Below are 57,671 nucleotides of genomic sequence, written 5' to 3'. Positions count from 1 at the left end.
CGCCAGCTGGGTGAACTTTCCGGAGGTCAGCGCCAACGGGTGCTGGTGGCTCAGGGGCTGGTTCAGGGTTCGGCGCTGCTAGTGCTGGATGAACCCACCGCTGGTGTGGATGCGCAGACTCAGGCGCATATCCGGGACCTGATCGCTCATGAGGTTGCTCGCGGTGTCACCGTTATTGAGGCCACGCACAGCACTGCTGATGCTGCTCAGGCTGGACGCATCCTGACGCTCGCCCAGGGATGCGTTGTGGCGGATACGGCAGCCGCAGCCACAACCAATAGCGCAGCCGCAGCGGTGGCGTAGCGGTGGTGGGGTGAGAGTGTCCTTGCAGCAGTTGATCCGGGCTTCACTAGCCGCTGGTGGATAGTGGAGCCCGGACCGAGGAGCAGGTGGTTGGGCGTGCTGGGCTAGTGGGCCGCGTGAGCAGAGTCCGCCTGGCCGGAGACTCCCGTGATTTCGTTGGGGACATGGTCCAGTGGGTGGCTTGCCGTCACCTTGGCCGAGGCTAGATCCACGGTGTGGACCAGCTTTTTCGCCGGATCACTCACGTAGGCCACCGTTCCGTCCGCGAAGATCGATGGGCGGGGTTGCTGCCAATCTAGGGGCTCTTCCCAGGGGGCGACAATGTCCACGGCTGCGCTCTCCTTGCCGGTGTCAGGGTTGTAGATGTGCAGTTTCCCGTCGGTGCCGAGCATTAACGCGGCTCCGTCACCGCCGCGGGCCAGTGAGCGGAACGAATAGGAGTAGTCGATCGGCACCAGTGTGAGCTTTCCGGTAGCGGTATCTGTCAGTGAGAACGTCTTCGGGCGCTCCAGCTCAGCGTTCTTGTCCTTCTTGTAGTCACCCAGAACAACTGTGGAGGCGCGGCTGCCTGCTTGATTGCCAATACGTCCGTAGGTGTCAGGGGAGGCAATCTTGGTGAACTTGGCATCCTTGATCAGCAGTAGTCCGTCTTCGCAGCCAAGGACCAGGGTCTCGCCTTTGGCGGTTGCTTCACCGTGGACGCCGGGGCAGTCTGAGCTTTCCGCCAGGACGGCTCGGGCACCCTTCGCATCTGGTGCGTCCAGAAGTTTTGCACCGTTGCGGCTCTCGCTAGTTCCTTCGGTGACCAGCATCTGACCGTTGGTCAATTGCACGGCCACGCCATGATGGGCGGCGCTGGTCTTGTACTCCTGGGTGGGAGGGAGTGAATCGCCGCCCAGCTCAGAGGGGGTGAAGGTGTTGACAGCGCCGGTGCCGTCGTCAAACAAGGCAGTCACGCCGCCATGGTTGACGGCGTGACCGGGGGTGGTTGCGGGAAATTTCAGTTCTGCCAAGGACGGGTCTGCGGTGAAGTAGCGATGGTGTTCGCCATGGGGTTCAGACCAGCTGCCTGCGTCCAAGACCTGGAAGCCTCCTGTGGTGGACACCAGAACGTGCCTGCCGTCGCCAGCTGGATTTACGCGGTTGAACCCCTTCAAGGCCAGCTCAGCCACGGACTTACCGGTGCTGGTGTCCAAAACGGTCAGGCCGCCGTCGTGCGTGATCACCAGCCGGGACTGGGCAGACTCCACCTCGGTACCCACGCGGTTATCCGCAGATGCTGCGTGGCTGGCGGACGTGTTGGTGCCGGCGGTACCTGCGGACCTAGGGGTTCCGGAAGTACCGGGTGCGCCGCAGGAAACCAGCGCGAGAGTTGCCGCGAGCGCCAGGCCGGTCAGTGCGGTGGCTTGCGAGGCGGAGTCCCGTAGCGCGAAGGATCGCCGGGTTGAAGAGATAGGCGGATGGGTTTTTTCTGTGATCGTCATAGCCCGATGCTAACGTTAATGAGAATCATTATCAAAAAAGGTGGGTGAGGTGATCTGTCATAAATCCACCCCTGACCGCGTCATGAAATTCCTGTTGCCGGGAAAGGGCGGACTACTCTAAAAACATGACGTACCAGCCTGCAGATCACCCCGAAAACCTCAGCCCCGACACCGTCGTGGTGGCAGCCGGGCGCCCCGCCCGCGACCACGACGCCCCGGTCAACCCGCCCATCGTGCTCTCCTCCACGTATGTGGGCACCGGAACAGTGGTGGATGGCGACCGAGCCTATGGGCGTTACTCCAACCCCACCTGGGATCCGTTGGAAGACGCGCTGGCCCAGTTGGAGGGTGCAACGCTGCCAGCGCTCATCTTCAGCTCCGGGCTGGCAGCAGTTTCCGCAGCCCTGTCCCTGATCCCGAGCGGCGGCGTGCTGGTCATGCCGGTCCACTCCTACCAAGGCGCGCTGGTCATGGCGCAGGAAATGGCGGCCAAGGGTTCCTTCACGTTGCGGACGGTGGACATCGCCAACAACGACGACGTCATCGCAGCCCTCACTGGTTCAGGGGAGAAGGCGGCCAGCATGCTCTGGCTGGAAAGTCCCACCAACCCCATGCTGGAGGTGGCGGATATGCAGGTCCTCTGCCGATCCGCCGCGGCCGTGGGAGCGCTGGTGGTCACCGACAACACGTTTTCCACCCCGCTGGTGCAACAGCCGTTGGCGCTCGGTTCTGACATTGTGCTGCACTCCGTGACCAAATACCTGGCCGGCCACTCCGACGTCATCATGGGTGCCCTGGCCACCTCCAACGCCGAGGTCCGTGCCCAGCTGCTGCACCACCGATCCATCCATGGAGCCATCGCCGGACCGTTCGAGGCCTGGCTGGCCCTGCGTGGCTTGCGCACTCTGGCACTGCGTGTGGAGCGCTCGCAGGCCAGTGCCTTGGAGCTGGCCACCCGTCTGGAGATGCACGACGGCGTTGAGAAGGTTCTGTTCCCAGGGTTGCCTTCTGATCCGGGTCATCTCCGGGCCAAAGCACAAATGAACGGTTTTGGCTCCATTCTCTGCATTGAAGTTGCCGGTGGCGAAGAGGCGGCTCACTCCCTCGTCGAGGCGTTGCGGCTCTGGACACCTGCCACCTCACTCGGTGGCGTGGAATCACTCATCGAACGGCGCCGCCGTCATGCCAATGAACCCACGTCCGTCCCGGCGAACCTGCTGCGACTGAGCGTAGGTATTGAAAACGTCGAAGATCTCTGGGCAGATCTTGCGCAGGCCCTGGCCCACGTTTCCGTACCTCAGGATTCACAGACGGATTCCAGTTCAGGACTGTAAGCTAAGCCTGTGTCTAACCTTTTGAATCTTGTGGAGTTCTTCATCCTGGTGGCCTTGGGCCTACTGGCGTTCGGTATTCAGGTGTGGGCTTTTGCCGACTGCGTGCGCACCCCACCTGCAACTTTTGAACGCGTTTACAAGCGGAATAAGACGTTCTGGACTGCTATGACCGGCGGGGCCAGCTTCTTTGGCTTCCTCTACATTATTGGCCCCATCACGAATCTGACGGTGCCGCCCATGGGCATGATGATGCTGTTGACCCTAGGTGGGGTCACCGCAGCAGGGGTCTATCTGGCCGATGTCCGTCCGGCCTTGGTCCAGATTCGTGGCCGCGGCAAAGGCGGACAAAACCGCGGGTCTTCCTGGTAAACCAGCGCCCTAGCTAAACGTGTTTAGTGTGTCGTGCCTGGTTAACGCACGCGTGTGGCGGTTCCGCTGAAGCTAATGCCGCCTTGTGCAGGGACACTTGCCTGTTGAATGCCGGGCCGTTCCACATGCATGCCCCCCACTGCGCTATGGCTACCTGTCTAGGCTTCCCGCGGAGGGCGTTCTAGCCAGTGACGTTGATCGTTGCCGCCGGGTCAACCGCAGCCCACGCCACGGTCAACTCACCCAAACGCCATCGCGAGGGTGCGCGCACAACGGGCCAGCCGTCGTCGTACATGGCTTGGCACATGCGCAGCCAGCGCTGACGGTTGCCGAAGGAGGCTAGCTGCGCCCCGGAAAGCCAGTGTTTGTCCATCGCCTGTAAGAATCCGTGGATTTTTTCACCCGGCATATTGTGGTGAATGAGCGCCTTGGGCAGCCGTTCGGCCACGTCGCTGGGGAGCTCGAAGCCGCCAAAGCGCAGGGAAACTGTCAGGGATTGCGGCCCTTCTACACCGAGGGCAACCCAGGTGCTGCGGCGGCCAATCTCATCGCACGTGCCGTCCACAAAAATGCCCTGCGTTGTGAGGCGCGAACAGACGGTGGCCCAGATGAGGCGCACATCTGCCTCGTCGTACTGGCGCAGCACATTGAAGGCGCGCACCATGGTGGCCTTGCCGGGGACGGGAATTTCAAAGCCGCCCACCCGGAAGTCCAGACCATCGTGCTCCAGGGGCTTGGCGATGCGGACGCGCTCAGGTTCAATTTCGATGCCCGTGACATGGGCGCTGGGGCAGACGGCATGGATGCGTGAATATAGCTCAACGGCCGTTGCGGGGGAGCCGCCATAACCCAGGTCAACAACCAGCGGATTGTTCTCGGTGCGCAGGCGCCAGGCTTGGGGGCCGGCCAGCCAGCGGTCTACACGACGCAGCCGGTTCGGGTTGGTGGTGCCGCGGGTGACGTTCCCAAAGGGTTTGTTGCGCTGGCGTGCGGCCCGAACCGCGGGGTCGCTGGAAGCCGCCTTGACCCGCTGAGCACGTTGAACCACGGTATTAAGCGTAAACGCCACTGGGTGTGTGCCCTGACTTTCGTGGCAACTATCCCGCTATTACCGCGGCAGGCTGCGTGTTGTTTGCTTCTGCGCACCGTTACGTGGCAATGATGCGCAACTCTTGGAGTGGCGCATCATTGCCGGTTAACCGTGCGCAGCTCCAGTGCGGCGTAGTATTTCGGGCCGCGCAGCCGTGCCCGGTAGGATGAAAGCATGACTTATACGCTGATTTTGCTACGCCATGGCCACAGTGAGTGGAACGCCAAGAACCTGTTCACCGGATGGGTGGACGTAGACCTGAACGAGCAAGGTCTCGCCGAAGCCGCACGCGGCGGCGAGCTGCTGGTGGAGAACAACATCCTCCCCGACGTCCTCTACACCTCGCGCCTCAAGCGTGCCATCAACACCGCCAACATTGCGTTGGATAAGGCTGACCGCGGCTGGATCGACGTCAAGCGCGATTGGCGCCTGAACGAGCGTCACTACGGCGCATTGCAGGGCAAGGACAAGGCCCAGACGCTGGCCGAGTACGGAGAAGAGCAGTTCATGACCTGGCGCCGCAGCTACGACACCCCGCCGCCGCCCCTGTCCGACGACAGTGAGTTCTCCCAGGCCCACGATCCCCGCTACGCAGACCTGGGCGACGCCCTCCCGCGCACCGAATGCCTCAAGGACGTCCTGGTCCGCCTGCTCCCGTACTGGGAATCAGACATCAAGGTTGACCTCAAGGCCGGCAAGACGGTTCTGGTTACGGCCCACGGCAACTCGCTGCGCGCCCTCGTCAAGCACCTCGACGGCATCTCCGATGACGCCATCGCCTCCCTGAACATCCCTACGGGCATCCCGCTGGTCTACGAACTGGACGAGAACTTCGTCCCCATCACTCCCGGCGGCAAGTACCTGGACCCGGAAGCCGCAGCCGCCTCCATCCAGGCTGTAGCCAACCAGGGCAAGAAGTAACTAACGCCTAAGAGAGCCGCCGAGGGCCCCGCCGCGAGCTTGCGAGCGGTGGGAGGCGGTGAACGACGACGACGGGCCGTCACCTTTTACCTAAAAGGTGACGGCCCGCCGTCGTTCCCCACGCCCTCCCCAACCTCGTTCCTCGGGTGGGGCCCCTCGGGCGCGTGGCCCCACCCACGCCCTCCCGAACCTCCCCAGCATCGTTCCTCGGCCGGGCCCCTCGGGCGCATGGGCCCACAAAAATGCGCACGTCCCCGCCTTTCGCGCACTTGGGACATACGCGAAAAGCGGGGACGTGCGCGGCAGCGCGGGGAAAAGAAGAAAGTTAGCCAGCCAGGAAATCCTCGGGCTGCCATTCGCCGGTGACCAAGTAGGAGACCTTGCGGGCCACTGATACGCCATGGTCGCCGAAGCGCTCAAAGTAGCGGCTGGCCAAGGTGACATCCACTGTGGTTGCGGAGGATTCGTTCCACTCCGGGGCGCCCATGACGGCGAACACGGACTTGTGAAGCTTGTTGATGGCAATCTTGGCGGCGGAAATATCGCCCACCAGTTCCAAATCCCGGGAGTCCAACAGCTCGGTCACCTTCTCGGCAATCACGATGTCCAGGCGCGCCAGCTCGGCAAACGTCTCCGTCAGCGGCGCTGGGATCACCGGGTTGGGGTAGCGCAAGCGGGTCAACTGGGCAATGTGGCGGGCCAGATCACCCATACGTTCCAGCGAAGCACTCATGCGCAGGGAGCCAACAATCATGCGCAAGTCACTGGCAACAGGTCCCTGCAGCGCTAGAACGTCGATGGCACGTTCGTCGAGGTCATTTTGCAAGAAATCGATCCGGGCATCGGCGGCGATGACTTCCTGGGCGCTCTGAAGATCGGCTGCGGCGAACGCTGCTGATGCCTTCTTTGCGGCTTCGCCGACCAACTCGGAGATCTCAATAAGCCCCTCACCAATTTGGTGAAGCTCGGCCTGGAATACTTTACGCACGCGTAGTTCCTTTCAAGGGCAGCCCAAAGAGGGCCTCTAGTGAGCTCCAGCATGCCACGCGTATGTGAACTGTGTGGCACGTCCAGGTGAACGTTAGTTGAACGCGGCCTTCATTGAGTCGTATTTGCCTAAAATGCCACGTCCAGCGCTTAGGGTTGTGGTGTGGATCCCTTGTTGGTTGGAGTTGTGGCCGGGCTTATTGGCCTGACCCTTGGTGTATTTGGCATGCTCGCATTTGGTATCAGCGAGCGCTCGCGCAAACTCACTGTGGACATTGGCGAGCCCACTTTGCCGGAAGGTGCCGCCGAGGTGCTCTCCGTGGTGGGCAAGGCCTACATTGTTATTGACACGGTCGACGGCGTGGTGCGGGCCAGTCCCGGAGCTTACGCCTTTGGATTGGTGCGAGGGCACACAGTGGTCCACCAAGAACTTATTGAACTGGCCCACCGAGTCCGTCACGACGGCGTCATTGAAGAGCGCGATCTCATCTTGCCGCGCGTCATCCTGCCCAGTGCAGCCCCTTTGCACTCCCAGTACGGTGCCGCACTCACGGCCCCAAACGGAACCGCCACGGCAGTGGAAACGGCACCGGCTGCGCACCACTCAGCCATGGCGGCACCTGGCCAAGGAACGCTGGTTATTCAGGTACGCGTGGCCCCGCTGGGGGAGGAGTACATCCTGCTCCTGGCTGATGACCGCACCGAAATTGCCCGCACTGAGGCGGTCCGCAATGACTTCGTGGCCAACGTCTCGCACGAGCTAAAAACGCCTGTCGGGGCCATCTCGCTCCTGGCTGAGGCGCTGGAGTCCGCTCCGGAAGATCAGGCCACGGTCCGCCGTTTTGCCTCACGCATGATGACCGAATCGGCCCGGCTCGCAGCCCTGGTCCAAGACATCATCGAGCTCTCACGTGTGCAGGGCAAGGACGTGGCGTTGGTCGGTACCGATGTGGACATCAACGACGTCATTGCCGAAGCCGTGGACCGCACCCGGTTGCCGGCCCAGAGCCGGAATATCACCATCGCGCTAGGCCCCCGCCAGTCCGCACTGGTCTATGGAGACCGCTCCCAGCTGGTGACAGCCCTTCGCAACTTGATCGACAATGCCGTGCGGTACTCCCCGGAAAATACCCAAGTGGGAATCGGTGTCTTAGTGGACGCGGACGTGGTCTCCGTCAGTATCTCCGATCAAGGTGACGGACTGAGCCCCTCCGATCAGGACCGCATCTTCGAGCGCTTCTACCGGGTGGACGCGGCCCGCTCGCGCCACACCGGCGGCACGGGCCTGGGCTTGAGCATTGTCAAGCACATCATCAGCAACCATGGCGGTGAGGTGACACTGTGGTCGGCCCCCAAATTGGGCTCCACCTTCACCGTGCGGCTGCCCCAACTTTCCAACCAATCGTCCGACGGCGGTAAGCACCCCCACGCCGACCGGCACCCAGGCTTGATCTAAAGGAGCGCAACGAGCGTGAGCAGAGTTTTGATTGTTGAAGACGAGGATTCCATTAGCGATCCATTGTCATTCCTGCTGTCCAAGGAAGGCTATGAGGTCTCAGTTGTAGACAACGGCCTGGATGCACTAGTCGAATTTGAGCGCTCCGGCGCCGATTTGATTCTGTTGGATCTGCAGTTGCCGGGCATGAGCGGAACCGAGGTGTGTAAGCATTTGCGTCAGCGCTCCAGCGTTCCCATCATCATGCTCACGGCTAAGGACTCGGAGATTGACAAGGTTGTGGGGCTGGAACTGGGCGCCGATGACTACGTCACCAAGCCCTATTCTTCCCGTGAACTCATAGCCCGGATCCGGGCCGTGCTGCGCCGTCAGGGCGAGCCGGAAGAGCTCATGGATTCCACCGTGAATGCCGGGCCGGTGCGCATGGATGTGGAGCGCCACGTTGTCAGCGTGCGGGGAGAAAACGTCTCCTTCCCGTTGAAGGAATTCGAGCTCTTGGAAATGTTGCTGCGCAATGCCGGCAAGGTCCTGACCCGCGGGCAGCTGATCGACAGGGTGTGGGGATCGGACTACGTGGGGGACACCAAAACCCTGGATGTGCACGTAAAGCGACTGCGCAGCAAGATTGAACTAGACCCGGCCACCCCCCGGCATTTGGTCACGGTTCGAGGCTTGGGCTACAAGCTCGAACCCTAGCGCCGGACATTTTTGTCAATGCTCTGATCAAAATGTGCGTCTTTTGAGCTAAAAAGTTGAATATTCGTTGCCCGGATGTGTCCTGCGTCATATGCTGTGATGGATAACATACGGGCGGCCCGGGAGGCCGCATCTAGATTCAAGGGACTTAAATCTATGACTGCGCATTCCTCCAGGGCGCCAGGTCGATCCCGGGGACTCAAGGCGGCGGCCATCATGGCCACAGCCGCCATGGGTCTGATGGCCATTTCCAGCCCGGCCTTAGCCGAGAATCCTCCAGTCACAGTTGATTCCGTGGCAAGCTCCGCCATGTCCGGTAACAAGGTGCTCTTCCCCGGCAATGACGGCCAGGAACACACTGTCACCTTCGACTCCAAGTCGTACATGGTGGACGGGGAGCGCCTCAACGTCTGGTCCGGGGAATTCCACTACTGGCGCCTGCCCGGCACTGACGACTGGCGTGACATGTTCCAGAAGATGCGAGCTAGCGGCTTCAATGCTGTTTCCCTCTACTTCTTCTGGGGCTTGCACTCCACCGAGTCTGGGAAGTTCGATTTCACGGGCATCAAGGATCTTGAATTACTCCTGACCATGGCGGAGGAAGAAGGCCTGTATGTCATCGCCCGTCCCGGCCCTTACGTCAACGCCGAAATCTCCATGGGCGGACTCCCGGCGTACCTGACCAAGAACGGCGCGAATTCCCTGCGCAGTATGAATCCCGAGGCGCTGAGTGAGTCACTGAAGTGGATCGAGGCGTTTAACAAGATCGCCGTCAAGCATCAGGTGACCGATGGTGGTGGCTCCATTGTGAGCTACCAGGCGGAGAATGAGCTGTTGAACGAAGGCGGGGACCGCCCGGCGTTCATGAAGGAACTGGTGACGAAGATTAAGGGTGACGGCATCACCGTCCCGGTCTTCCACAACGATTACGGGTTTAACGGCGCCTATGTCCCGGGCAGCTCATCGGCCGGTGGCAACGTGGGTCTGGACTACTATGCCTTTGACCAATACCCATTGGGCTTCAACTGCGCCAATCCCAACCGCGGACAAATTCAGGACATGGAAGCCCGCTTCCGGGCACGCACCACAACGAGCCCCATGTTCATCGCCGAAGGTCAAGGTGGTGCCTTCACTCCGTGGGGTGCAAACTTCAACCCCGACAAGTGCGCCGAATTCGTTGACCCTGCCTTTACCCGCCAGTATGGGGTCAATAACCTCAACAACGGCATAAACATGTTCAACTACTACATGCAGTATGGCGGCACCAACTGGGGCTGGACCGGATCGCCGTCGTCCGGCTTCACCTCCTATGACTATGGCGCACCCATCAACGAAGACCGCCAGCTCACGCTCAAGGCGGTTGTGCAGAAGGAACTGGGCTACTTCCAAAAGGACTTTGACCCCATTTCCAACATGGTGCCGCAAGACGGCGCCGCTGTCACAGTAGAGGGCGGCGCGGGCTCCATCAAGTCCTACCAACGCATCGCCACCGAGGGCCAGGCCACGGACTCCGTCACAGGAAACGGCTCCCGCTTCCTGGGCTTCCGTCAGACCGACAGCAACAGCACAGCCGAGTTGAAATACTCCTTCCCGTTGACGCTGGCCCCGAAGACGGAAGTCATCGAGGCCAGTTACACCAACGACGACCGCGACACCGCGGCCATCAAGTACACGGGTACGTGGGGCAAGTCCAACGGGGAAGCCTGGGCCGCCGGCAACTACAAAGGCACCGAAACGTTCAGCTCAACCACCGGAGACTCCGTAGAGTACACGTTCACAGGTGCCGGCGTCCGGGTCATTGCTGCCCAGTCCATCAACCATGGCTACGGTGATGTTTACATTGACGGCGTGAAGGTCGGCCAAACCAACACCTACCGTGGCCAGAATGCCAGCTTCCAGTATGTTGCTTTCCAGAAGGAAGGCCTGGACCCCACCGTTGAGCACACCATCAAGATTGTGGTGACAGGCCAAAAGGACGCCGCCAGCTCCGGCACCAACGTCACCATCGACGCCTTTGATGTTATCGCCGCCCCGGCTGCGGCCACCGTGGTCAAGCTCGACGACGTCGACCCCGCCATCACGTACTCCAAGGTCAACGGTGTGTCCCAGTGGAACCATGAGACGGGCAAGAACTGGACCATCAACGACTACTTGGGCACCGAAACCTCCAGCGCCACCGCCGGGGCTTTCTACGAGTACACCTTTAAGGCTGCCGAAATCCGCTTGATTTCACCGCGTTCAACTAACCACGGGAAAGCCGATGTTTACATCGACGGGGTCAAAGCGGGTGAGACCAACACGTACATCCCCACTCTGCCCAGCCAGGCCCAATTCAAGGCCTTTGAAAAGACCGGGCTGGACCCGACCATCAACCACACCATCAAGGTTGTTAACACCGGTGTCAAGGGCGCCCCTGCGTCGCTGGGCACGTTCGTGGCTATTGACGCCATTGAGACCTCCACGCCGGGCAGCACCACGCCCCCGGCGCCGTCGGGCTCCATCACCTTCAACAGGGTTCCGCAGAAGCCCGGCACATTCCTGAGCATGCACGGCCGCGACGCCGCCATGGTCATTGCCGACTACGCGTTCGACGGACAAAAGCTCATGTACTCCACCTCGGAGCTGTTCACCAAGATGCCCGTCGCCACCGGCACGCTGCTGGTGCTTAACGGCGCCAAGAACGACGCCGGCGAGTCCGTTCTGCAGTATGCCTCCGAACCCGTTGTCACCACCTTGGGTGGCACCCCGGTGGAGTCCGTATGGGACGCCGCCACCAAGACCATGCGCCTGAACTACGTTCACGGCAACGGCACCTCGGTGAAGATCACCGGCGGTGGGGCACCGGAACTGCGCATTGTCACCACCGACCGCACTGCCACGGGCCAGCAGTGGACCCTTGACGGCATCGTCAAGGGCGGCACCACCAACAAGACCGTCATGGTTGCAGGAGTTGACCTGCTCCGCTCCGCCGAGTTCGACGGCGACACCGTCAAGTTGGTGGGTGATACCAAAGCCGTGCGAACCATGAGCATTTACGTTCCGGCAGGCATCACCAAGGCCACCTGGAATGGTCAAGCGTTGACCACCACCGCTGGTGCCAATGGCCAGCTTGTCGCCAACCTTGCCGGACCGGCCCCGGCTGTCCTGCCAGCACTGACCAACTGGAAGGTGTCGGGTGAGAACCCCGAGTCGGCCGTGGCGTTTGATGATGCGGCATGGCTGGAGGCAACCGCCACCACAGCGGCTAACACCCGCCAGGGTCCCGGCCCCAACCAGGGGAAGGTCCTGGACACCGCCTTCTATGGCTTCTACGAGGGCGATACCTGGTACCGCGCACACTTCACGGCTTCCTCCAATGCCACCAGCATCCAGTTGCGCGGCCAGGGTGGCTCCGCCGCAAATATGCTGGTCTGGGTCAACGGCACCTTTGTCGGCGCAGCGGCAGCAAACGGCAACATGGCCACAGTGCAGGTTCCTGCCGGTGTCATCAAGAACGGCGAAGCCACCCTGGTTTCGGCAGTGGTCCGCAACAACGGCCAGAACCTTGACTGGTCTGACGACGGCCTGTCCCGCCAGAACCGCGGACTCTTCGACGCGGTGCTGCCCAGCAGCGGTGCCGTGACCTGGAAACTGCAGGGCGCCAAGGACAAGGCGGCACCGGTTGATATTGACCGGACCATGTACAACACCGGTGGGCTCTACGGTGAACGAGCCGGCTGGTACCTTCCGGAATATCCTGACGCCGAGTGGGCCGACACCACCACGTTCAAGCCTGCCAAGGCTGGCGTCACCTGGTATCGGTCAACCTTCGATCTGAGCGTTCCGGCTGGAACTGACACAGCCATTGCTTTGAAGGTCAATGACGTCAAATTTGAAAACGGACGTCAGTCCTATGCCCGGGCCATCATCTACGTCAACGGTTGGAACACCGGTACCTGGGTTGGCAACGTGGGCCCGCAGAGCGTGTTCACCATTCCCAGCGGATTCTTGAACAAGTCCGGTGAAAACACCATCGCCATTGCCTTGACCACCGAACGTGATGCTCAGGGGCCGGATTCGTTCACCCTTGTGGACCGTGGGACCAGCCTGGGAGGCGTGCCCACCACGCTGAACACGGCACCTAACTACGCCCTGCCGGTTGTAACGGCGGCTCTCGCTGCGAATCTGCGCGCTGCCGGCGCGGCGACGGTCATCAATGGCACATCCGAGTTGGCTACGATTGGTGACGGTGCACTGACCACTGCGGTTATCGACTTCGGTGATGGCAGCCTTCCGGTAACAGTCCCGGTGGTAGACAGCGCTTACACGGCCACCCACGACTATGCCAAGGACGGCAATTACGTAGCAATTGTGACCATCAAGGACGCTATCTCCGGATCTGTTTTGGGCAGCAGGTCCTTGGGTATCACGGTGGACGAAGGTGCCGAACCCACGGAATCGGCAACACCCATCGAAAGTGCGACACCGACCGTGTCGGCAACGCCCACCGAAAGCGCAACCCCTACGGAATCGGCTACGCCCACCGAAAGTGCTTCACCGACGGAGTCGGCAACGCCCACCGAAAGTGCGACACCGACCGAAAGTGCAACTCCTACGGAGTCGGCGACGCCGACCGAAAGTGCAACACCGACGGAGTCGGCAACACCCACGGAAAGTGCCACACCGACGGAGAGCGCAACACCGACCGAGTCAACCGTGCCGAGAACGTCGGCAGACCCGGGCGCTTCGGCAACGAGCGCCGGACCTGATGGTCCCAGCAGCTCGACGACGACGAGTTCGGCGGTGACGCCTGCGGTTCCCGCCACCAGCAAGGCGCCAAGCGGCGGGGGATTGGCCAGCACCGGAGCCAAAAACACGTGGATCGGCGGACTGGGAGGGCTGCTGCTTCTTACAGGAGCCACCGTGTTCATGGTGAACCGCCGGAAGTCGGCCAGCCACTAACCGCGGCCAGCCAAATATCTGTGGGCGGGCCAGTGATTCGTATCCCGGGCCCGCCCGGAATGAAGGCGGAATTCCGGCAGGGATCACTGGGGAAAAGAATAGGGCCGGTTGTCGCAATGACAACCGGCCCTATCTGCGCCGCTACGAAAGCCGCGGCTTGAAAACTAGTGAATCTAACTACGGAGCAACCGTGGCTTCAGCGCTAGGAGTAGCGGAGGCTTCCGGCGTGGGCTCGATGGTCGGTACAATGACCGGCGCAGTCGTGGGGACCAAGTTCTTGTACTCGGCCAAGGTGCCATCCAGGATCGGCACATTCAAGGACGCCGTTTTTGAACCTGCGCCCGACTGACGCAGCTCAATGGTCTCCATGCTGCCGGGGCCCTGTGCCATGGTGCTCAAAACTGCATTGTCGTTCTGACTGTTCAGGACCAGCGGAATGCCGGGCTTAACCGTGACCTGGGTCTGTGCGCCCTGGGCGCCGCTGATGGTCAGGATGATGTCCGAATCGGCTTCGTTGTAGAACGTTCCTGCAACGTGCCCACTTTTGCCGGCTGCTTCGGAAATGATCAGCACGTTGCGCAGTTTCAGCTGGCCCATGTCCAGGTGAACGCCATCAGAAACAGCCACCTCCATGGTGGTGCTTTGCGGGTTGATGGCACTGCAACCGGTGAAGGCCATGGCGCCAATGCCGATGGCGGCAATCAGGCTTAAGCGTTGCGCTCGGTTGGTACCGCGAATGCCGGCAGCGATTCTCACGTCAGTAACTCCTCATGGAAAAGACAAAATATCTTTGTCCAGCTTATCCGCAAATTCGCTGGATGCATGCTTCCGCCGCCGGCGCTTGGCCGACACGGCGGTTCCACCAACTGCCAACTGCACTTTGAGGAGCGATAGTCAAGGGCAGGCTAATTCCTACAATTGTTGGAGCAATTGCGCCGCCAGCGTAGTTCTGGCAGCCCCTGACCTGCGGAAACTCAAGGGACTCACTAGTTAACCGTGGTAAACTGGAAGTATTGGAAAGGGAGAATCCACATGCTTTTTGAGGTCGGCGAGACAGTAGTTTACCCACACCATGGTGCGGCAAAGATCGAAGAGATCAAGATGCGCACCATCCGAGGTGAAGAGAAGATGTATCTCAAGCTCAAGGTTGCCCAAGGGGATCTGACTATTGAAGTCCCTGCGGAGAACGTTGACCTGGTTGGGGTACGCGACGTTGTAGGCAAGGAAGGCCTCGCGCACGTTTTTGAAGTTCTGCGTGCAGAGTTTACGGAGGAGCCCACCAACTGGTCTCGCCGTTACAAAGCCAACCTGGAAAAGCTTGCATCCGGTGATGTCATCAAGGTTGCCGAGGTCGTCCGCGATCTCTGGCGTCGTGATCATGACCGCGGCTTGTCTGCTGGCGAAAAGCGTATGCTCGCCAAGGCACGTCAGATCTTGATTTCCGAGCTTGCCCTGGCGGAAAAGACTGACGAAGACAAGGCAGCAGAAGTGCTGGACGAGGTCTTGGCCTCGTAGTAGCACTGCGAATAATCTTGCAAACCCTCGCACCCAGTGGTGTGGGGGTTTTTGCATGCCCGGGCAGAATAAGCTCAAATCAGCTAAACCGGCCTAGGCTGCTTAGGCACTGCGCGGTCAATCCTGGCCGTGCCGGGCTAATGTAGAGGACATGACTGAGGTGAAAGCAGGATCCTGCGCCGTTGTAATTGTTGCCGCCGGTTCCGGGCAGCGGCTGGGCTACGGTGTTCCCAAAGCTCGGGTGCCACTGGCCGGGCAGCCCATGGTGCTCCTCGCAATTCGAGGAGTGATCAAGGCAGGTGTCGCTGCGCAGATTTGTGTAGCCATTCCACCTGATGACCCCCAATTGCTCACCATTTGCCAGACTGCCGCTGCGGAAACGCAGGCCAAGGGCATCGTTTTCAGCGTGGTTGAAGGCGGTGCGGAACGTTCGGATTCGGTCGCCGCAGCTTTGGCCAGCATTGCTGAAGGCGTCACTACGATCATGATTCACGACGCCGCCCGGCCGCTGACGCCGTCGGGTGTCTTCAATCGCGTAGCAGCAGCCCTAAGAGACGGTGCGAAGGCTGTCATCCCGGCACTCGCCGTGGTGGACACCATAAAAACCGTGGCCCCGGCAACGCTGCCCGCTACCGGCGCTGGCGTGGAAAAAGTGGTCGGCACCCCCGCGCGCAGCGTGTTGCGTGCGGTCCAGACTCCCCAAGGTTTTCGCTTGGACACCCTCCGCCAAGCTCACGCTCATGCGCTGACGCTCAGCGATGATCAGCTGGCAGGCATCACCGACGACGCCATGTTGGTCGAAGCCCTTGGCGAGGACGTATTCGTCGTGCAGGGATCAACGCACAGCCTGAAAATTACCTCGCCCACCGATCTGCTGGTGGCCGAGGCACTGCTGGAAGGGCCACTGCGCCCCCGATGGATTGAAGGCTAAAGGCCATGATCTTGCCCCGCACCGGCATCGGCGTCGACACACATGCCTTCGCCCCGGATGATTCCCCCGCGCCACTCTGGCTCGCGGGGTTGCTTTGGGACGGCGAACGCGGACTCAGCGGCCATTCCGACGGTGACGCCGTAGCTCACGCAGCTGCCGATGCCCTGTTTTCAGCAGCGGGAGTGGGCGATCTCGGCACGCACTTTGGCACCGACCGCCCCGAATACTCGGGTGCCTCCGGCGTTAAATTGTTGGGGGAGGCAGCCCGGATTGTGCGCGAAGCAGGTTTTGAGATTGGCAATGTTGCCGTTCAACTCATTGGTAACCGGCCCAAGTTTTCACCTCGCCGACGCGAGGCAGAAGTAGCTCTGAGTGTTGCCGCCGGAGCGCCGGTTTCCGTCAGTGCCACCACTTCCGACGGGCTGGGATTTACCGGCCGCAGCGAAGGCATCACCGCCATTGCCACCGCCTTGGTCATCCAGCGCGAGCACCCGTAAATCTTTCTGAAGGGATACCCTAGAGCCGTGACCCTGCGATTCCATGACTCCTCCACCGCCGCTATCCGCGACTTCGTCCCGCTCAAAGAGGGGCAGGTATCGCTGTACTACTGCGGCGCCACCGTCCAAGGCGAGCCGCACATTGGCCACGTCCGCTCCGCGCTAGCCTTCGACCAGCTGACCCGTTGGCTGCAGACCAGCGGCTATGACGTCACCGTGGTCCGCAATGTGACCGACATTGACGACAAGATCCTTGTCAAGGCCGCCGAAAACAACGAGCCCTGGTGGGGACTGGCCTACCGATTTGAGCAGGCTTTCGCTACTGCTTACGAGTCGTTGGGCATTCAAAAGCCCACCTATGAACCGCGCGCCACTGGCCACATCCCCGAGATGCACGCCCTGATCGCCCAGCTCATTGAGCGTGGCCACGCCTACCCGGCTCTGGATGATTCCGGTGACGTTTACTTTGATGTGCGCTCCTGGAAGCAGTATGGCTCGCTGACGCACCAGAATATTGATGACATGCAGGCAGCGCCCGACGCCGATCCCCGGGGCAAGCGCGATCCCCGCGACTTTGCGCTGTGGAAGGGTCATAAGCAAGGAGATCCGGAGACTGCTCGGTGGGAATCCCCGTGGGGAGCTGGCCGCCCCGGGTGGCATCTGGAGTGCTCGGCCATGGTCACCAAGTACCTGGGCACCGAGTTTGATATTCACGGTGGTGGTCTGGACCTGCGCTTCCCGCACCACGAAAACGAGATGGCCCAGTCGCAGGCTGCTGGCCACGGCTTCGCCAACTTCTGGATGCACAACGGCATGGTCACCTACCAGGGTGAAAAAATGTCCAAGTCCATCGGCAACACCATCAACCCGCGCGAAATGCTCGAAATCGCCCGTCCCCTTGTGGTCCGCTACTATCTGGGCCAGGCGCACTACCGCTCGGTCTTGGACTACCGTCCGGGCTCACTCACGGAGGCCGCAGCCGCCGTCGACCGCATTGAGACGTTTGCCAAGGCGGCTCTGGCCAAGCTCTTCCCTGGGAACGATTTCGGCTACATCGGTACCCGACCGGAAGCCTTTAGCAAGGCCATGGACGATGATCTGAACATCCCCGCGGCACTGGCCGTGCTCCATGAGACAGTCCGTGCGGGCAACACCGCACTGGCCTCGGGGGACAAGGACGCGCTGCAGGATGCGTTCCTGGCCGTCATGGGGATGACAGATGCGTTGGGCATCAACCCGATGGATGCCAAATGGCAGCAGGGGAGTGGCGCAGAGGCAGAGCTGACGGCGTTGGACGTTCTGGTCAAGGCACAGCTCGACGCCCGTGCGCAGGCCCGGGCGGAGAAAAACTGGGCCGAATCGGACAGGATCCGTGAGCTGCTCGCAGCGGCCGGTGTGGACGTGGCCGACACAGCAAACGGCGCCACCTGGTCCCTCAAGAAGTAGACCCTTCCTCACCTTTCGGGGTTATTTCACGAACGCTCCCTCTGCGTCAGGCTGGTTGTGAGTCACTCATTAACCGTTGATTGAAGGAGCCGGCCGTGGCCGTTGATAACAAGGGATTTACCCGTGAAGAGATCCGTGAGTTCGTGCATGAGTACTATTTGCAGCCGCGGGGGTCGCGGAAGGAGTGGCTTGCCTCGAAGTCCATCTCCGATTGGATCTTCCGCAGGTGGCGCACGATGGTGGTCGAAGGCGATATCGACCGGGGCCTGATTCCGCGAGAACATGGAGGTATGGTCCCGACAAATAGTGAGCTCTCCGCGTTTGAAAAAGCACGCGCGAAAGAGATAGCCGCCCATCGTGTTGAAGTCGAAAAATTCCAGAAGCGCATTGCTGAGCTTGAAGGAGTAAATTCGGCTCTGGGAAAAGCTATAGGGCTCTTGCACGAGTTGAACGTGCCAGAGTCCGATACAACCCCGACGAGCGATCAGAAGCGTTCATAGCAGCTGAGACCACCCTCGTCCTGGAGCTGAAAGAGCTCACCAGATCCCAGCGGACGGCTCTGAAGCTGACCGGGGTTTCGCGTGGGACCTGGCACTACAGGTTCAATCCCCGCCCAGGCGTGGAGAACCCCACCCATCAAGCCGACCGGGGGTTGCGTCCCGTGGAGTGGTGGAGTTTTCCTCAACACCGTGCGGGTCAGTGCTTTGATTATGCTGCAGTGAGTTCTGGGAGCAAAATTCCTTCCTCGACCGGGGCGGTGGTTGTGGTGTTCATGGTCTTGAGTTCGGTCATGGAGGCTTCGGAGAGGTAGCGGCGGTCTCCGGCTTCCCATTCATCGTGTTGCTCGAGGAGGACAGCGCCGGCGAGCCGGAGCAGGGCTGCGGGGTTGGGGAAGACCCCGACAACATCGGTGCGCCGTTTGATTTCCTTGTTGACCCGTTCCATGGGATTGGTAGACCAGATCTGGCGCCAGTGCCTGGTTGGGAAGCCGGTGAACGCGAGCACGTCTTCTCGGGCGTCGCCGAGCATTGCGGCGACTTTGGGATGGGATTTTTGCAGCATTCTGGTGACTTCATCGAACTGGGTATTCACGTGTTCGGCGTCGGGTTGAGCGAAGGCGGTGCGGATGATTGAGCCGACCATGTCTTGGGATCCCTTGGGCACGATCGAGAGCACGTTTCGCATGAAATGCACCCGGCACCGCTGCCAGGAAGCGCCCTGGAAGACCGTGGCGATGGCCTTCTTCAAGCCTATGTGGGCATCGGAGATCGTCAGCTTCACCCCGTCTAGTCCACGGGTTTTCATGGAGCGCAGGAACGCGGTCCAGAACCCTTCGTTCTCGCTGTCGCCAACGTCGAAGCCAAGGACTTCCCGGCGCCCGTCCGCCGCCACCCCGAAAGCGACCACGACGGCTTGGGAGACGACCCGGTGCCCGACCCTGGCCTTGCAGTAGGTCGCGTCGAGGAATACGTACGGGTAGTCCATGGTGGAGAGGTCACGGTTACGGAAGGCACCGACTTCATGGTCCAGGTCCTCGCAGATCCGGGAGACCTCGGACTTGGAAATCCCGGTGTCGGCCCCGAGTGCCTTGACCAGATCATCGACCTTGCGGGTAGCAACCCCGTGCAGATAGGCCTCCATCACCACGGCGTAGAGGGCCTGGTCAACACGACGGCGCCGCTCGAGCAACGCAGGGAAGAACGAGCCATTGCGTAACTTGGGAATCTTCAGGTTCAGATCCCCGGCTGTGGTCGTCAACGTCCTGGATCGGGAGCCGTTGCGCTGGGTGGTGCGTGCCTCGGATCGCTCGAAGGGGCCGGCGCCGATGAACGCGGTGGCCTCCGCTTCGATGAGTTGTTGATACAAGGTTTCTGTCGCGGTACGGATCCGGTCGGATACATCAGTGAGTTTAAGTTGGCCAAGCAGGTCGAGCAAGGCAGACTGGTCTAGAGCCATCGTGTGTTTGTGTCCTTTGTGAGTTCTTTGATCGGTACTCACTGACCATCGCACGATGGCTCTTCACGTCGGAAATCCGAAGCTCAGAGGCCGGGAACTACACCACTCCACGGGACGCAACCCGACCGGGCCTATGAAAGCCGGATCAGTACCATCCATCAGGAGTGGATTCTTGAGTTCATTCTGGCCGGCTGGGAGAAGAACAACTCCGTGGATCATTCTTTCGCCACGGCCTGGGACAACGGCGTGATGATCGCCTCCCGCCGCACGTGGTGGCGGGTCGCGGCAGAGTACGAGGACCAGAATGCGCGCCCCACAGTCCCGACCAAACGCGGCGGTAAACGCGGCACCGCGCAGAAGCCGGTTCTCGAGGCCACCGGTCCCTGCCAGGTCTGGTCTTGGGACATCAGTGACGTCTATTCCAAGTGGCAGGGAAGGGTTTACAAGGTGTATTCCATCATGGATATCTACTCCCGGGAGATCGTCGGCTGGCGGATCGAGGAACGCGAGGCTGACTACCTCGCCGTCGAGATGTTCGAGGCCGCCATCGCCCGCTACGGCGCCCCGCGCGTGGTTCACGCGGACTCGGGCCCATCCATGAGGTCACACCTGCTCCGTGACTCTCTCAATTCCCACGGCGTGGAACTCACTTTTAGCCGTCCCTACGTCTCCAACGACAATCCCTTCAGTGAGTCAGGTTTTCGCACGATGAAATATCGGCCCGGTTACCCTCGAATCTTCGAAAGCCTCGAGGCCGCCAGGGACTACCTCACCGACTACGTGCGCTGGTACAGCAACGATCACAAACACTCCGGCATCGCCTTGTTCTCACCAGCACAAGTCCACGACGGGTCCTGGAAAGAGCTCTGGGATAAACGCGAAAAAACCTACCAGGAATACTACGAACAAAACCCAGGAAGGTTCCGCCAACGACCCACCACACCAGCCCCAGCCCAACACGTAGGGATCAACCTCCCCAAACCCGAAGAACACCAAAAAGTAGCCTAGTGACTCCACACAGCTTGACAATTTTCGGCTTCCTCACCTTTCGGGGTTTTTTCACGAACGCTTCCTCACCTTTCGGGGTTTTTTCACGAACGCTTCATCACCAATGGCGCGGCGCCATCGCACGCCTCAAGGCCACAGCCAGGCCACCGCTGCGAGCGGTGAGACGTAACACTTTTGCGCCCATTTACCACAGGATTTGCTTCGAGGCCGTAAGCTATTAGCTACGGGTATGTTGTTTCCCGTTATCAAGCGTGCCAAAAATGTGCTCGCTGTCTGATTTGTTTGACGAACTTCGGGGCCAGCACAGGGCGCCGCACCAATCGTAAGGGTTTTACCATGGCCAACACTCCCCGTTCCGGCGCCGTCCGCAAGCTCAAGAAGGGCCCCGTCAAGGGCACGGGTGGGCTCGGTCGCAAGGCACTCGAGGGCAAGGGCCCGACCCCTAAGGCTGCAGAGCGCACCTACCACAAGGCGTACAAGAACGCGGAGCTGGCCGATCGCTCCGCTGCTAAGCGTGCCGGCACCAGCAACTCCCCGCGCCGTAACAGCGGTCCCAAGGGTAAGGCCACCGAAGAGCTCGTGACGGGCCGTAACTCGGTGCTTGAGGCGCTGCGCGCAGAAATCCCCGCGAAGGCACTCTACGTTGCTGTCCGCGTTGACATGGACGAGCGCGTGCGCGAATCCATCAAGCTGGCCACCGAACGCGGCATCCCCTTGCTTGAAGCACACAAGCCCGAGCTGGACCGGCTCACCGAAGACGCCATCCACCAGGGTCTGGTTCTGCAGATTCCGCCGTACGAATACGAGGACGCGGTTGATAAGGCCAGCGAAGTCATCGCCCAGTGGAAAAAGGGTCACATCCCCAACGCCCCGCTGATCGTCGCCCTGGATGGAATCACCGATACCCGTAACCTCGGTGCCATCATCCGAAGCGTCTCTGCATTCTCCGGCCACGCCGTCATCATTCCGGAACGCCGCAGCGCCGGTGTGACTGCTGCCGCTTGGAAGACCAGCGCCGGTGCCGCCGTCCGCGTGCCCGTTGCCAAGGCTCCCAACCTGAACCGTGCCATCGGCGCGTTCCAGAAGATGGGTTACTTTGTCCTTGGGCTCGACGGCGACGGCGACGTTTCGCTGCCCAAGCTCGGCTTGGCCCAGGAACCGGTCTGCATCGTGGTTGGCTCCGAGGGTAAGGGCTTGTCCCGCCTGGTCCGCGAAAACTGCGACCAGATTGTTTCCATCCCGATTGACTCGGCCATGGAATCCCTCAACGCCTCGATGGCAGTCGGCATCACACTGTACGAAATCTCGAAGCAGCGCTCGGCCTAACCATAGCCATGCCTATCACCGTCATTGAAGCCATCAGTACCTTGGGGGCGGCTTTGTCGCGCCATTATCCTTTGGGCGTTAGTTCCATTCCAAGGGAGCTAGGGCCGGATACGGCCAACGTGGCGGTGTACTCACCGGCAAACCATGATGTTGTTCTGTGCTTCCAGCCGCCAGGCGGCGGTTGGAAGGCAGTGCTTCTGGCGGATAAGACCGACGGCGTGCACCACGGCTTGGTTGAAAACATGCCAGCCGGCACCCGCTACGGTTTTTACACGGATTTGGATGCCACTCAGGAAGAACTGCTCCTGATTGACCCCGAGGCCGTGCAGCTTTTACTGGACCCGTACGGCCGGTACATTGATGAGCTGACGGATGCGCAGGGCGTCACCCGTTACCTTTCGGTGCGCATGGATTCCGGCTTTGACTGGGGCACTGTCAAGCGCCCCAACACTCCGTGGCGCGAGACGGTGTTTTACGAGGCGCATGTACGCGGGCAGACCATGTTGCATCCGGACGTTCCCGAAGATATTCGCGGGAGTTATGCCGGTATGGCCCACCCCGCGATGATCCAGCACTTGGTGGATCTGGGGGTGACCGCCGTCGAACTTTTGCCGGTGCACTTCCACATCGACGAACCGCACCTGCACGGCACGGGTATGACTAATTACTGGGGCTACAACACCCTGGGATTCTTCGCCCCGCACGTACAGTATGCCAGCGCCGCGGCCCAGGCGGCCGGTCCACAGGCGGTGCAGGCCGAACTCAAGGGCATGATCAAGCTGCTGCACATGGCGGGCATTGAAGTGATCCTCGATGTGGTCTACAACCACACCGCCGAGGGTGGTTCCGGCGGACCGTCGTACAGTTGGCGCGGACTCGCCGAAGAGCAGTACTACCGTATGCGCGACGGCCACTATTTCGACACCACCGGCTGTGGAAACACCCTGAACTTCGGCAACCCGCACGTCATTAAAATGGCCATGGATTCGCTGCGCTACTGGGTGGAAGAGTTCCACATCGATGGCTTCCGCTTTGACCTCGCCGTCTCCCTGGCACGCGATGGAGAGCACGCTTTCAACAACCAGCACCCGTTCCTGCTCGCAGCGGCTACCGACGGCGTGTTGGCCTCCACCAAGCTCATTTCCGAGCCGTGGGATATTGGTTACGGCGGCTGGCAGACAGGGAATTTCCCCACCGGCTGGGCCGACTGGAATGATTCCTTCCGCGACAATGTCCGGGAAGTGTGGCTCACCGACAGGGCCGCCATGCTGGCTGGCTACCACCATCAGGGCCTGGCCAAGTTTGGCGATGCACTGGGCGGATCGGCGGCCATGTTTGCCGCCTCAGGGCGCAGTCGCATGGCCACTGTCAACCTGATCACGGCCCATGACGGCTTCACGCTGGCAGACCTCACCGCTTATAACCACAAGCACAATGAGGACAATCAGGAAGATAGCCGCGACGGCACCAACAACAATCGCAGCTGGAACCACGGCGTTGAGGGCATCACCAACAACCCCAACACCTTGAGCCAACGCGCCCGGACCAGCCGTAACCTGATGGCCACCATGCTTCTGGCTCTCGGCGTGCCCCTGATCACCGCGGGCGATGAGATTGGCCGCAGCCAGGGTGGAAACAACAACGTCTACTGCCAGGACAATGAAATCGCCTGGGTCGATTGGACCATGGACGACGAGGCCAAGACCATGCTCGCGGCCACCTCGCGCCTCCTGAAAATCCGCAAGGATTTCTTGGCCGCGCAGCCCAGCAGCTACCCTACCCGTGGCGGCCAATCGTTCATCCACTGGTTCGGCGCCGATGGTGCTCCCATGACCCCGAGCGTTGGGGCAACCCGCACGAGCGTGTCCTGACCATGCTGATGGGCTCCCCGGATGGCGCTGTGGATGGACTCATCGTCTTCAACACCGGCATCACCGATGAAGACGTGATACTCCCCGCGAATCCGCGCTTTATTGGGCCCAAGAGCACTGAGCCGAACAGTAGTGATCTGGACGGCAATGATCCCACCAGTAGCGTTCCGGAAGGCGCGGTCGCTGGCACGCCGCGGCCGTACATGTTGCGCATGACCACGGAGTCACCGATTCACACGGACGACGGCGAACCCACCTTCGCACTGTCCCGTTCGCAACCGCTGGTCGAGCCAGGAGCCGCCGTGCGCGCCTGTGCAAATACGGTCCAGATCTTCCGCAACGACCTCACCGGCACGTAATCCCCGCCCGCGAGGGGCCCACCACCGGCTCACACTGCTCGCAGCGGGTCCCTCGCCGGCGTGGCCCCACCGCAGCCGGGCGGACTATCCGGCCCGGCGAACGCCGGGCCGGATAGCGAGCACGGATCTTTTCGGCGAGGAACGAGCCCCAAAAAATCTTTCTGCGAGCGGTGGACCCGGCGGTAGCCGAGCCGGACCAGCGCCGAAACCCGCCTACGCCGTGGTGATGAGCCCCAATTCAGCCGGATTTGCCAGGGCTGCATGGCGGGGGAGCACCTGGATGCCGTAGCCGAAGTCGCCGGAACGGTCGATCAGCAGATCGGCAGCGAATTGGAACCTGCCGCCGCCGTTATCCTGCACCGAGTCAAGCGCAAGGGTTTGCGTTGAGCTCAGATCATCCGATTCGCCTGCCGTGCCGTACACCACGTTGACCTGGACATCCGCTGGGTTCAGGGAGCCCAACATGATGTGGGCACGGACCTGCAGGCTCTCACCAATTTGCGGCTCGTCGTTTAGCCCGTGGGACTCAACGTGTTCAACACGGACGTCGTGCCAAGCCGGGCGAACCCGATCAATCCACGAGGCCAGTTCACGCACGGATGCGTAGCTGTCGGCCCGGGCAAGCCGTCCAGCAACAGCTGCCGGCTGGTACAAACGCTGGACGTACTCGGCAACCATGCGGTTGGCCGAGACAGCCGGGCCCAGGTGGGCGATGGTGTGCTTGATCATGGAAATCCAGTGCGCGGGCAGTCCGCCGTCGTGCGGTTGGGACGGTCCGGCAGCCCCTGCAGCAGCAGCCACCACTTCGCCGTAGAAGCGCGGAGCAACCTGAGTTTCCAACAATTCGTACAGGGCGGAGGCCTCGATGTCGTCGCGTTCTTCATCCCCAGCCCCCGTATTGGCCGTCGGGATCGCCCAGCCGTTTTCGCCGTCGTACAGTTCATCCCACCAACCATCCATGACGGACAGGTTCAGCGAGCCGTTGATGGCGGCCTTCATGCCGGAGGTACCGCACGCCTCGAGTGGGCGCAGCGGATTGTTCAGCCAGACGTCACAGCCGGGGAACAACGTGCGGGCCATGGCGATGTCGTAGTTGGGCAGGAAGATGATCCGGTGGCGCACCTCGGGGTCGTCCGTGAACTGCACCAGGTCCTGGATCATTTTCTTGCCGGCGTCGTCCGCGGGGTGCGATTTTCCGGCGATGATGATCTGGATCGGGTGCTCCGGGTGCAGGAGCAGCGCCTTGAGCCGGGCGGGGTCGCGCAGCATCAGCGTCAGCCGCTTGTAGGTGGGTACGCGGCGGGCAAAACCAATCGTCAGCACGTCCGGATCCAAGACGGAATCAGTCCACGCCAGCTGGGCATCGGCCGCGCCGCGCTTCTTCCACGACGAGCGCAGACGGGCTCGGGCATCCTCCACGAGCGCCTGCCGCAGCCTCCGGCGCATGGCCCACACATCGGCGTCGCTCACGTCATACACCTTGGACCAATCCGGGCCATCCACCACCTCGGCGCCAAAGCGTTCCCGGGCCAATGCGGCCAGCAGGGGGTCAATCCAGGTGGGCACATGCACGCCGTTGGTGACGGAGGTGATGGGCACATCGGCCTGATCGAATCCTGGCCACAGCCCGGAGAACATGCCGCGGGAGACCACGCCGTGCAGCTTGGCCACACCGTTGGCGCGCTGGGCCAGGCGAAGCCCCATGACGGCCATGTTGAACACTCCGGAATCGCCGTCGTCGTAATTTTCCGCGCCCAAGGCGAGAATTTCATGGACCGGAACGCCCGGTGCCAAGGAGCCCGCGAAGAAGTGCTCGATCATGCTGCGCGGGAACCGGTCAATGCCCGCGGGCACGGGGGTGTGCGTGGTAAAAACGGTCGACGCGCGGCCAGCAGCCAGCGCCTCACTCCATGACAACGGCTCCGGTGTGATGGCCGGGTCCATGAGTTCGCGGATGCGTTCGATGCCGAGGAAGCCGGCGTGGCCCTCATTGGTGTGGAAAACTTCCGGGGCCGCGGTTCCGGTGAGGCGGGCGTGGACGCGCAGCGCCTTGACCCCGCCCATGCCCAGCAGTAGTTCCTGCGTCAAGCGGTGATCGCCGCCGCCGCCGTATAGCCGGTCGGTGACCCCGCGGGCGGCGTCGTCGTTCTCGGCAACGTTGGAATCGAGCAACAGCAGGGGCACCCTGCCCACATCCGCCCGCCAAACATGTGCGCGCAGTACCCGGTGATCCGGAAGCGGGAGGTGAATCTGCACGGGCGTGCCGTCCTCCTCACGCAGCAGGGTCAGCGGCAAGGCATCGGGGTCAAGCAGCGGGTAGCTTTCTTGCTGCCAGGCGTCCTTGGACAACGACTGCTTGAAATAGCCGGCCTGGTAGAGAAGTCCGACGCCAATCAGCGGAACGCCCAGGTCGGAGGCGGATTTGAGGTGGTCGCCGGCCAAGATGCCGAGCCCGCCAGAGTACTGCGGCAGGACCTCGGTGATGCCGAATTCGGGGGAGAAGTAGGCGATGCATTCGGGAGCATCCGCGCCCAGAGTTTGGTACCAGCGCGGCTCGGACAGGTATCGGTCCAGGCTGCTGGCCGCAGAGCTCACACGGGCCACCACCTCCGGATCGGCCGCCAGTTCCTGGAGCTGAGTACGAGACAGCGAGGAGAGCATGGCGAGCGGATCGCGGCGGGATTTTTCCCACAGCTCCGGGTTGAGGGACTCGAACAGGGAACGGGTGGGTACATGCCAGGACCAGCGGAGGTTGGTGGCCAACCGGGTCAACGCGGAAATCTGCGCGGGAACAGCAGTACGGACAGTGAATCTGCGGATTGCCTTCATGCCGGTCACACTAGCCCACCCCCGCAGTGACTCGACAGTATTTGTGCGAACTTCCCGGCTTGTTACGCCAGCTCTGACACGCGCACAGCGCCGTCCGCGGGGCAAATCCGTCCCCGTGTGACGGAGCAACGCGCCTACATGGCGGCCGACCTTCGCAATCCGGGCCGGGAGTCGCTAACGTTCATTTTGTGAGTACTTCTAAGCCTTCGAGAAATGTGCCCGCCACCGCTGCCGGAAGCGCAGCCGTGCCTGCCGCCGCGTCAACACCAAAACCAAGAAACAGTACGACGTCGGCCACCCCGCCTGCCGCTGTGCCCGCCGCCGCACCTGTGCCTGCCGCCGCGCCTGCGCACGTGCCCGCCGCTGCGCCCGCGGATCCGCAACAGGGCCTGCGGTTTGGCCGGATTCCCATCACCAACGTCCAGCCCGTGCTCGAAGACGGAAAATTCGCAGCGAAGGCCATCCGCGGCGCCGACGTCCGGGTCAGCGCCGTCGTATTCCGTGAAGGCCACGATGCTTTGGGCGCCACGGCGGTCCTGCTGGCACCGGATAATTCTGTTGCCCAACGCGCCAAAATGACCCCTGGTGCTAAAGGCACCGATTCCTGGGAAGGCGTGTTGACTGCGCCCTTCGAGGGCAACTGGAATTTTGTCATTGAAGGCTGGACTGACATGTACGCCACCTGGGCCCACAATGCCCAAGTGAAAATCAACGCCGATGTTGATGTCGAGGTCATGCTGGCCGAAGGTGCGCTGCTGCTGAGCAACGCGGCCAAAGCAGCCAAATCCTCCGCGCCGGACGCCGCCAGCGTGTTCAAGCAGGCATCGCGCACCTTGGCGGATTCGTCACTGAACACCAATGACCGCCTAGCCGGCGGCACAGGCAAAGAGGTACGTGCCGCCGTCGAACGTTTCCCGCTGCGTGATCACGTGACGGCAAGCCGGCAATACCCGCTACAGGTAGAGCGAGACGCTGCCGGTCGAGGCGCATGGTACGAATTTTTCCCGCGCTCGGAGGGTGCGCGTCGCAATCCCGAGACGGGGGAGTGGACCAGCGGCAATTTCCGTACGGCGCGCAACCGGCTCCCCGCCGTCGCGGCCATGGGTTTTGACGTGGTGTACCTGCCGCCCATTCATCCCATCGGCACCATCAACCGCAAGGGACCCAATAATTCGCTGGTGGCCGGAGCCGCCGATCCGGGATCGCCGTGGGCCATTGGCTCGGCGGATGGTGGCCATGACGCCATCCATCCGGATCTGGGATCGCTCGAGGATTTTGCGCAGTTTGTGGCGGCCGCCAAGGAGCTGGATCTGGAGGTTGCCTTGGATTTGGCGCTGCAATGCGCTCCGGATCATCCGTGGGCCACAACGCACCCGGAATGGTTCACCACGCGGGTGGATGGCACCATTGCGTATGCGGAAAACCCGCCCAAGAAGTACCAAGACATTTACCCGCTGAATTTTGACAACGATCCGGCCGGACTCAGCGCGGAGGTTCTGCGTATTGTTCGCTTGTGGATTGAGCGCGGGGTGCGGATTTTCCGTGTCGACAACCCGCACACCAAGCCGGTTTGGTTCTGGGAATGGCTCATTGGCACCATCAATGCCGAGCGTCCGGATGTGGTGTTCCTGGCTGAGGCTTTCACCCGTCCGGCCATGATGGCGGCGCTGGGTCGGGCTGGTTTCCAGCAGTCGTACAGCTACTTCACGTGGCGCAACACCAAGGAAGAACTCGAAGAGTATCTGGTGCATGTGAGCCGTGAATCGGCCGGGTACTTCCGCCCCAATTTCTTCGTCAATACCCCTGACATCCTGACCGAATACCTGCAGTACGGTGGGCCGGCCGCGTTCAAGATTCGCGCCATCCTTGCCGCCATGGGCAGCCCGTTGTGGGGCATGTATGCCGGCTATGAACTCTACGAACACGTGGCCCGCCCGGGCTCCGAAGAGAACATTGACAATGAGAAGTATGAGTACAAGGAGCGGAACTTTGCTGCCGCAGAGGCTGCAGGGAAGTCACTGGCCCCGTTTGTTACCCTGCTGAACACGATCCGCCGTGCACACCCGTCGCTGTTGGACCTGCAAAATCTGAGCCTGCACCAAAGCTCCAATGATGCCGTCTTGGTTTTCAGCAAGCACAAGAACATTGCCGCGACAGCCAGCGGACCTGCCCGCAAGGACACCATCATTGTGGTCGTCAACGTGGACCCGCACAGCATGCGTGAAGGCGAAGTGAGCCTTGACCTGGATGCCTTGGAGCTGGACGGGCTGTCCCCGGATGGCACGTTCCTGGTGGAGGATCTGGTCACCGGTGCCACGTGGAACTGGGGCAAGAAGAACTACTTCCGCCTCGATGCTCACCTTGAACCGGCACATATCCTGCACATTAGGAGATGACCTATGGCCTTCCCCCATACCAATAGTGCCCCGCAGTTCAACTTGAACGCGCCCGGGTTGGCTCACGACCCTCATTGGTACCGGAAGGCCGTCTTCTATGAAGTGCTGGTGCAGAGCTTTGCCGATGCCAATGAGGATGGGGCGGGGGACTTCTCCGGACTGATCTCCCGCCTGGATTACTTGCAGTGGTTGGGCATCGATTGCCTGTGGCTGCCGCCGTTCTTCGATTCCCCCCAGCTCGACGGCGGCTACGACGTCCGCGATTTCACAGCCGTCATGGAAACATACGGCACCATCTTGGACTTCAAGTCTCTGGTGACCCAGGCCCACGAACGCGGGATGCGGATCATCATCGATCTGCCCATCAACCACACTTCTGACCAGCACCCGTGGTTTAAGGCGTCGCGGGAGCACCCGGATGGGCCGTTTGGTGACTATTACATGTGGAGCGACACCACCGATCTGTACCAGGACGCCCGGGTCATCTTCGTTGACACGGAAGAGTCCAACTGGACCTTTGATCCAATCCGCCGTCAATTCTTCTGGCACCGGTTCTTCGGCCACCAGCCGGATCTGAACTTTGCCAACCCCGCAGTTCGTGACGCCATCTTTAATGTGGTGCGCTTCTGGATGGAACAGGGCATCGATGGCTTCCGCGCCGACGCCATTCCTTATTTGTTCGCAGAGGATGGCACCAACTGCGAGAACCTGCCGCCCACCCACCAATTCCTGCAGGATTTGCGTGCCATGGTCGACGCCGAGTTCCCGGGACGGGTGATCATCGCTGAGGCGAACCAAATGCCTCATGAAGTAGTGGACTACTTCGGCACGGAGGAAAACCCGGAATGCCACATGGCGTTCCACTTTCCCATCATGCCCCGGCTCTACTACGCGCTGAGGGACCAGAAAGCCGCGCCTATTGTTGAGACCATGGCCAACACCCCGTCCATCCCGCGCGGTGCCCAGTGGGGAACGTTCCTGCGTAACCACGACGAGCTGACTCTGGAGATGGTGACCCCGTCCGAACGCGAGGCCATGCTGGGCTGGTACGCACCGGATTCACGCATGCGCGCCAACATTGGCATCCGGCGCAGGCTGGCACCCTTGCTTGATAACTCTCGCGCCGAGATTGAGCTCATCAACGCCCTCCTGCTGGCCCTGCCAGGCAGCCCGTTCCTTTATTACGGTGACGAAATTGGCATGGGGGACAACATCTGGCTTGATGATAGGGATGCCTCACGCACGCCCATGCAATGGAACCCTGATAGAAATGCCGGCTTTTCCAATGCGGACCCGGGCAAGCTCTTCCTCCCGGTGGTGCAGTCGCTGGTGTACCACTACAACCACGTCAATGTTGAGGCGCAGACGGCCCACACCAGTTCGCTGCTGCACTGGAACAAACAGATCCTCAAGGTCCGCAAGGCCCACCCCGCTTTTGGTCTGGGACGCTATGACAACGTGGAAACTTCCCATGAATCCGTGTTGGCGTTCCTGCGCGTGCTGCCCGTGGGCAATGCTGAGGGGGAGGCGCCCGAGATTATCTTGTGTGTCTTCAACTTGTCTCAGCACCCATCTGCAGCCACGCTCAACCTGCCAGGGCTTGCTGGTCGGGGATTACGCGACGTGTTTGGCGGCGATATTTTCCCCGGCATTGACGACGGCGGCCATCTCACCTTGACGCTGGGGTCCTACGACTTCTTTTGGTTGCGCGTGCGCTCCCAATCATCCAACGCCCTTTCCACCCAAACGCAGGCCCTGCCGGTGATTGACGGATCGGAGTTCGGATACTGATGGCGGACACGCTCGAGGAACTCTTAGCCCACTGGCTGCCGCGCCAACGCTGGTACCCCCGCAAGGGCGATTCGGGCGCCGCTGATCAGCTGGTCATTGAAGGCGAGCTGCAACTGCCCTCTGCGGATCCCGCGGTTCGGTTCCGTGTGCTGTTTGTCAGGGTGGGGCCGGCGGATTCCAGCCTCCTGCTCCAAATTCCTCTGAGCCTTCACCCGCCTGAGCAACGAGAAGGCACGGGTGTGCTAAAAAATAAAGCGCCGCATAAGGCTGGATTCATAGGCCGGGTGGCGGGTGCCAGCGTATATGACGGTCTGGGGGACCGGGCATTCTTGCAGGCATGGCTGGATTTACTGGATGATTCCCTTCAGGGTGACGGTGCTGCCGTTACTTTCTCTGCCGCGTCCGGCACTGGCGCTGCCGCCGCCGTTGAGGGTCTGCGCAGCTGGGTGCATCCGGAATGGGTGGATCTGAACTCGGCCGGGCTTGGCCTGGGCGCCGTCTCCAAGGTTCGGGTGGTGGGGACCGAACAGTCCAACACCTCCGTAATCTTTGAGCTCGATGGCCGGCCCGTGATTGCAAAAATTTTCAGGGTCTTGCACCCCGGGGATCATCCCGAGCAGGAAATTGGCGCGGCTCTTGCTGCCCTGTCTGGTGGTCGCCGTGTTCCCCAGGTGCCTGCGTTGCGACTGGCTGTGAAAACCAGACTGAAAGACACCACGTTGTTCGTGGTCCATGACTTTGTGCCTGCGGCCCGGGATGGTTGGACGTTCGCCTTGGCGGCTATCGCCGAAGGAGAGGATTTCTCGCTACGTGCCCATGGCATCGGGAAGACCTTGGCGCATGTCCACCGTGGATTGGCAGAAAGTTTAGGCACCCACGACCAAGATGCTGCCAGTGTCGCCCGCTTCGTTGACTCCCTCAGCGCGCGACTGCAGGCCAGTTGGGACCTGGTGGGGTTCGCCGTCGGGCCTTATGGGCAACAACTGCAAGACGTTTTAGCGCGACTGAACCAAATAACTTTTCTTCCGCCGTTGCAGCGCATCCACGGGGATCTGCACCTCGGTCAGCTCCTTCACCAAGCCACAGCCGGTGACGATGCGGGCTGGTATGTCCTGGACTTTGAGGGCGAGCCGTTGCGTCCACTGGCAGAGCGCAGCCGTGCCGATGTGGTGTTGCGGGACGTCGCGGGCATGCTGCGATCCTTCGACTATGCAGGAGCGCAGGCGACGGCCACCGGGACAACGTCCCATGCCGCAGCGGCCGTTTGGGTAGAAAACAGTACCACTGCGTTTATTGCCGGATATGACAGCATATCCGGAACCAGAATTGACAAGGATTCTGCGCTTTTCATGGCATTGTGGCTGGATAAGGCGCTGTATGAGATTGCATATGAACTGCAAAACCGGCCCGATTGGGTCTGGGTGCCGGTAAACGCCGTGCGGGAATTGTTTGAAACAAGAGAAAGTGGTGTGGACGTGGGACTTAATAAGCTGGCCCCGATGGCAGTCGACGCGGAAGTCTTGGCGCGAATTTCCGAGGGCACCTACTACGCCCCGCACTCAGTGCTGGGTGCGCATTTAGGTGGTGAGGGTTTTGCCACCGTACGTACTTTGCGGCATCTGGCAAAGTCGGTGCAAGTGGTGACAAACTCCGGCGAATACCCCATGACCCACGAACATGGTGGCATCTGGGTTGCCGTCGTCCCGGTGGAGGACTCGGGGAAGGTGCCCGATTACCGCTTGGACGTTGGCTATGCCGACGGGCTCCAGCGCTGCGATGACCCGTACCGTTACCTGCCCACGGTGGGTGAATTGGATATGCACCTGATTGCCGAGGGTCGGCACGAAACGTTGTGGACTGTTCTTGGCGCGCGCGTACAGCGCTACCACTCTGAGCTGGGCGATGTAATTGGAGTCAGTTTCGCGGTCTGGGTCCCTGGCGTGCAAGCTGTGCGCGTCATTGGCGGCTTCAATAGCTGGGACGGGCGCGCACACGCCATGCGAAGCCTGGGTGGCAGCGGCATCTGGGAATTGTTCATCCCAGACATTGCAGCTGGTGAATGCTACAAGTTTGAGATCCTCGCTGAGAACGGGCAATGGCTGCAAAAGGCTGACCCCATGGCCTATGGCACCGAAGTGCCACCCTTGACGGCGTCGTGCGTGGTGGAATCCACGTACTCCTTCAAGGATGGCGACTGGATGGCGCGGCGGGCAAAGTCGGATCCGCACAACGCGCCCATGAGCGTTTATGAGGTTCATCTGGGTTCCTGGCGGCCGGGCCTGAGCTACGAGCAGCTTGCCAAAGAACTTGTTGATTATGTGCAGTGGCTGGGCTTCACTCACGTTGAGCTCATGCCGGTTTCGGAGCACCCTTTTGGTGGGTCATGGGGTTACCAGGTCACCTCCTATTACGCGCCGACTTCGCGGTTCGGTCACCCCGATCAGTTTCGGCACCTTGTTGATGCGCTGCACCAGGCCGGCATTGGCGTCATTATGGACTGGGTGCCGGCGCACTTCCCTAAGGACGAATGGGCGCTGGCCAAGTTCAATGGCGTGGCACAGTACGAACATTCCGATCCTCAGTTGGGCGAGCACCCGGACTGGGGCACACTGATCTTTGACTTCGGCCGCAATGAGGTGCGCAACTTCCTCGTTGCTAACGCCCTGTACTGGTTTGAGGAATTCCACATCGACGGCTTGCGCGTAGATGCAGTGGCGTCCATGTTGTACCTGGATTATTCGCGTGAAGAAGGCGCATGGAGCCCCAACCGCTTTGGCGGCCGTGAAAACTTGGAAGCCATCAGCTTCCTACAGGAAATGAATGCAACGGCTTACCGGCGCAACCCCGGAATCGTCACCATTGCCGAAGAATCCACAGCTTTCCCCGGGGTGACGGCACCCACCAGTGGCGGTGGGCTGGGCTTTGGCATCAAGTGGAACATGGGCTGGATGCACGACTCGCTGACGTACATGGCGGAGGATCCGGTCAACCGTGGTTGGCACCACAACCAAATCACCTTTTCGTTGGTTTACGCTTTCACGGAAAACTTCATGCTGCCCATCAGCCATGACGAAGTGGTGCATGGCAAAGGATCCCTGTTGCGCAAAATGCCGGGGGATCGGTGGCAACAGTTGGCCAACCTGCGTGCATACTTGGCATTCCAGTGGGCACATCCCGGCAAGCAGCTGATCTTCATGGGGACTGAGTTCGGCCAAGAATCCGAATGGAGTGAACAGCACGGGCTGGATTGGTGGCTGGCGGAGAACCCGTCCCATAGTGGTATCCAGGAACTAGTCAAAGATCTGAACCAAAGCTATGCCAGCACCCCGGCACTGTATGAGCTGGACAACGTTTCCGCAGGCTTCACATGGCTCAACGGCGGAGATACGGAAAATAACGTGCTTTCCTTCATCCGGTGGGACAAGGCCGGCAATCCACTGGTGTGCATCTTCAACTTTGCCGGGGTTGCTTATGAGGGATACCGGGTGGGGTTGCCATCGCTGGGTGCGTGGAAGGAAACCTTTAATACAGACCTTTCTGCCTATGGCGGCTCTGATGTCCGCAACGTGGGTGATCTGCAGGCCGAAGCAGAGCCGTGGGATGGCCAGGACGCTTCGGTGCGCCTGCGAATTCCGCCCTTGGGAGCCCTGTACTTGACCCTGAGTGACCCCACTGGCCGCTAGGATCCGTACATCTGCTGGACACCTGCCCGTCGTTTTGTGTTTACGGCGGGCAGGTGCTATTGTTAGTACTCCGCTGAACGAACGGTTCAGATCCGGAATAGACCAAACTACCTGACCTTGAAAAATAGGCTCAATGGTTTGTGTTCAAATGAAAGTTTGAATTCAGTCGAAATTACGGATTTGACGTCGTGTAATTCATGCGGGTAAGCTTGAAAAGTTGCCTCGGCACTGATCATCGCGGACTGTTTGGTTTGTGTATGTGTTGGCTGAGTGTGGTTGTTGTTTGAGAACTCAATAGTGTGCCAAGTTTTATTGATACCAATTTATTTATATTGAATTGGTTATTTGGTTGTGTGTTGCCGCCCCTGTGGTGATGCATGATCGTTTAGCTGGTTTCGAATTTAGTGCATGCTTTCATTACCTTTTTCCGGTGTGATTGTGTGTGTCTGTTTAGTTATTAACGGAGAGTTTGATCCTGGCTCAGGATGAACGCTGGCGGCGTGCTTAACACATGCAAGTCGAACGATGAACCCGCTTGCGGGGGATTAGTGGCGAACGGGTGAGTAACACGTGAGTAACCTGCCCTTAACTCTGGGATAAGCCTTGGAAACGGGGTCTAATACTGGATATTGACTTTACCTCGCATGGGGTTTAGTTGAAAGATTTATTGGTTTTGGATGGACTCGCGGCCTATCAGCTTGTTGGTGAGGTAATGGCTCACCAAGGCGACGACGGGTAGCCGGCCTGAGAGGGTGACCGGCCACACTGGGACTGAGACACGGCCCAGACTCCTACGGGAGGCAGCAGTGGGGAATATTGCACAATGGGCGAAAGCCTGATGCAGCGACGCCGCGTGAGGGATGACGGCCTTCGGGTTGTAAACCTCTTTCAGTAGGGAACAAGGCCACACGTTGTGTGGTTGAGGGTACTTGCAGAAGAAGCGCCGGCTAACTACGTGCCAGCAGCCGCGGTAATACGTAGGGCGCAAGCGTTATCCGGAATTATTGGGCGTAAAGAGCTCGTAGGCGGTTTGTCGCGTCTGCCGTGAAAGTCCGGGGCTCAACTCCGGATCTGCGGTGGGTACGGGCAGACTAGAGTGATGTAGGGGAGACTGGAATTCCTGGTGTAGCGGTGAAATGCGCAGATATCAGGAGGAACACCGATGGCGAAGGCAGGTCTCTGGGCATTAACTGACGCTGAGGAGCGAAAGCATGGGGAGCGAACAGGATTAGATACCCTGGTAGTCCATGCCGTAAACGTTGGGCACTAGGTGTGGGGGACATTCCACGTTTTCCGCGCCGTAGCTAACGCATTAAGTGCCCCGCCTGGGGAGTACGGCCGCAAGGCTAAAACTCAAAGGAATTGACGGGGGCCCGCACAAGCGGCGGAGCATGCGGATTAATTCGATGCAACGCGAAGAACCTTACCAAGGCTTGACATGAACTGGAAATACCTGGAAACAGGTGCCCCGCTTGCGGTCGGTTTACAGGTGGTGCATGGTTGTCGTCAGCTCGTGTCGTGAGATGTTGGGTTAAGTCCCGCAACGAGCGCAACCCTCGTTCTATGTTGCCAGCACGTAATGGTGGGGACTCATAGGAGACTGCCGGGGTCAACTCGGAGGAAGGTGAGGACGACGTCAAATCATCATGCCCCTTATGTCTTGGGCTTCACGCATGCTACAATGGCCGGTACAATGGGTTGCGATACTGTGAGGTGGAGCTAATCCCAAAAAGCCGGTCTCAGTTCGGATTGGGGTCTGCAACTCGACCCCATGAAGTCGGAGTCGCTAGTAATCGCAGATCAGCAACGCTGCGGTGAATACGTTCCCGGGCCTTGTACACACCGCCCGTCAAGTCACGAAAGTTGGTAACACCCGAAGCCGGTGGCCTAACCCCCTTGTGGGGAGGGAGCTGTCGAAGGTGGGACTGGCGATTGGGACTAAGTCGTAACAAGGTAGCCGTACCGGAAGGTGCGGCTGGATCACCTCCTTTCTAAGGAGCACCAAACGCCACGATCGGCTCCGCATGGAGACGTATTGGTGGTGTGAGGAGTAAAGACTCATTGCCAGAACGCATGTTTCTGGGTGAGTTGCTCAAGGGTGGAATATCAATAAAATAGGTGCCTGCTGGTACATGGCGATCTGAATCGAGTACACCGTCCCTTTGGGGGTGGGAGGAAAAGTTCATCAAGGATTGTTGTGTTGTGGTGGGTGGTGTTTGGCACACTGTTGGGTCCTGGAACAACAACGTTCCTTCCTTCGGGTTGGAGTTGTGTTGTGCCTGGTTTCCTGCACATAACGGACTTACTGACGAAAGACACTTTGGTGTTTGTTGGTGGGGATGTGTGTGGTGGGGTTGTTGTTTGAGAACTACATAGTGAACGCGAGCATCTTTTATAAGAAAGCAATTTCTTTGAGAAAATGAATGAACCTGGATCTGATGCTGCATCCTTTTGGGGTGTGGTTGATGTTTTCATGGTTCTCTCGATAATCAAGATACATAAATCATGATGCAGGGCCTCTTTGTGGGGTGTTGTGTTGTGTTTGACCCGCTTGTGTGTGGTCAAGTTTTTAAGGGCACACGGTGAATGCCTTGGCATTAGGAGCCGAAGAAGGACGTAGGAATCTGCGATAAGCCTCGGGGAGTTGATAACCAAACTTTGATCCGAGGGTGTCCGAATGGGGGAACCCCGCTACCCGGTGTAAGCCGAGGTGGTGACCTGCACCTGAATATATAGGGTGTGTGGAGGGAACGTGGGGAAGTGAAACATCTCAGTACCCACAGGAAGAGAAAACAATAGTGATTCCGTTAGTAGTGGCGAGCGAACGCGGATCAGGCTAAACCGTGTCATGTGTGATAGCCGGCGGGCGTTGCATGGTGCGGGGTTGTGGGACTTACCGTTCTGATTCTGCCGGATCAGTGAGGGGAATGGTGCATGTATAGGTGAACGGTTTTGAATGGCCGACCGTAGAGGGTGAGAGTCCCGTAACTGAAATGCAGTGCACTCCCTGGAAAGTATCCCAAGTAGCACGGGGCCCGAGAAATCCCGTGTGAATCTGTCAGGACCACCTGATAAGCCTAAATACTACCTAATGACCGATAGCGGACAAGTACCGTGAGGGAAAGGTGAAAAGTACCCCGGGAGGGGAGTGAAATAGTACCTGAAACCGTGTGCTTACAATCCGTCAGAGCAAGCGTGCACCTTTGGGTGTAGTTGTTCTTGTGATGGCGTGCCTTTTGAAGAATGAGCCTGCGAGTTAGTGTTACGTCGCGAGGTTAACCCGTGTGGGGAAGCCGTAGCGAAAGCGAGTCTGAATAGGGCGAGTTTAGTGGCGTGATCTAGACCCGAAGCGAAGTGATCTACCCATGGCCAGGTTGAAGCGCGTGTAAGAGCGCGTGGAGGACCGAACCCACTTCAGTTGAAAATGGAGGGGATGAGCTGTGGGTAGGGGTGAAAGGCCAATCAAACTTCGTGATAGCTGGTTCTCCCCGAAATGCATTTAGGTGCAGCGTTGCGTGTTTCTTACTGGAGGTAGAGCTACTGGATGGCTAATGGGCCCTACAAGGTTACTGACGTCAGCCAAACTCCGAATGCCGGTAAGTCAGAGCGTAGCAGTGAGACTGTGGGGGATAAGCTTCATAGTCGAGAGGGAAACAGCCCAGACCACCAACTAAGGCCCCTAAGCGTGTGCTAAGTGGGAAAGGATGTGGGATTGCTTAGACAACCAGGAGGTTGGCTTAGAAGCAGCCATCCTTAAAAGAGTGCGTAATAGCTCACTGGTCAAGTGATTCCGCGCCGACAATGTAGCGGGGCTCAAGTACACCGCCGAAGTTGTGGATTTCAAACATTGCCCTAGCCAGTAGGTTCGTCCTTTGGTTCAGGGGTTTGGAGTGGTAGGGGAGCGTCGTGTAGGCATTGAAGTCGCAGTGTGAACTAGCGGTGGAGCCTACACGAGTGAGAATGCAGGCATGAGTAGCGAAAGACGGGTGAGAAACCCGTCCGCCGAATGATCAAGGGTTCCAGGGTCAAGCTAATCTGCCCTGGGTAAGTCGGGACCTAAGGCGAGGCCGACAGGCGTAGTCGATGGACAACGGGTTGATATTCCCGTACCGGTGAAGAACCGCCCCTATTGAACCAATAATACTAACCACCCAAACCACCATTGAGTGTCCTTCGGGACCAGGGTGTGTGGGGAGCGTGGGACCTGAGTTGGGGATGTAAACGTATTAACAGGTGTGACGCAGGAAGGTAGCCGAGCCGGGCGATGGTAGTCCCGGTCTAAGGACGTAGGAAACACGATAGGCAAATCCGTTGTGTTGTCTTCAATGACGATTCTGAGATCTGATGGGACCCCCGCATGGGGGAATTCGGTGATCCTATGCTGCCTAGAAAAGCATCGACGTGAGGTTCAAACCGCCCGTACCCCAAACCGACACAGGTGATCAGGTAGAGAATACTAAGGCGATCGAGAGAATTATGGTTAAGGAACTCGGCAAAATGCCCCCGTAACTTCGGGAGAAGGGGGGCCTGCCATGTGAAGGACACTAGCTGTCCGTGAGCGTGTGTGGGCCGCAGAGACCAGGGGGAAGCGACTGTTTACTAAAAACACAGGTCCATGCGAAGTCGCAAGACGATGTATATGGACTGACTCCTGCCCGGTGCTGGAAGGTTAAGAGGACCGGTTAGCTCAACTTGTTGAGCGAAGCTGAGAATTTAAGCCCCAGTAAACGGCGGTGGTAACTATAACCATCCTAAGGTAGCGAAATTCCTTGTCGGGTAAGTTCCGACCTGCACGAATGGAGTAACGACTTCCCCGCTGTCTCAACCATAAACTCGGCGAAATTGCAGTACGAGTAAAGATGCTCGTTACGCGCAGCAGGACGGAAAGACCCCGAGACCTTTACTATAGTTTGGTATTGGTGTTCGGAGTGGCTTGTGTAGGATAGGTGGGAGACTGTGAAGCGACAACGCTAGTTGTTGTGGAGTCATCGTTGAAATACCACTCTGGTCACTTTGGACATCTAACTTCGGCCCGTAATCCGGGTCAGGGACAGTGCCTGATGGGTAGTTTAACTGGGGCGGTTGCCTCCTAAAAAGTAACGGAGGCGCCCAAAGGTTCCCTCAGCCTGGTTGGCAATCAGGTTTCGAGTGTAAGTGCACAAGGGAGCTTGACTGTGAGAGGGACACCTCGAGCAGGGACGAAAGTCGGGACTAGTGATCCGGCGGCACATTGTGGAATGGCCGTCGCTCAACGGATAAAAGGTACCTCGGGGATAACAGGCTGATCTTGCCCAAGAGTCCATATCGACGGCATGGTTTGGCACCTCGATGTCGGCTCGTCGCATCCTGGGGCTGGAGTAGGTCCCAAGGGTTGGGCTGTTCGCCCATTAAAGCGGTACGCGAGCTGGGTTTAGAACGTCGTGAGACAGTTCGGTCCCTATCCGCTGCGCGCGCAGGAAATTTGAGAAGGTCTGTCCTTAGTACGAGAGGACCGGGACGGACGAACCTCTGGTGTGTCAGTTGTACTGCCAAGTGCATCGCTGATTAGCTACGTTCGGATGGGATAACCGCTGAAAGCATCTAAGCGGGAAGCCCGCTTCAAGATGAGATTTCCATACACCTAAACGTGTGAGAGGCCCCCAGCAGACCACTGGGTTGATAGGCCGGATGTGGAAGCGAGGACTAAAGACTCGTGAAGCTGACCGGTACTAATAGGCCGATAACTTACACCACACACACTCTTATATGACATGAGTATGCTCGCGTTCACTATGTGGTTCCCAACCAACAAACCCATCAAGGATTTGTTAAGTTGAAACCAAAAAAAACAGGTTCCTTTACTGTGACTCTACCCACCAGTTCCTGGTGAAAAGAGAAACACGAAGAGCCTGTATAATAAAATACTGTTGCTCCAAGAGCACCCAACAAGCCACCCAACCAGGAAACTGGAACTGGGGAACGAGTTACGGTGGTCATAGCGTGGGGGAAACGCCCGGTCCCATTCCGAACCCGGAAGCTAAGACCCACAGCGCCGATGGTACTGCATTCGTGAGGATGTGGGAGAGTAGGACACCGCCGGACAACACGTAAAAAAAAGGGTCGAGGCCCCACACCAACACTGGTGTGGGGCCTCCCCACATTTAACACCACAACCACAACACCCCCAACACCACTATTCAAGGCCACCCCCACCCAAGGTGGCCACCACTATTTAAAGCCGCTCTGCTCACCCCAGCAGCAGCTACCCCACCACCGGCACCGCCTGTGCCGAAGCAGACCCGGGTGATGGCTCTTTCGAGCAACACCGTTGATGGCCACCCCGCCTAGGTGGCCATTGCTGTTTAAAGTCCGTGGTGGAGGCCGTGCTGTCATGGGTGCTAAGGAGCGTCGTACTTCTTGGTTGTCTGTGGGTTCAAGCTACACAAGCAACAGGGGTGGCCGGCCAGGACGCTCGGGGCGGATCTGTGGAGTACAGCGGCGTGGAATCCGTAGTTCTGTTCATACCAGGATGTTCCTCTGCTGGAGGTACTGCGATGAGTGGGCGGCAAGAATCGGCCGGGTCTGACCAGGGTTTGATTGACATCTGACTTGTGAGTTTTTGCTTGCAAGTGAAAGGATGTTTAACATGCCTAAAGCTTTTCCTGAAGAGTTCCGCCGTGATGTGGTCGCCGTGGCCCGCAAGGGCGAATCCACCATCGTCCAGATCGCGAAAGACTTCGGTATTTCCCCGGCTGCCTTGCATCGGTGGTTGAAGATCGCTGACGTCCAGGATGGGGTGGTCCCGGGGGTCACCAAGGAAGAATCCACCGAGCTGCGTGAGGCGAAGAAACGCATCCGACTGCTCGAGCAAGAGGCGGAGGTGATGCGCCGGGCGGTGGCTTACCTTTCTCGAGATATCAACCCAAAATGATGTACCCGCTGGTCCTTGAACTAGCCGCTCCCCAAGCCCTTCTGCGGGTTCCGGTCGCGGTGACCTGCCGGGTACTGGGATTCTCCCGCCAAGCCTTCTACCAGTGGTGCGTAAGCCCTGTCAGCGACCGGGACTGGGAAGAAGCCCACCTGGTCAACGCTGCCCTAGATATCCATGCCGAGGAACCGACGTTCGGGTACCGGCTGATCCATGACGAGCTCGTCCACGAACAGGGGCTGGTGGCCTCTGAGACCAGGGTGGGGCGGTTGTGCAGTGAGAACAGGATTCTCTCGGTCATCCACCGTCGGCGCGGGACCGGGAAGAAAGCCGGCCCGCCCGTCCATGATGATCATGTCCGGCGGGACTTCACTGCCACGGCGGCCAATGCGCTGTGGCTTACCGATATTACCGAGCACCACACCGGCGAAGGCAAGCTCTATCTGTGTGCGATCAAGGACGTCTTCTCCAACAGAATCGTGGGCTACTCCATCGATTCCCGAATGAAAGCCTCCCTGGCTGTTAACGCCTTGCAGGCCGCGATCAGTCAACGCGACCCGCAAGGAACCCTGATACACAGCGACAGAGGATCTCAATTCCGGTCCAAGAAGTACGTCCGTCTCATCAGCTCCACAGGCCTGCAAGGCTCCATGGGACGGGTCGGGGCATGTGCAGATAATGCCGCCATGGAAAGTTTTTTCTCACTGCTTCAAAAGAACGTGCTGAACCAAAAGCGCTGGGAAACCCGCGAAGAACTACGCCTGGCCATCGTGGTCTGGATCGAGAAAACCTACCATCGCCGGCGCCGCCAACGACGCCTCGGCAAGCTAACACCAATCGAGTTTGAGACAATAAAGAAGACCACTCAACCGGTCACCAAAATTTCAGCCCAACCTGTCAACTAAACCCCGGGCAGACCCGCCCAGTGACCAGTGACCAGTGACCAGTGGGTAGAGGGTAGTGGGTAGTTGGCAGGTATCGGGCCTCATGGTGTGTGGAGTGAGGGTGGAATTCCTCTTTAGGGGTGGATGATTTTCTCCGTGTGGCATGCCACCTCATTCTTTAGTGGATGTTTTCTTTAGTGGAAGTCAGCAATGCCGGCCGGCTAGGTGATGGTTATTCAGGTGCTGGGGGTTGCTTGTTGCCATGGCTTGATCGTTCTCTGGTTCGTTCCTGGTGCGGGGGAGTGCGGGCGTGTTGGTTCTCGTCGCTAGGTGTGTGGGTCTTGGTGGTGGTGGGGTTGAAAGCGGCGGTACTGCGGGGTTTAAAGGGGTGGCTGTGCCGTGGCTATGACGGGGCCGCTGGCGTTGGTGGTGGGGGTGCCCGTCCTGGATTTGCGTGGGGGCGAGTATCTGTGTATTGTTACTATCTGTTGCTTGCGCAAGGTTGAGCCGCTTCGAAAGAAGCAAAGTTTCATAGTCTCCCATCTCGCAGGTATCCAACCTAAATAATTCATTGATTTTGATGACTCTTTTGAGTTCTAAATAATGATGAGAAATAAGGGTTTATGGAATTCATGGAGTGACCAGCCGCACATGGTGCGGAGTGGACAAAATGAATACAAATGAAATAAAGTATGGATATCGCAACGATGAAAACTAATGATGAAATATTGATTAGTAAGTACTCGAATGCAGTTGTTGTTTGAGAACTCAATAGTGTGCCAAGTTTTATTGATACCAATTTATTTATATTGAATTGGTTATTTGGTTGTGTGTTGCCGCCCCTGTGGTGATGCATGATCGTTTAGCTGGTTTCGAATTTAGTGCATGCTTTCATTACCTTTTTCCGGTGTGATTGTGTGTGTCTGTTTAGTTATTAACGGAGAGTTTGATCCTGGCTCAGGATGAACGCTGGCGGCGTGCTTAACACATGCAAGTCGAACGATGAACCCGCTTGCGGGGGATTAGTGGCGAACGGGTGAGTAACACGTGAGTAACCTGCCCTTAACTCTGGGATAAGCCTTGGAAACGGGGTCTAATACTGGATATTGACTTTACCTCGCATGGGGTTTAGTTGAAAGATTTATTGGTTTTGGATGGACTCGCGGCCTATCAGCTTGTTGGTGAGGTAATGGCTCACCAAGGCGACGACGGGTAGCCGGCCTGAGAGGGTGACCGGCCACACTGGGACTGAGACACGGCCCAGACTCCTACGGGAGGCAGCAGTGGGGAATATTGCACAATGGGCGAAAGCCTGATGCAGCGACGCCGCGTGAGGGATGACGGCCTTCGGGTTGTAAACCTCTTTCAGTAGGGAACAAGGCCACACGTTGTGTGGTTGAGGGTACTTGCAGAAGAAGCGCCGGCTAACTACGTGCCAGCAGCCGCGGTAATACGTAGGGCGCAAGCGTTATCCGGAATTATTGGGCGTAAAGAGCTCGTAGGCGGTTTGTCGCGTCTGCCGTGAAAGTCCGGGGCTCAACTCCGGATCTGCGGTGGGTACGGGCAGACTAGAGTGATGTAGGGGAGACTGGAATTCCTGGTGTAGCGGTGAAATGCGCAGATATCAGGAGGAACACCGATGGCGAAGGCAGGTCTCTGGGCATTAACTGACGCTGAGGAGCGAAAGCATGGGGAGCGAACAGGATTAGATACCCTGGTAGTCCATGCCGTAAACGTTGGGCACTAGGTGTGGGGGACATTCCACGTTTTCCGCGCCGTAGCTAACGCATTAAGTGCCCCGCCTGGGGAGTACGGCCGCAAGGCTAAAACTCAAAGGAATTGACGGGGGCCCGCACAAGCGGCGGAGCATGCGGATTAATTCGATGCAACGCGAAGAACCTTACCAAGGCTTGACATGAACTGGAAATACCTGGAAACAGGTGCCCCGCTTGCGGTCGGTTTACAGGTGGTGCATGGTTGTCGTCAGCTCGTGTCGTGAGATGTTGGGTTAAGTCCCGCAACGAGCGCAACCCTCGTTCTATGTTGCCAGCACGTAATGGTGGGGACTCATAGGAGACTGCCGGGGTCAACTCGGAGGAAGGTGAGGACGACGTCAAATCATCATGCCCCTTATGTCTTGGGCTTCACGCATGCTACAATGGCCGGTACAATGGGTTGCGATACTGTGAGGTGGAGCTAATCCCAAAAAGCCGGTCTCAGTTCGGATTGGGGTCTGCAACTCGACCCCATGAAGTCGGAGTCGCTAGTAATCGCAGATCAGCAACGCTGCGGTGAATACGTTCCCGGGCCTTGTACACACCGCCCGTCAAGTCACGAAAGTTGGTAACACCCGAAGCCGGTGGCCTAACCCCCTTGTGGGGAGGGAGCTGTCGAAGGTGGGACTGGCGATTGGGACTAAGTCGTAACAAGGTAGCCGTACCGGAAGGTGCGGCTGGATCACCTCCTTTCTAAGGAGCACCAAACGCCACGATCGGCTCCGCATGGAGACGTATTGGTGGTGTGAGGAGTAAAGACTCATTGCCAGAACGCATGTTTCTGGGTGAGTTGCTCAAGGGTGGAATATCAATAAAATAGGTGCCTGCTGGTACATGGCGATCTGAATCGAGTACACCGTCCCTTTGGGGGTGGGAGGAAAAGTTCATCAAGGATTGTTGTGTTGTGGTGGGTGGTGTTTGGCACACTGTTGGGTCCTGGAACAACAACGTTCCTTCCTTCGGGTTGGAGTTGTGTTGTGCCTGGTTTCCTGCACATAACGGACTTACTGACGAAAGACACTTTGGTGTTTGTTGGTGGGGATGTGTGTGGTGGGGTTGTTGTTTGAGAACTACATAGTGAACGCGAGCATCTTTTATAAGAAAGCAATTTCTTTGAGAAAATGAATGAACCTGGATCTGATGCTGCATCCTTTTGGGTGTGGTTGATGTTTTCATGGTTCTCTCGATAATCAAGATACATAAATCATGATGCAGGGCCTCTTTGTGGGGTGTTGTGTTGTGTTTGACCCGCTTGTGTGTGGTCAAGTTTTTAAGGGCACACGGTGAATGCCTTGGCATTAGGAGCCGAAGAAGGACGTAGGAATCTGCGATAAGCCTCGGGGAGTTGATAACCAAACTTTGATCCGAGGGTGTCCGAATGGGGGAACCCCGCTACCCGGTGTAAGCCGAGGTGGTGACCTGCACCTGAATATATAGGGTGTGTGGAGGGAACGTGGGGAAGTGAAACATCTCAGTACCCACAGGAAGAGAAAACAATAGTGATTCCGTTAGTAGTGGCGAGCGAACGCGGATCAGGCTAAACCGTGTCATGTGTGATAGCCGGCGGGCGTTGCATGGTGCGGGGTTGTGGGACTTACCGTTCTGATTCTGCCGGATCAGTGAGGGGAATGGTGCATGTATAGGTGAACGGTTTTGAATGGCCGACCGTAGAGGGTGAGAGTCCCGTAACTGAAATGCAGTGCACTCCCTGGAAAGTATCCCAAGTAGCACGGGGCCCGAGAAATCCCGTGTGAATCTGTCAGGACCACCTGATAAGCCTAAATACTACCTAATGACCGATAGCGGACAAGTACCGTGAGGGAAAGGTGAAAAGTACCCCGGGAGGGGAGTGAAATAGTACCTGAAACCGTGTGCTTACAATCCGTCAGAGCAAGCGTGCACCTTTGGGTGTAGTTGTTCTTGTGATGGCGTGCCTTTTGAAGAATGAGCCTGCGAGTTAGTGTTACGTCGCGAGGTTAACCCGTGTGGGGAAGCCGTAGCGAAAGCGAGTCTGAATAGGGCGAGTTTAGTGGCGTGATCTAGACCCGAAGCGAAGTGATCTACCCATGGCCAGGTTGAAGCGCGTGTAAGAGCGCGTGGAGGACCGAACCCACTTCAGTTGAAAATGGAGGGGATGAGCTGTGGGTAGGGGTGAAAGGCCAATCAAACTTCGTGATAGCTGGTTCTCCCCGAAATGCATTTAGGTGCAGCGTTGCGTGTTTCTTACTGGAGGTAGAGCTACTGGATGGCTAATGGGCCCTACAAGGTTACTGACGTCAGCCAAACTCCGAATGCCGGTAAGTCAGAGCGTAGCAGTGAGACTGTGGGGGATAAGCTTCATAGTCGAGAGGGAAACAGCCCAGACCACCAACTAAGGCCCCTAAGCGTGTGCTAAGTGGGAAAGGATGTGGGATTGCTTAGACAACCAGGAGGTTGGCTTAGAAGCAGCCATCCTTAAAAGAGTGCGTAATAGCTCACTGGTCAAGTGATTCCGCGCCGACAATGTAGCGGGGCTCAAGTACACCGCCGAAGTTGTGGATTTCAAACATTGCCCTAGCCAGTAGGTTCGTCCTTTGGTTCAGGGGTTTGGAGTGGTAGGGGAGCGTCGTGTAGGCATTGAAGTCGCAGTGTGAACTAGCGGTGGAGCCTACACGAGTGAGAATGCAGGCATGAGTAGCGAAAGACGGGTGAGAAACCCGTCCGCCGAATGATCAAGGGTTCCAGGGTCAAGCTAATCTGCCCTGGGTAAGTCGGGACCTAAGGCGAGGCCGACAGGCGTAGTCGATGGACAACGGGTTGATATTCCCGTACCGGTGAAGAACCGCCCCTATTGAACCAATAATACTAACCACCCAAACCACCATTGAGTGTCCTTCGGGACCAGGGTGTGTGGGGAGCGTGGGACCTGAGTTGGGGATGTAAACGTATTAACAGGTGTGACGCAGGAAGGTAGCCGAGCCGGGCGATGGTAGTCCCGGTCTAAGGACGTAGGAAACACGATAGGCAAATCCGTTGTGTTGTCTTCAATGACGATTCTGAGATCTGATGGGACCCCCGCATGGGGGAATTCGGTGATCCTATGCTGCCTAGAAAAGCATCGACGTGAGGTTCAAACCGCCCGTACCCCAAACCGACACAGGTGATCAGGTAGAGAATACTAAGGCGATCGAGAGAATTATGGTTAAGGAACTCGGCAAAATGCCCCCGTAACTTCGGGAGAAGGGGGGCCTGCCATGTGAAGGACACTAGCTGTCCGTGAGCGTGTGTGGGCCGCAGAGACCAGGGGGAAGCGACTGTTTACTAAAAACACAGGTCCATGCGAAGTCGCAAGACGATGTATATGGACTGACTCCTGCCCGGTGCTGGAAGGTTAAGAGGACCGGTTAGCTCAACTTGTTGAGCGAAGCTGAGAATTTAAGCCCCAGTAAACGGCGGTGGTAACTATAACCATCCTAAGGTAGCGAAATTCCTTGTCGGGTAAGTTCCGACCTGCACGAATGGAGTAACGACTTCCCCGCTGTCTCAACCATAAACTCGGCGAAATTGCAGTACGAGTAAAGATGCTCGTTACGCGCAGCAGGACGGAAAGACCCCGAGACCTTTACTATAGTTTGGTATTGGTGTTCGGAGTGGCTTGTGTAGGATAGGTGGGAGACTGTGAAGCGACAACGCTAGTTGTTGTGGAGTCATCGTTGAAATACCACTCTGGTCACTTTGGACATCTAACTTCGGCCCGTAATCCGGGTCAGGGACAGTGCCTGATGGGTAGTTTAACTGGGGCGGTTGCCTCCTAAAAAGTAACGGAGGCGCCCAAAGGTTCCCTCAGCCTGGTTGGCAATCAGGTTTCGAGTGTAAGTGCACAAGGGAGCTTGACTGTGAGAGGGACACCTCGAGCAGGGACGAAAGTCGGGACTAGTGATCCGGCGGCACATTGTGGAATGGCCGTCGCTCAACGGATAAAAGGTACCTCGGGGATAACAGGCTGATCTTGCCCAAGAGTCCATATCGACGGCATGGTTTGGCACCTCGATGTCGGCTCGTCGCATCCTGGGGCTGGAGTAGGTCCCAAGGGTTGGGCTGTTCGCCCATTAAAGCGGTACGCGAGCTGGGTTTAGAACGTCGTGAGACAGTTCGGTCCCTATCCGCTGCGCGCGCAGGAAATTTGAGAAGGTCTGTCCTTAGTACGAGAGGACCGGGACGGACGAACCTCTGGTGTGTCAGTTGTACTGCCAAGTGCATCGCTGATTAGCTACGTTCGGATGGGATAACCGCTGAAAGCATCTAAGCGGGAAGCCCGCTTCAAGATGAGATTTCCATACACCTAAACGTGTGAGAGGCCCCCAGCAGACCACTGGGTTGATAGGCCGGATGTGGAAGCGAGGACTAAAGACTCGTGAAGCTGACCGGTACTAATAGGCCGATAACTTACACCACACACACTCTTATATGACATGAGTATGCTCGCGTTCACTATGTGGTTCCCAACCAACAAACCCATCAAGGATTTGTTAAGTTGAAACCAAAAAAAACAGGTTCCTTTACTGTGACTCTACCCACCAGTTCCTGGTGAAAAGAGAAACACGAAGAGCCTGTATAATAAAATACTGTTGCTCCAAGAGCACCCAACAAGCCACCCAACCAGGAAACTGGAACTGGGGAACGAGTTACGGTGGTCATAGCGTGGGGGAAACGCCCGGTCCCATTCCGAACCCGGAAGCTAAGACCCACAGCGCCGATGGTACTGCATTCGTGAGGATGTGGGAGAGTAGGACACCGCCGGACAACACGTAAAAAAAAGGGTCGAGGCCCCACACCAACACTGGTGTGGGGCCTCCCCACATTTAACACCACAACCACAACACCCCCAACACCACTATTCAAGGCCACCCCCACCCAAGGTGGCCACCACTATTTAAAGCCGCTCTGCTCACCCCAGCAGCAGCTACCCCACCACCGGCACCGCCTGTGCCGAAGCAGACCCGGGTGATGGCTCTTTCGAGCAACACCGTTGATGGCCACCCCGCCTAGGTGGCCATTGCTGTTTAAAGTCCGTGGTGGAGGCCGTGCTGTCATGGGTGCTAAGGAGCGTCGTACTTCTTGGTTGTCTGTGGGTTCAAGCTACACAAGCAACAGGGGTGGCCGGCCAGGACGCTCGGGGCGGATCTGTGGAGTACAGCGGCGTGGAATCCGTAGTTCTGTTCATACCAGGATGTTCCTCTGCTGGAGGTACTGCGATGAGTGGGCGGCAAGAATCGGCCCAGTGACCAGTGACCAGTGACCAGTGGGTAGAGGGTAGTGGGTAGTTGGCAGGTATCGGGCCTCATGGTGTGTGGAGTGAGGGTGGAATTCCTCTTTAGGGGTGGATGATTTTCTCCGTGTGGCATGCCACCTCATTCTTTAGTGGATGTTTTCTTTAGTGGAAGTCAGCAATGCCGGCCGGCTAGGTGATGGTTATTCAGGTGCTGGGGGTTGCTTGTTGCCATGGCTTGATCGTTCTCTGGTTCGTTCCTGGTGCGGGGGAGTGCGGGCGTGTTGGTTCTCGTCGCTAGGTGTGTGGGTCTTGGTGGTGGTGGGGTTGAAAGCGGCGGTACTGCGGGGTTTAAAGGGGTGGCTGTGCCGTGGCTATGACGGGGCCGCTGGCGTTGGTGGTGGGGGTGCCCGTCCTGGATTTGCGTGGGGGCGAGTATCTGTGTATTGTTACTATCTGTTGCTTGCGCAAGGTTGAGCCGCTTCGAAAGAAGCAAAGTTTCATAGTCTCCCATCTCGCAGGTATCCAACCTAAATAATTCATTGATTTTGATGACTCTTTTGAGTTCTAAATAATGATGAGAAATAAGGGTTTATGGAATTCATGGAGTGACCAGCCGCACATGGTGCGGAGTGGACAAAATGAATACAAATGAAATAAAGTATGGATATCGCAACGATGAAAACTAATGATGAAATATTGATTAGTAAGTACTCGAATGCAGTTGTTGTTTGAGAACTCAATAGTGTGCCAAGTTTTATTGATACCAATTTATTTATATTGAATTGGTTATTTGGTTGTGTGTTGCCGCCCCTGTGGTGATGCATGATCGTTTAGCTGGTTTCGAATTTAGTGCATGCTTTCATTACCTTTTTCCGGTGTGATTGTGTGTGTCTGTTTAGTTATTAACGGAGAGTTTGATCCTGGCTCAGGATGAACGCTGGCGGCGTGCTTAACACATGCAAGTCGAACGATGAACCCGCTTGCGGGGGATTAGTGGCGAACGGGTGAGTAACACGTGAGTAACCTGCCCTTAACTCTGGGATAAGCCTTGGAAACGGGGTCTAATACTGGATATTGACTTTACCTCGCATGGGGTTTAGTTGAAAGATTTATTGGTTTTGGATGGACTCGCGGCCTATCAGCTTGTTGGTGAGGTAATGGCTCACCAAGGCGACGACGGGTAGCCGGCCTGAGAGGGTGACCGGCCACACTGGGACTGAGACACGGCCCAGACTCCTACGGGAGGCAGCAGTGGGGAATATTGCACAATGGGCGAAAGCCTGATGCAGCGACGCCGCGTGAGGGATGACGGCCTTCGGGTTGTAAACCTCTTTCAGTAGGGAACAAGGCCACACGTTGTGTGGTTGAGGGTACTTGCAGAAGAAGCGCCGGCTAACTACGTGCCAGCAGCCGCGGTAATACGTAGGGCGCAAGCGTTATCCGGAATTATTGGGCGTAAAGAGCTCGTAGGCGGTTTGTCGCGTCTGCCGTGAAAGTCCGGGGCTCAACTCCGGATCTGCGGTGGGTACGGGCAGACTAGAGTGATGTAGGGGAGACTGGAATTCCTGGTGTAGCGGTGAAATGCGCAGATATCAGGAGGAACACCGATGGCGAAGGCAGGTCTCTGGGCATTAACTGACGCTGAGGAGCGAAAGCATGGGGAGCGAACAGGATTAGATACCCTGGTAGTCCATGCCGTAAACGTTGGGCACTAGGTGTGGGGGACATTCCACGTTTTCCGCGCCGTAGCTAACGCATTAAGTGCCCCGCCTGGGGAGTACGGCCGCAAGGCTAAAACTCAAAGGAATTGACGGGGGCCCGCACAAGCGGCGGAGCATGCGGATTAATTCGATGCAACGCGAAGAACCTTACCAAGGCTTGACATGAACTGGAAATACCTGGAAACAGGTGCCCCGCTTGCGGTCGGTTTACAGGTGGTGCATGGTTGTCGTCAGCTCGTGTCGTGAGATGTTGGGTTAAGTCCCGCAACGAGCGCAACCCTCGTTCTATGTTGCCAGCACGTAATGGTGGGGACTCATAGGAGACTGCCGGGGTCAACTCGGAGGAAGGTGAGGACGACGTCAAATCATCATGCCCCTTATGTCTTGGGCTTCACGCATGCTACAATGGCCGGTACAATGGGTTGCGATACTGTGAGGTGGAGCTAATCCCAAAAAGCCGGTCTCAGTTCGGATTGGGGTCTGCAACTCGACCCCATGAAGTCGGAGTCGCTAGTAATCGCAGATCAGCAACGCTGCGGTGAATACGTTCCCGGGCCTTGTACACACCGCCCGTCAAGTCACGAAAGTTGGTAACACCCGAAGCCGGTGGCCTAACCCCCTTGTGGGGAGGGAGCTGTCGAAGGTGGGACTGGCGATTGGGACTAAGTCGTAACAAGGTAGCCGTACCGGAAGGTGCGGCTGGATCACCTCCTTTCTAAGGAGCACCAAACGCCCGATCGGCTCCGCATGGAGACGTATTGGTGGTGTGAGGAGTAAAGACTCATTGCCAGAACGCATGTTTCTGGGTGAGTTGCTCAAGGGTGGAATATCAATAAAATAGGTGCCTGCTGGTACATGGCGATCTGAATCGAGTACACCGTCCCTTTGGGGGTGGGAGGAAAAGTTCATCAAGGTTGTTGTGTTGTGGTGGGTGGTGTTTGGCACACTGTTGGGTCCTGGAACAACAACGTTCCTTCCTTCGGGTTGGAGTTGTGTTGTGCCTGGTTTCCTGCACATGACGGACTTACTGACGAAAGACACTTTGGTGTTTGTTGGTGGGGATGTGTGTGGTGGGGTTGTTGTTTGAGAACTACATAGTGAACGCGAGCATCTTTTATAAGAAAGCAATTTCTTTGAGAAAATGAATGAACCTGGATCTGATGCTGCACCTTTTGGGGTGTGGTTGATGTTTTCATGGTTCTCTCGATAATCAAGATACATAAATCATGATGCAGGGCCTCTTTGTGGGGTGTTGTGTTGTGTTTGACCCGCTTGTGTGTGGTCAAGTTTTTAAGGGCACACGGTGAATGCCTTGGCATTAGGAGCCGAAGAAGGACGTAGGAATCTGCGATAAGCCTCGGGGAGTTGATAACCAAACTTTGATCCGAGGGTGTCCGAATGGGGAACCCCGCTACCCGGTGTAAGTCGAGGTGGTGACCTGCACCTGAATATATAGGGTGTGTGGAGGGAACGTGGGGAAGTGAAACATCTCAGTACCCACAGGAAGAGAAAACAATAGTGATTCCGTTAGTAGTGGCGAGCGAACGCGGATCAGGCTAAACCGTGTCATGTGTGATAGCCGGCGGGCGTTGCATGGTGCGGGGTTGTGGGACTTACCGTTCTGATTCTGCCGGATCAGTGAGGGGAATGGTGCATGTATAGGTGAACGGTTTTGAATGGCCGACCGTAGAGGGTGAGAGTCCCGTAACTGAAATGCAGTGCACTCCCTGGAAAGTATCCCAAGTAGCACGGGGCCCGAGAAATCCCGTGTGAATCTGTCAGGACCACCTGATAAGCCTAAATACTACCTAATGACCGATAGCGGACAAGTACCGTGAGGGAAAGGTGAAAAGTACCCCGGGAGGGGAGTGAAATAGTACCTGAAACCGTGTGCTTACAATCCGTCAGAGCAAGCGTGCACCTTTGGGTGTAGTTGTTCTTGTGATGGCGTGCCTTTTGAAGAATGAGCCTGCGAGTTAGTGTTACGTCGCGAGGTTAACCCGTGTGGGGAAGCCGTAGCGAAAGCGAGTCTGAATAGGGCGAGTTTAGTGGCGTGATCTAGACCCGAAGCGAAGTGATCTACCCATGGCCAGGTTGAAGCGCGTGTAAGAGCGCGTGGAGGACCGAACCCACTTCAGTTGAAAATGGAGGGGATGAGCTGTGGGTAGGGGTGAAAGGCCAATCAAACTTCGTGATAGCTGGTTCTCCCCGAAATGCATTTAGGTGCAGCGTTGCGTGTTTCTTACTGGAGGTAGAGCTACTGGATGGCTAATGGGCCCTACAAGGTTACTGACGTCAGCCAAACTCCGAATGCCGGTAAGTCAGAGCGTAGCAGTGAGACTGTGGGGATAAGCTTCATAGTCGAGAGGGAAACAGCCCAGACCACCAACTAAGGCCCCTAAGCGTGTGCTAAGTGGGAAAGGATGTGGGATTGCTTAGACAACCAGGAGGTTGGCTTAGAAGCAGCCATCCTTAAAAGAGTGCGTAATAGCTCACTGGTCAAGTGATTCCGCGCCGACAATGTAGCGGGGCTCAAGTACACCGCCGAAGTTGTGGATTTCAAACATTGCCCTAGCCAGTAGGTTCGTCCTTTGGTTCAGGGGTTTGGAGTGGTAGGGGAGCGTCGTGTAGGCATTGAAGTCGCAGTGTGAACTAGCGGTGGAGCCTACACGAGTGAGAATGCAGGCATGAGTAGCGAAAGACGGGTGAGAAACCCGTCCGCCGAATGATCAAGGGTTCCAGGGTCAAGCTAATCTGCCCTGGGTAGTCGGGACCTAAGGCGAGGCCGACAGGCGTAGTCGATGGACAACGGGTTGATATTCCCGTACCGGTGAAGAACCGCCCCTATTGAACCAATAATACTAACCACCCAAACCACCATTGAGTGTCCTTCGGGACCAGGGTGTGTGGGGAGCGTGGGACCTGAGTTGGGGATGTAAACGTATTAACAGGTGTGACGCAGGAAGGTAGCCGAGCCGGGCGATGGTAGTCCCGGTCTAAGGACGTAGGAAACACGATAGGCAAATCCGTTGTGTTGTCTTCAATGACGATTCTGAGATCTGATGGGACCCCCGCATGGGGGAATTCGGTGATCCTATGCTGCCTAGAAAAGCATCGACGTGAGGTTCAAACCGCCCGTACCCCAAACCGACACAGGTGATCAGGTAGAGAATACTAAGGCGATCGAGAGAATTATGGTTAAGGAACTCGGCAAAATGCCCCCGTAACTTCGGGAGAAGGGGGGCCTGCCATGTGAAGGACACTAGCTGTCCGTGAGCGTGTGTGGGCCGCAGAGACCAGGGGGAAGCGACTGTTTACTAAAAACACAGGTCCATGCGAAGTCGCAAGACGATGTATATGGACTGACTCCTGCCCGGTGCTGGAAGGTTAAGAGGACCGGTTAGCTCAACTTGTTGAGCGAAGCTGAGAATTTAAGCCCCAGTAAACGGCGGTGGTAACTATAACCATCCTAAGGTAGCGAATTCCTTGTCGGGTAAGTTCCGACCTGCACGAATGGAGTAACGACTTCCCCGCTGTCTCAACCATAAACTCGGCGAAATTGCAGTACGAGTAAAGATGCTCGTTACGCGCAGCAGGACGGAAAGACCCCGAGACCTTTACTATAGTTTGGTATTGGTGTTCGGAGTGGCTTGTGTAGGATAGGTGGGAGACTGTGAAGCGACAACGCTAGTTGTTGTGGAGTCATCGTTGAAATACCACTCTGGTCACTTTGGACATCTAACTTCGGCCCGTAATCCGGGTCAGGGACAGTGCCTGATGGGTAGTTTAACTGGGGCGGTTGCCTCCTAAAAAGTAACGGAGGCGCCCAAAGGTTCCCTCAGCCTGGTTGGCAATCAGGTTTCGAGTGTAAGTGCACAAGGGAGCTTGACTGTGAGAGGGACACTCGAGCAGGGACGAAAGTCGGGACTAGTGATCCGGCGGCACATTGTGGAATGGCCGTCGCTCAACGGATAAAGGTACCTCGGGGATAACAGGCTGATCTTGCCCAAGAGTCCATATCGACGGCATGGTTTGGCACCTCGATGTCGGCTCGTCGCATCCTGGGGCTGGAGTAGGTCCCAAGGGTTGGCTGTTCGCCCATTAAAGCGGTACGCGAGCTGGGTTTAGAACGTCGTGAGACAGTTCGGTCCCTATCCGCTGCGCGCGCAGGAAATTTGAGAAGGTCTGTCCTTAGTACGAGAGGGACCGGGACGGACGAAACCTCTGGTGTGTCAGTTGTACTGCCAAGTGCATCGCTGATTAGCTACGTTCGGATGGGATAACCGCTGAAAGCATCTAAGCGGGAAGCCCGCTTCAAGATGAGATTTCCATACACCTAAACGTGTGAGAGGCCCCCAGCAGACCACTGGGTTGATAGGCCGGATGTGGAAGCGAGGACTAAAGACTCGTGAAGCTGACCGGTACTAATAGGCCGATAACTTACACCACACACACTCTTATATGACATGAGTATGCTCGCGTTCACTATGTGGTTCCCAACCAACAAACCCATCAAGGATTTGTTAAGTTGAAACCAAAAAAAACAGGTTCCTTTACTGTGACTCTACCCACCAGTTCCTGGTGAAAAGAGAAACACGAAGAGCCTGTATAATAAAATACTGTTGCTCCAAGAGCACCCAACAAGCCACCCAACCAGGAAACTGGAACTGGGGAACGAGTTACGGTGGTCATAGCGTGGGGGAAACGCCCGGTCCCATTCCGAACCCGGAAGCTAAGACCCACAGCGCCGATGGTACTGCATTCGTGAGGATGTGGGAGAGTAGGACACCGCCGGACAACACGTAAAAAAAAGGGTCGAGGCCCCACACCAACACTGGTGTGGGGCCTCCCCATTTAACACCACAACCACAACACCCCAACACCACTATTCAAGGCCACCCCCACCCAAGGTGGCCACCACTATTTAAAGCCGCTCTGCTCACCCCAGCAGCAGCTACCCCACCACCGGCACCGCCTGTGCCGAAGCAGACCCGGGTGATGGCTCTTTCGAGCAACACCGTTGATGGCCACCCCGCCTAGGTGGCCATTGCTGTTTAAAGTCCGTGGTGGAGGCCGTGCTGTCATGGGTGCTAAGGAGCGTCGTACTTCTTGGTTGTCTGTGGGTTCAAGCTACACAAGCAACAGGGGTGGCCGGCCAGGACGCTCGGGGCGGATCTGTGGAGTACAGCGGCGTGGAATCCGTAGTTCTGTTCATACCAGGATGTTCCTCTGCTGGAGGTACTGCGATGAGTGGGCGGCAAGAATCGGCCCAGTGACCAGTGACCAGTGACCAGTGGGTAGAGGGTAGTGGGTAGTTGGCAGGTATCGGGCCTCATGGTGTGTGGAGTGAGGGTGGAATTCCTCTTTAGGGGTGGATGATTTTCTCCGTGTGGCATGCCACCTCATTCTTTAGTGGATGTTTTCTTTAGTGGAAGTCAGCAATGCCGGCCGGCTAGGTGATGGTTATTCAGGTGCTGGGGGTTGCTTGTTGCCATGGCTTGATCGTTCTCTGGTTCGTTCCTGGTGCGGGGGAGTGCGGGCGTGTTGGTTCTCGTCGCTAGGTGTGTGGGTCTTGGTGGTGGTGGGGTTGAAAGCGGCGGTACTGCGGGGTTTAAAGGGGTGGCTGTGCCGTGGCTATGACGGGGCCGCTGGCGTTGGTGGTGGGGGTGCCCGTCCTGGATTTGCGTGGGGGCGAGTATCTGTGTATTGTTACTATCTGTTGCTTGCGCAAGGTTGAGCCGCTTCGAAAGAAGCAAAGTTTCATAGTCTCCCATCTCGCAGGTATCCAACCTAAATAATTCATTGATTTTGATGACTCTTTTGAGTTCTAAATAATGATGAGAAATAAGGGTTTATGGAATTCATGGAGTGACCAGCCGCACATGGTGCGGAGTGGACAAAATGAATACAAATGAAATAAAGTATGGATATCGCAACGATGAAA

26 protein-coding genes and 9 rRNA genes (1 of these 35 running past the window's edge) are annotated in these 57,671 nt (G+C 58.0%); 29 read left to right on the top strand and 6 right to left on the bottom strand.

The window, feature by feature from the left end:
* Positions 1-303 carry the end of a zinc ABC transporter ATP-binding protein AztA gene (gene aztA / locus AS189_RS00185; RefSeq protein WP_062285404.1) on the top strand. The gene continues 375 nt to the left of window position 1, outside the view, so the window shows 303 of its 678 coding nt (coding positions 376-678); its start codon lies beyond the left edge, outside the window; it ends in the stop codon at positions 301-303.
* 104 nt (positions 304-407) lie between these two features.
* On the opposite strand, the gene aztD is transcribed toward aztA, so the two are convergent.
* Positions 408-1,787 (bottom strand): zinc metallochaperone AztD, encoded by a 1,380-nt coding sequence (aztD, locus tag AS189_RS00180; protein ID WP_237759931.1) that lies wholly within the window; start codon positions 1,785-1,787, stop codon positions 408-410.
* Between the two features lie 125 nt (positions 1,788-1,912).
* Here aztD and AS189_RS00175 point away from each other — a divergent pair, with 125 nt between their 5' ends.
* Together AS189_RS00175 and AS189_RS00170 are read left to right on the top strand one after the other, a co-directional pair.
* Entirely contained in the window at positions 1,913-3,121 is a 1,209-nt protein-coding gene (locus AS189_RS00175) for a trans-sulfuration enzyme family protein (RefSeq protein ID WP_062285402.1), read from the top strand.
* Positions 3,122-3,130: 9 nt separating this feature from the next.
* Entirely contained in the window at positions 3,131-3,490 is a 360-nt protein-coding gene (locus AS189_RS00170) for a DUF2516 family protein (protein ID WP_082633901.1), read from the top strand.
* 181 nt (positions 3,491-3,671) lie between these two features.
* Here AS189_RS00170 and AS189_RS00165 read toward each other — a convergent pair whose 3' ends face one another.
* Entirely contained in the window at positions 3,672-4,538 is an 867-nt protein-coding gene (locus AS189_RS00165) for a hypothetical protein (protein WP_062292638.1), read from the bottom strand.
* Positions 4,539-4,754: 216 nt separating this feature from the next.
* On the opposite strand from AS189_RS00165, the gene AS189_RS00160 reads away from it, so the two are divergent.
* Complete coding sequence (locus AS189_RS00160; protein WP_062285398.1) at positions 4,755-5,501, top strand: phosphoglyceromutase; 747 nt, start codon at positions 4,755-4,757, stop codon at positions 5,499-5,501.
* A 325-nt stretch (positions 5,502-5,826) separates the two neighbouring features.
* Here the strand turns inward: AS189_RS00160 and phoU are convergent, their stop codons facing one another.
* The gene (phoU, locus tag AS189_RS00155) at positions 5,827-6,489 is read right to left on the bottom strand and encodes a phosphate signaling complex protein PhoU (protein WP_062285396.1); all 663 of its coding nucleotides are present in this window, start codon (positions 6,487-6,489) and stop codon (positions 5,827-5,829) included.
* Between the two features lie 171 nt (positions 6,490-6,660).
* On the opposite strand from phoU, the gene AS189_RS00150 reads away from it, so the two are divergent.
* The 3 genes from AS189_RS00150 (at position 6,661) to AS189_RS00135 (ending at position 13,581) form a co-directional block, all read left to right on the top strand.
* Positions 6,661-7,944, top strand: coding sequence for a sensor histidine kinase (locus AS189_RS00150; RefSeq protein WP_237760027.1), 1,284 nt, complete (start codon positions 6,661-6,663; stop codon positions 7,942-7,944).
* Positions 7,945-7,959: 15 nt separating this feature from the next.
* Entirely contained in the window at positions 7,960-8,640 is a 681-nt protein-coding gene (locus tag AS189_RS00145) for a response regulator transcription factor (RefSeq protein ID WP_062285392.1), read from the top strand.
* A gap of 156 nt (positions 8,641-8,796) precedes the next feature.
* Positions 8,797-13,581: a beta-galactosidase gene (locus tag AS189_RS00135; RefSeq protein WP_129587103.1), complete on the top strand. Its 4,785-nt coding sequence runs from the start codon at positions 8,797-8,799 to the stop codon at positions 13,579-13,581.
* Positions 13,582-13,758: 177 nt separating this feature from the next.
* Here AS189_RS00135 and AS189_RS00130 read toward each other — a convergent pair whose 3' ends face one another.
* Positions 13,759-14,337, bottom strand: coding sequence for a hypothetical protein (locus AS189_RS00130; RefSeq protein ID WP_062285386.1), 579 nt, complete (start codon positions 14,335-14,337; stop codon positions 13,759-13,761).
* Positions 14,338-14,613: 276 nt separating this feature from the next.
* Between AS189_RS00130 and AS189_RS00125 the strand changes: the two genes are divergently transcribed.
* The 5 genes from AS189_RS00125 to AS189_RS00105 all read left to right on the top strand — a co-directional run bounded on the left by AS189_RS00125 (position 14,614) and on the right by AS189_RS00105 (position 18,470).
* Positions 14,614-15,096, top strand: coding sequence for a CarD family transcriptional regulator (locus AS189_RS00125; protein WP_062285384.1), 483 nt, complete (start codon positions 14,614-14,616; stop codon positions 15,094-15,096).
* 151 nt (positions 15,097-15,247) lie between these two features.
* A complete protein-coding gene (gene ispD, locus AS189_RS00120; RefSeq protein ID WP_062285383.1) occupies positions 15,248-16,027 on the top strand; it encodes a 2-C-methyl-D-erythritol 4-phosphate cytidylyltransferase in 780 nt (259 codons plus the stop codon).
* Positions 16,028-16,032: 5 nt separating this feature from the next.
* The gene (gene ispF / locus AS189_RS00115) at positions 16,033-16,524 is read left to right on the top strand and encodes a 2-C-methyl-D-erythritol 2,4-cyclodiphosphate synthase (protein WP_062285381.1); all 492 of its coding nucleotides are present in this window, start codon (positions 16,033-16,035) and stop codon (positions 16,522-16,524) included.
* A 27-nt stretch (positions 16,525-16,551) separates the two neighbouring features.
* The gene (cysS, locus tag AS189_RS00110; protein ID WP_062285379.1) at positions 16,552-17,970 is read left to right on the top strand and encodes a cysteine--tRNA ligase; all 1,419 of its coding nucleotides are present in this window, start codon (positions 16,552-16,554) and stop codon (positions 17,968-17,970) included.
* A 95-nt stretch (positions 17,971-18,065) separates the two neighbouring features.
* Positions 18,066-18,470, top strand: a complete 405-nt coding sequence (locus AS189_RS00105) for a hypothetical protein (RefSeq protein ID WP_062285378.1) — start codon at positions 18,066-18,068, stop codon at positions 18,468-18,470.
* Positions 18,471-18,678: 208 nt separating this feature from the next.
* Here the strand turns inward: AS189_RS00105 and AS189_RS00100 are convergent, their stop codons facing one another.
* Positions 18,679-19,926: an IS256 family transposase gene (locus tag AS189_RS00100; RefSeq protein WP_062285375.1), complete on the bottom strand. Its 1,248-nt coding sequence runs from the start codon at positions 19,924-19,926 to the stop codon at positions 18,679-18,681.
* 210 nt (positions 19,927-20,136) lie between these two features.
* Here AS189_RS00100 and AS189_RS00095 point away from each other — a divergent pair, with 210 nt between their 5' ends.
* The 4 genes from AS189_RS00095 (at position 20,137) to AS189_RS20560 (ending at position 24,490) form a co-directional block, all read left to right on the top strand.
* A complete protein-coding gene (locus AS189_RS00095) occupies positions 20,137-20,934 on the top strand; it encodes a DDE-type integrase/transposase/recombinase (RefSeq protein WP_082633900.1) in 798 nt (265 codons plus the stop codon).
* 336 nt (positions 20,935-21,270) lie between these two features.
* Entirely contained in the window at positions 21,271-22,260 is a 990-nt protein-coding gene (rlmB, locus tag AS189_RS00090; RefSeq protein WP_062285371.1) for a 23S rRNA (guanosine(2251)-2'-O)-methyltransferase RlmB, read from the top strand.
* Positions 22,261-22,268: 8 nt separating this feature from the next.
* A complete protein-coding gene (glgX, locus tag AS189_RS00085) occupies positions 22,269-24,131 on the top strand; it encodes a glycogen debranching protein GlgX (RefSeq protein WP_237759930.1) in 1,863 nt (620 codons plus the stop codon).
* Between the two features lie 8 nt (positions 24,132-24,139).
* A complete protein-coding gene (locus AS189_RS20560; protein WP_237759929.1) occupies positions 24,140-24,490 on the top strand; it encodes a hypothetical protein in 351 nt (116 codons plus the stop codon).
* Between the two features lie 213 nt (positions 24,491-24,703).
* Here the strand turns inward: AS189_RS20560 and glgP are convergent, their stop codons facing one another.
* Positions 24,704-27,319 (bottom strand): alpha-glucan family phosphorylase, encoded by a 2,616-nt coding sequence (glgP, locus tag AS189_RS00075; protein WP_062285365.1) that lies wholly within the window; start codon positions 27,317-27,319, stop codon positions 24,704-24,706.
* A gap of 353 nt (positions 27,320-27,672) precedes the next feature.
* Here glgP and AS189_RS00070 point away from each other — a divergent pair, with 353 nt between their 5' ends.
* The 13 genes from AS189_RS00070 to rrf (AS189_RS00005) all read left to right on the top strand — a co-directional run bounded on the left by AS189_RS00070 (position 27,673) and on the right by rrf (AS189_RS00005) (position 56,524).
* A complete protein-coding gene (locus tag AS189_RS00070; protein ID WP_062292635.1) occupies positions 27,673-29,715 on the top strand; it encodes an alpha-1,4-glucan--maltose-1-phosphate maltosyltransferase in 2,043 nt (680 codons plus the stop codon).
* 3 nt (positions 29,716-29,718) lie between these two features.
* Positions 29,719-31,506 (top strand): maltose alpha-D-glucosyltransferase, encoded by a 1,788-nt coding sequence (treS, locus tag AS189_RS00065; protein ID WP_062285364.1) that lies wholly within the window; start codon positions 29,719-29,721, stop codon positions 31,504-31,506.
* The gene (glgB, locus tag AS189_RS00060; protein WP_062285362.1) at positions 31,506-35,189 is read left to right on the top strand and encodes a 1,4-alpha-glucan branching protein GlgB; all 3,684 of its coding nucleotides are present in this window, start codon (positions 31,506-31,508) and stop codon (positions 35,187-35,189) included. Before treS ends, glgB begins: the two co-directional genes overlap by 1 nt.
* 457 nt (positions 35,190-35,646) lie before the next feature.
* Positions 35,647-37,180 (top strand): 16S ribosomal RNA (locus AS189_RS00055).
* Positions 37,181-37,748: 568 nt separating this feature from the next.
* Positions 37,749-40,922: ribosomal RNA gene (locus AS189_RS00050) — 23S ribosomal RNA — on the top strand.
* A gap of 231 nt (positions 40,923-41,153) precedes the next feature.
* A 5S ribosomal RNA gene (gene rrf, locus AS189_RS00045) occupies positions 41,154-41,270 on the top strand.
* The 16S, 23S and 5S rRNA genes sit together here, the layout of an rRNA operon.
* A 544-nt stretch (positions 41,271-41,814) precedes the next feature.
* Positions 41,815-43,001, top strand: a protein-coding gene (locus AS189_RS00035; RefSeq protein WP_129587101.1) for an IS3 family transposase whose coding sequence is annotated in 2 segments (ribosomal slippage) — positions 41,815-42,094 and positions 42,094-43,001 — 1,188 coding nt in all. Because the reading frame shifts where the segments join, the coding sequence is not laid out codon by codon here.
* Positions 43,002-43,914: 913 nt separating this feature from the next.
* Positions 43,915-45,448, top strand: a 16S ribosomal RNA gene (locus tag AS189_RS00030).
* A 567-nt stretch (positions 45,449-46,015) separates the two neighbouring features.
* Positions 46,016-49,189: ribosomal RNA gene (locus AS189_RS00025) — 23S ribosomal RNA — on the top strand.
* A gap of 231 nt (positions 49,190-49,420) precedes the next feature.
* Positions 49,421-49,537, top strand: a 5S ribosomal RNA gene (gene rrf / locus AS189_RS00020).
* 1,371 nt (positions 49,538-50,908) lie between these two features.
* A 16S ribosomal RNA gene (locus AS189_RS00015) occupies positions 50,909-52,442 on the top strand.
* A 565-nt stretch (positions 52,443-53,007) separates the two neighbouring features.
* A 23S ribosomal RNA gene (locus tag AS189_RS00010) occupies positions 53,008-56,176 on the top strand.
* 231 nt (positions 56,177-56,407) lie between these two features.
* Positions 56,408-56,524: ribosomal RNA gene (gene rrf / locus AS189_RS00005) — 5S ribosomal RNA — on the top strand.
* Positions 56,525-57,671 lie beyond the last annotated feature (1,147 nt).

Origin of the sequence: Arthrobacter alpinus, from assembly GCF_001445575.1 — a bacterium.
In the GTDB taxonomy this organism is placed as follows: Bacteria; Actinomycetota; Actinomycetes; order Actinomycetales; family Micrococcaceae; genus Specibacter; species Specibacter alpinus_C.
The sequence above is the reverse complement of the archived record's forward strand: the minus strand, read 5'-3'. Positions and strand labels throughout refer to the sequence as shown.

What these genes read in the sequence shown, in the direction of transcription:
- aztD (WP_237759931.1), bottom strand. Translation starts at nt 1,787, where the DNA reads ATGACGATCACAGAAAAAACCCATCCGCCTATCTCTTCAACCCGGCGA.
- AS189_RS00175 (WP_062285402.1), top strand. Translation starts at nt 1,913, where the DNA reads ATGACGTACCAGCCTGCAGATCACCCCGAAAACCTCAGCCCCGACACC.
- AS189_RS00160 (WP_062285398.1), top strand. Translation starts at nt 4,755, where the DNA reads ATGACTTATACGCTGATTTTGCTACGCCATGGCCACAGTGAGTGGAAC.
- AS189_RS00135 (WP_129587103.1), top strand. Translation starts at nt 8,797, where the DNA reads ATGACTGCGCATTCCTCCAGGGCGCCAGGTCGATCCCGGGGACTCAAG.
- AS189_RS00125 (WP_062285384.1), top strand. Translation starts at nt 14,614, where the DNA reads ATGCTTTTTGAGGTCGGCGAGACAGTAGTTTACCCACACCATGGTGCG.
- ispD (WP_062285383.1), top strand. Translation starts at nt 15,248, where the DNA reads ATGACTGAGGTGAAAGCAGGATCCTGCGCCGTTGTAATTGTTGCCGCC.
- ispF (WP_062285381.1), top strand. Translation starts at nt 16,033, where the DNA reads ATGATCTTGCCCCGCACCGGCATCGGCGTCGACACACATGCCTTCGCC.
- AS189_RS00100 (WP_062285375.1), bottom strand. Translation starts at nt 19,926, where the DNA reads ATGGCTCTAGACCAGTCTGCCTTGCTCGACCTGCTTGGCCAACTTAAA.
- rlmB (WP_062285371.1), top strand. Translation starts at nt 21,271, where the DNA reads ATGGCCAACACTCCCCGTTCCGGCGCCGTCCGCAAGCTCAAGAAGGGC.
- glgX (WP_237759930.1), top strand. Translation starts at nt 22,269, where the DNA reads ATGCCTATCACCGTCATTGAAGCCATCAGTACCTTGGGGGCGGCTTTG.
- AS189_RS20560 (WP_237759929.1), top strand. Translation starts at nt 24,140, where the DNA reads ATGGGCTCCCCGGATGGCGCTGTGGATGGACTCATCGTCTTCAACACC.
- glgP (WP_062285365.1), bottom strand. Translation starts at nt 27,319, where the DNA reads ATGAAGGCAATCCGCAGATTCACTGTCCGTACTGCTGTTCCCGCGCAG.
- treS (WP_062285364.1), top strand. Translation starts at nt 29,719, where the DNA reads ATGGCCTTCCCCCATACCAATAGTGCCCCGCAGTTCAACTTGAACGCG.
- glgB (WP_062285362.1), top strand. Translation starts at nt 31,506, where the DNA reads ATGGCGGACACGCTCGAGGAACTCTTAGCCCACTGGCTGCCGCGCCAA.